General features: G+C 48.2%; 52 protein-coding genes, 2 tRNA genes and 3 pseudogenes (1 of these 57 running past the window's edge). 48 read left to right on the top strand and 9 right to left on the bottom strand.

Annotated elements, in window-relative coordinates; translation table 11 throughout:
* From hpf to DWZ60_RS12325, 8 genes and pseudogenes are all read left to right on the top strand, one after another.
* Positions 1-242: the 3' end of a ribosome hibernation-promoting factor, HPF/YfiA family gene (gene hpf, locus DWZ60_RS12360; RefSeq protein ID WP_055218411.1), read on the top strand. It extends 286 nt beyond the left edge of the window; only the last 242 of its 528 coding nucleotides appear in the window; the start codon falls outside the window, past its left edge; the stop codon is at positions 240-242.
* A gap of 234 nt (positions 243-476) precedes the next feature.
* A pseudogene (gene secA / locus DWZ60_RS20885) lies at positions 477-3,045 on the top strand (preprotein translocase subunit SecA).
* Positions 3,046-3,186: 141 nt separating this feature from the next.
* Positions 3,187-4,294, top strand: a protein-coding gene (gene prfB, locus DWZ60_RS12350; RefSeq protein ID WP_117509617.1) for a peptide chain release factor 2 whose coding sequence is annotated in 2 segments (ribosomal slippage) — positions 3,187-3,237 and positions 3,239-4,294 — 1,107 coding nt in all. Because the reading frame shifts where the segments join, the coding sequence is not laid out codon by codon here.
* 110 nt (positions 4,295-4,404) lie between these two features.
* Positions 4,405-5,658, top strand: coding sequence for an SPFH domain-containing protein (locus DWZ60_RS12345; RefSeq protein WP_118666417.1), 1,254 nt, complete (start codon positions 4,405-4,407; stop codon positions 5,656-5,658).
* A 56-nt stretch (positions 5,659-5,714) separates the two neighbouring features.
* Entirely contained in the window at positions 5,715-6,824 is a 1,110-nt protein-coding gene (locus DWZ60_RS12340) for a TFIIB-type zinc ribbon-containing protein (protein ID WP_119221719.1), read from the top strand.
* Complete coding sequence (locus tag DWZ60_RS12335) at positions 6,821-7,672, top strand: TPM domain-containing protein (protein WP_118601595.1); 852 nt, start codon at positions 6,821-6,823, stop codon at positions 7,670-7,672. Before DWZ60_RS12340 ends, DWZ60_RS12335 begins: the two co-directional genes overlap by 4 nt.
* Before the next feature lie 92 nt (positions 7,673-7,764).
* Positions 7,765-8,211, top strand: a complete 447-nt coding sequence (locus DWZ60_RS12330) for an ACT domain-containing protein (protein ID WP_022461318.1) — start codon at positions 7,765-7,767, stop codon at positions 8,209-8,211.
* Positions 8,212-8,241: 30 nt separating this feature from the next.
* Entirely contained in the window at positions 8,242-9,459 is a 1,218-nt protein-coding gene (locus DWZ60_RS12325; RefSeq protein ID WP_119221717.1) for a homoserine dehydrogenase, read from the top strand.
* Positions 9,460-9,548: 89 nt separating this feature from the next.
* On the opposite strand, the gene DWZ60_RS12320 is transcribed toward DWZ60_RS12325, so the two are convergent.
* Both DWZ60_RS12320 and DWZ60_RS12315 read right to left on the bottom strand, forming a co-directional pair.
* Positions 9,549-10,367: a DUF975 family protein gene (locus DWZ60_RS12320; RefSeq protein ID WP_055265104.1), complete on the bottom strand. Its 819-nt coding sequence runs from the start codon at positions 10,365-10,367 to the stop codon at positions 9,549-9,551.
* A 19-nt stretch (positions 10,368-10,386) separates the two neighbouring features.
* The gene (locus DWZ60_RS12315) at positions 10,387-10,866 is read right to left on the bottom strand and encodes a hypothetical protein (RefSeq protein WP_117801393.1); all 480 of its coding nucleotides are present in this window, start codon (positions 10,864-10,866) and stop codon (positions 10,387-10,389) included.
* 209 nt (positions 10,867-11,075) lie between these two features.
* On the opposite strand from DWZ60_RS12315, the gene DWZ60_RS12310 reads away from it, so the two are divergent.
* The 4 genes and pseudogenes from DWZ60_RS12310 to DWZ60_RS12295 all read left to right on the top strand — a co-directional run bounded on the left by DWZ60_RS12310 (position 11,076) and on the right by DWZ60_RS12295 (position 16,098).
* Positions 11,076-13,220 carry a Tex family protein gene (locus tag DWZ60_RS12310; protein WP_118659276.1) on the top strand — a complete coding sequence of 715 codons (2,145 nt, stop codon included), beginning with the start codon at positions 11,076-11,078 and terminating at the stop codon, positions 13,218-13,220.
* Positions 13,221-13,286: 66 nt separating this feature from the next.
* Positions 13,287-14,051, top strand: a complete 765-nt coding sequence (locus tag DWZ60_RS12305) for a YlmH family RNA-binding protein (protein WP_022461313.1) — start codon at positions 13,287-13,289, stop codon at positions 14,049-14,051.
* Positions 14,052-14,215: 164 nt separating this feature from the next.
* Positions 14,216-15,300 (top strand): annotated as a pseudogene (gene trpS, locus DWZ60_RS20880) (tryptophan--tRNA ligase).
* A 102-nt stretch (positions 15,301-15,402) separates the two neighbouring features.
* The gene (locus DWZ60_RS12295) at positions 15,403-16,098 is read left to right on the top strand and encodes an anaerobic ribonucleoside-triphosphate reductase activating protein (protein WP_119221715.1); all 696 of its coding nucleotides are present in this window, start codon (positions 15,403-15,405) and stop codon (positions 16,096-16,098) included.
* An 8-nt stretch (positions 16,099-16,106) separates the two neighbouring features.
* On the opposite strand, the gene DWZ60_RS12290 is transcribed toward DWZ60_RS12295, so the two are convergent.
* Positions 16,107-17,411, bottom strand: a complete 1,305-nt coding sequence (locus DWZ60_RS12290; protein ID WP_147397748.1) for a DUF6128 domain-containing protein — start codon at positions 17,409-17,411, stop codon at positions 16,107-16,109.
* On the opposite strand from DWZ60_RS12290, the gene tadA reads away from it, so the two are divergent.
* The 12 genes from tadA to DWZ60_RS12235 all read left to right on the top strand — a co-directional run bounded on the left by tadA (position 17,396) and on the right by DWZ60_RS12235 (position 30,024).
* The gene (gene tadA, locus DWZ60_RS12285; protein ID WP_119221713.1) at positions 17,396-17,944 is read left to right on the top strand and encodes a tRNA adenosine(34) deaminase TadA; all 549 of its coding nucleotides are present in this window, start codon (positions 17,396-17,398) and stop codon (positions 17,942-17,944) included. The two genes, DWZ60_RS12290 and tadA, sit on opposite strands and share 16 nt — an antisense overlap.
* A 179-nt stretch (positions 17,945-18,123) precedes the next feature.
* Positions 18,124-18,209 (top strand) — tRNA-Ser (locus tag DWZ60_RS12280).
* A 172-nt stretch (positions 18,210-18,381) separates the two neighbouring features.
* The gene (locus tag DWZ60_RS12275) at positions 18,382-19,815 is read left to right on the top strand and encodes an RsmF rRNA methyltransferase first C-terminal domain-containing protein (RefSeq protein WP_119221711.1); all 1,434 of its coding nucleotides are present in this window, start codon (positions 18,382-18,384) and stop codon (positions 19,813-19,815) included.
* 190 nt (positions 19,816-20,005) lie between these two features.
* Positions 20,006-21,301, top strand: a complete 1,296-nt coding sequence (locus tag DWZ60_RS12270) for a PcsB-like coiled-coil domain-containing protein (RefSeq protein ID WP_117761688.1) — start codon at positions 20,006-20,008, stop codon at positions 21,299-21,301.
* A 235-nt stretch (positions 21,302-21,536) separates the two neighbouring features.
* Positions 21,537-21,610: transfer RNA gene (locus DWZ60_RS12265), tRNA-Pro, on the top strand.
* Between the two features lie 99 nt (positions 21,611-21,709).
* Complete coding sequence (locus tag DWZ60_RS12260) at positions 21,710-22,495, top strand: Cof-type HAD-IIB family hydrolase (RefSeq protein ID WP_242857168.1); 786 nt, start codon at positions 21,710-21,712, stop codon at positions 22,493-22,495.
* A 509-nt stretch (positions 22,496-23,004) separates the two neighbouring features.
* Positions 23,005-26,211 (top strand): response regulator, encoded by a 3,207-nt coding sequence (locus DWZ60_RS12255; RefSeq protein WP_119221709.1) that lies wholly within the window; start codon positions 23,005-23,007, stop codon positions 26,209-26,211.
* Positions 26,212-26,269: 58 nt separating this feature from the next.
* Positions 26,270-27,601 (top strand): ABC transporter substrate-binding protein, encoded by a 1,332-nt coding sequence (locus DWZ60_RS12250; protein ID WP_243030674.1) that lies wholly within the window; start codon positions 26,270-26,272, stop codon positions 27,599-27,601.
* A gap of 26 nt (positions 27,602-27,627) precedes the next feature.
* Positions 27,628-28,092 carry a MarR family winged helix-turn-helix transcriptional regulator gene (locus DWZ60_RS12245; RefSeq protein WP_022463031.1) on the top strand — a complete coding sequence of 155 codons (465 nt, stop codon included), beginning with the start codon at positions 27,628-27,630 and terminating at the stop codon, positions 28,090-28,092.
* Positions 28,076-28,477, top strand: coding sequence for an MATE family efflux transporter (locus DWZ60_RS18700; RefSeq protein WP_256372472.1), 402 nt, complete (start codon positions 28,076-28,078; stop codon positions 28,475-28,477). The genes DWZ60_RS12245 and DWZ60_RS18700 overlap by 17 nt, the downstream gene beginning before the upstream one ends.
* Positions 28,407-29,423 (top strand): MATE family efflux transporter, encoded by a 1,017-nt coding sequence (locus tag DWZ60_RS12240; protein WP_256372471.1) that lies wholly within the window; start codon positions 28,407-28,409, stop codon positions 29,421-29,423. The genes DWZ60_RS18700 and DWZ60_RS12240 overlap by 71 nt, the downstream gene beginning before the upstream one ends.
* A 163-nt stretch (positions 29,424-29,586) precedes the next feature.
* Entirely contained in the window at positions 29,587-30,024 is a 438-nt protein-coding gene (locus DWZ60_RS12235; protein ID WP_022463033.1) for a MarR family winged helix-turn-helix transcriptional regulator, read from the top strand.
* 90 nt (positions 30,025-30,114) lie between these two features.
* Here DWZ60_RS12235 and DWZ60_RS12230 read toward each other — a convergent pair whose 3' ends face one another.
* Together DWZ60_RS12230 and DWZ60_RS12225 are read right to left on the bottom strand one after the other, a co-directional pair.
* Positions 30,115-30,756 carry an endonuclease III domain-containing protein gene (locus tag DWZ60_RS12230; RefSeq protein ID WP_022463034.1) on the bottom strand — a complete coding sequence of 214 codons (642 nt, stop codon included), beginning with the start codon at positions 30,754-30,756 and terminating at the stop codon, positions 30,115-30,117.
* A 45-nt stretch (positions 30,757-30,801) separates the two neighbouring features.
* Entirely contained in the window at positions 30,802-31,677 is an 876-nt protein-coding gene (locus tag DWZ60_RS12225; RefSeq protein WP_022463035.1) for an AraC family transcriptional regulator, read from the bottom strand.
* A gap of 167 nt (positions 31,678-31,844) precedes the next feature.
* Here DWZ60_RS12225 and DWZ60_RS12220 point away from each other — a divergent pair, with 167 nt between their 5' ends.
* From DWZ60_RS12220 to DWZ60_RS20145, 4 genes are all read left to right on the top strand, one after another.
* Positions 31,845-32,795, top strand: a complete 951-nt coding sequence (locus DWZ60_RS12220; protein WP_119221708.1) for a phospho-N-acetylmuramoyl-pentapeptide-transferase — start codon at positions 31,845-31,847, stop codon at positions 32,793-32,795.
* Positions 32,796-33,098: 303 nt separating this feature from the next.
* Positions 33,099-35,417, top strand: a complete 2,319-nt coding sequence (gene yicI, locus DWZ60_RS12210; RefSeq protein WP_119221704.1) for an alpha-xylosidase — start codon at positions 33,099-33,101, stop codon at positions 35,415-35,417.
* Between the two features lie 266 nt (positions 35,418-35,683).
* Entirely contained in the window at positions 35,684-37,468 is a 1,785-nt protein-coding gene (locus tag DWZ60_RS12205) for a glycoside hydrolase family 31 protein (RefSeq protein WP_330422310.1), read from the top strand.
* Positions 37,469-37,476: 8 nt separating this feature from the next.
* A complete protein-coding gene (locus DWZ60_RS20145) occupies positions 37,477-37,710 on the top strand; it encodes a hypothetical protein (protein ID WP_330422309.1) in 234 nt (77 codons plus the stop codon).
* Between the two features lie 84 nt (positions 37,711-37,794).
* Here DWZ60_RS20145 and DWZ60_RS12200 read toward each other — a convergent pair whose 3' ends face one another.
* Both DWZ60_RS12200 and DWZ60_RS12195 read right to left on the bottom strand, forming a co-directional pair.
* Entirely contained in the window at positions 37,795-38,616 is an 822-nt protein-coding gene (locus DWZ60_RS12200; protein WP_119221703.1) for a hypothetical protein, read from the bottom strand.
* Positions 38,597-39,232, bottom strand: coding sequence for a helix-turn-helix domain-containing protein (locus tag DWZ60_RS12195; RefSeq protein WP_055265066.1), 636 nt, complete (start codon positions 39,230-39,232; stop codon positions 38,597-38,599). The genes DWZ60_RS12200 and DWZ60_RS12195 overlap by 20 nt, the downstream gene beginning before the upstream one ends.
* Before the next feature lie 149 nt (positions 39,233-39,381).
* Between DWZ60_RS12195 and DWZ60_RS12190 the strand changes: the two genes are divergently transcribed.
* Positions 39,382-39,657: a hypothetical protein gene (locus tag DWZ60_RS12190; protein ID WP_118659268.1), complete on the top strand. Its 276-nt coding sequence runs from the start codon at positions 39,382-39,384 to the stop codon at positions 39,655-39,657.
* On the opposite strand, the gene DWZ60_RS12185 is transcribed toward DWZ60_RS12190, so the two are convergent.
* Positions 39,643-39,843, bottom strand: a complete 201-nt coding sequence (locus tag DWZ60_RS12185) for a Uma2 family endonuclease (protein WP_117804669.1) — start codon at positions 39,841-39,843, stop codon at positions 39,643-39,645. The two genes, DWZ60_RS12190 and DWZ60_RS12185, sit on opposite strands and share 15 nt — an antisense overlap.
* Positions 39,844-39,881: 38 nt before the next feature.
* Positions 39,882-40,124 (bottom strand): hypothetical protein, encoded by a 243-nt coding sequence (locus tag DWZ60_RS12180; RefSeq protein ID WP_055265060.1) that lies wholly within the window; start codon positions 40,122-40,124, stop codon positions 39,882-39,884.
* 136 nt (positions 40,125-40,260) lie between these two features.
* Here DWZ60_RS12180 and DWZ60_RS12175 point away from each other — a divergent pair, with 136 nt between their 5' ends.
* The 19 genes and pseudogenes from DWZ60_RS12175 to DWZ60_RS12085 all read left to right on the top strand — a co-directional run.
* Entirely contained in the window at positions 40,261-40,743 is a 483-nt protein-coding gene (locus DWZ60_RS12175) for a glycoside hydrolase family 3 N-terminal domain-containing protein (protein ID WP_416388114.1), read from the top strand.
* A 206-nt stretch (positions 40,744-40,949) separates the two neighbouring features.
* A complete protein-coding gene (locus tag DWZ60_RS12170; RefSeq protein WP_022461716.1) occupies positions 40,950-41,213 on the top strand; it encodes an IreB family regulatory phosphoprotein in 264 nt (87 codons plus the stop codon).
* An 11-nt stretch (positions 41,214-41,224) separates the two neighbouring features.
* The gene (gene ruvX, locus DWZ60_RS12165; RefSeq protein WP_022461717.1) at positions 41,225-41,668 is read left to right on the top strand and encodes a Holliday junction resolvase RuvX; all 444 of its coding nucleotides are present in this window, start codon (positions 41,225-41,227) and stop codon (positions 41,666-41,668) included.
* Between the two features lie 15 nt (positions 41,669-41,683).
* Entirely contained in the window at positions 41,684-41,944 is a 261-nt protein-coding gene (locus DWZ60_RS12160; RefSeq protein WP_022461718.1) for a DUF1292 domain-containing protein, read from the top strand.
* A gap of 178 nt (positions 41,945-42,122) precedes the next feature.
* Positions 42,123-43,786, top strand: a pseudogene (locus DWZ60_RS20875) (ribonuclease J).
* A 5-nt stretch (positions 43,787-43,791) separates the two neighbouring features.
* Positions 43,792-44,127 carry a YlbF family regulator gene (locus DWZ60_RS12150; RefSeq protein WP_158568317.1) on the top strand — a complete coding sequence of 112 codons (336 nt, stop codon included), beginning with the start codon at positions 43,792-43,794 and terminating at the stop codon, positions 44,125-44,127.
* A 26-nt stretch (positions 44,128-44,153) separates the two neighbouring features.
* Positions 44,154-44,567, top strand: coding sequence for a solute-binding protein (locus DWZ60_RS12145; RefSeq protein ID WP_117804592.1), 414 nt, complete (start codon positions 44,154-44,156; stop codon positions 44,565-44,567).
* A 30-nt stretch (positions 44,568-44,597) separates the two neighbouring features.
* Positions 44,598-45,263 carry an O-methyltransferase gene (locus DWZ60_RS12140; RefSeq protein ID WP_022461075.1) on the top strand — a complete coding sequence of 222 codons (666 nt, stop codon included), beginning with the start codon at positions 44,598-44,600 and terminating at the stop codon, positions 45,261-45,263.
* Positions 45,260-46,489, top strand: coding sequence for a peptidase U32 family protein (locus DWZ60_RS12135; protein WP_118697822.1), 1,230 nt, complete (start codon positions 45,260-45,262; stop codon positions 46,487-46,489). The genes DWZ60_RS12140 and DWZ60_RS12135 overlap by 4 nt, the downstream gene beginning before the upstream one ends.
* Before the next feature lie 977 nt (positions 46,490-47,466).
* Positions 47,467-48,516: an NAD-dependent epimerase/dehydratase family protein gene (locus DWZ60_RS12130; RefSeq protein ID WP_119221702.1), complete on the top strand. Its 1,050-nt coding sequence runs from the start codon at positions 47,467-47,469 to the stop codon at positions 48,514-48,516.
* Between the two features lie 22 nt (positions 48,517-48,538).
* The gene (locus DWZ60_RS12125; protein ID WP_119221701.1) at positions 48,539-49,789 is read left to right on the top strand and encodes a nucleotide sugar dehydrogenase; all 1,251 of its coding nucleotides are present in this window, start codon (positions 48,539-48,541) and stop codon (positions 49,787-49,789) included.
* Between the two features lie 24 nt (positions 49,790-49,813).
* Positions 49,814-50,710: a glucose-1-phosphate thymidylyltransferase RfbA gene (gene rfbA, locus DWZ60_RS12120; RefSeq protein WP_119221700.1), complete on the top strand. Its 897-nt coding sequence runs from the start codon at positions 49,814-49,816 to the stop codon at positions 50,708-50,710.
* Between the two features lie 50 nt (positions 50,711-50,760).
* Positions 50,761-51,780 (top strand): dTDP-glucose 4,6-dehydratase, encoded by a 1,020-nt coding sequence (gene rfbB / locus DWZ60_RS12115; protein ID WP_119221699.1) that lies wholly within the window; start codon positions 50,761-50,763, stop codon positions 51,778-51,780.
* A 14-nt stretch (positions 51,781-51,794) separates the two neighbouring features.
* Complete coding sequence (gene rfbD / locus DWZ60_RS12110) at positions 51,795-52,709, top strand: dTDP-4-dehydrorhamnose reductase (RefSeq protein ID WP_119221698.1); 915 nt, start codon at positions 51,795-51,797, stop codon at positions 52,707-52,709.
* 15 nt (positions 52,710-52,724) lie between these two features.
* A complete protein-coding gene (rfbC, locus tag DWZ60_RS12105) occupies positions 52,725-53,333 on the top strand; it encodes a dTDP-4-dehydrorhamnose 3,5-epimerase (protein WP_119221697.1) in 609 nt (202 codons plus the stop codon).
* Between the two features lie 19 nt (positions 53,334-53,352).
* Positions 53,353-54,585 (top strand): beta 1-4 rhamnosyltransferase Cps2T, encoded by a 1,233-nt coding sequence (gene cps2T, locus DWZ60_RS12100; protein WP_119221696.1) that lies wholly within the window; start codon positions 53,353-53,355, stop codon positions 54,583-54,585.
* A gap of 17 nt (positions 54,586-54,602) precedes the next feature.
* Complete coding sequence (locus tag DWZ60_RS12095; protein ID WP_119221695.1) at positions 54,603-55,847, top strand: glycosyltransferase family 4 protein; 1,245 nt, start codon at positions 54,603-54,605, stop codon at positions 55,845-55,847.
* A gap of 16 nt (positions 55,848-55,863) precedes the next feature.
* Positions 55,864-57,177 (top strand): ATP-grasp fold amidoligase family protein, encoded by a 1,314-nt coding sequence (locus DWZ60_RS12090; protein ID WP_199669421.1) that lies wholly within the window; start codon positions 55,864-55,866, stop codon positions 57,175-57,177.
* A 27-nt stretch (positions 57,178-57,204) separates the two neighbouring features.
* A partial coding sequence (locus tag DWZ60_RS12085) for a glycosyltransferase family 2 protein (RefSeq protein WP_119221694.1) occupies positions 57,205-57,671 on the top strand: 467 nt, incomplete at its 3' end.

Here is a 57,671-nt window from a genome sequence, read left to right as displayed (position 1 = left end):
AGCAGGAAGCAGGAAACTTCCAGAAAGAATATCTGGAGCATGACTATCTGGAGGACGAAGACATCCAGATCATCCGTACGAAAAAATTCGGCATGAAACCAATGTATCCGGAAGATGCCTGCGTACAGATGGAACTTCTTGGACACACCTTCTTCGTATTCCGCAATGCAGAGACCGACGAAGTAAACGTCGTTTACAAGAGAAAGAACAACACCTACGGTCTGATCGAGCCGGAGTGCTGAAAAGTAAATAAAGAATGAACAGTCACCCTGTTTCCAGCTTAGAAAAGCTGTGAAACAGGGTGACTTTTTCGCGGAAAGGGCCGGAAAGTCCGGGAAAAGCCGTAAAAACAGCGGAAAACCGGGGAACGGCACCAAATGTTTACGAAAAATTCATTGTTATCTTGTGCCAGAAGTGGTAGAATAGTACCATATGTTAATATGGCAATTAATAGAGAAAGCAGGAGCAAACATTCTATGAAATTCACAGAAAAACTTTTTGGTACGCACAGTGAGCGCGAGCTGAAACGAATCTATCCAATTGTAGACAAAATCGAAGCTCTCCGCCCGACCATGCAGGCGCTGACCGATGAAGAGCTGCGTGCCAAGACAAAGGAATATAAAGACCGCTACAACGGAGGCGAATCCCTGGATTCCATTCTCCCGGAAGCATTCGCAACCGTCCGCGAGGCAGCAAAACGTTCCCTCGGTATGGAACACCACCGCGTACAGCTGATCGGTGGTATTATCCTCCATCAGGCCGTATCGCTGAGATGAAAACCGGTGAAGGAAAAACCCTCGTTTCCACCCTTCCGGCTTACCTGAATGCACTGACCGGACGCGGTGTCCACATTGTTACCGTCAACGATTACCTGGCAAACCGAGATGCTGAGTGGATGGGCAAAGTCCACAGATTCCTCGGTTTGACCGTCGGTGTCGTTCTGAACGATATGAAGAACGATGAGCGCCGCCAGCAGTATGCATGCGACATCACCTACATCACCAACAACGAACTTGGTTTCGATTACCTGCGTGACAACATGGTGATCTACAAGGAGCAGCTCGTACAGAGAGAGCTTGCTTACTGTATCATCGACGAGGTCGACTCCGTCCTGATCGACGAGGCAAGAACACCTCTGATTATTTCCGGACAGAGCAGCAAATCCACCAAGCTGTACGAGACCGCAGATATTCTGGCACACCAGATGCAGCGCGGCGAGGCAAGCGGCGAGATGACCAAGATGACCGCGATCATGGGCGAGGAGATCGAGGAGACCGGAGACTTCATCGTCAACGAGAAGGACAAATTCGTTACCCTGACCGATGACGGTGTGAAGAAAGTCGAGAACTTCTTCCATATCGAGAACCTCTCCGACCCGGAAAACCTGGAAATCCAGCACAACGTCATCCTGCACTGCGTGCCAATTATCTGATGCACCGCGACAAGGACTACGTAGTCAAAGACGACGAGGTTCTGATCGTCGATGAGTTCACCGGCCGTATCATGCCGGGCCGCCGTTATTCCGATGGTCTGCATCAGGCAATCGAGGCAAAAGAGCACGTTAAAGTAAGAAGAGAGAGCAAGACTCTGGCAACCATCACGTTCCAGAACTTCTTTAACAAATACGAGAAAAAAGCCGGCATGACCGGTACTGCCCTCACCGAGGAGCAGGAGTTCCGTGACATCTACGGCATGGACGTTATCGAGATCCCGACCAACCGCCCGGTCATCCGTGTGGATATGGACGATGCCGTATACATGACGAAAAAAGAGAAATTCCACGCAGTCGTAGAGGAAGTCAAAGAGGCACATGCCGTGAACCAGCCGGTTCTGGTTGGTACCATCACCATTGAGACTTCCGAGCTGATCAGCAAAATGCTGCGCCGCGAGGGAATTCCGCATCAGGTCTTAAATGCGAAGTTCCATGAGCTCGAGGCAGAAATCGTAGCGCATGCCGGTGAGGCAGGAGCCGTTACCATCGCGACCAACATGGCCGGCCGTGGTACCGATATCAAGCTGGATGATGTGGCAAAAGCTGCCGGCGGCTTAAAGATCATCGGCACCGAGCGTCATGAGTCCCGCCGTATCGACAATCAGCTCCGCGGTCGTTCCGGCCGTCAGGGAGACCCGGGTGAGTCCCGTTTCTACATTTCCCTGGAAGACGATTTGATGAGACTCTTCGGTTCCGAAAAACTGATGGGCATTTTCAAATCCCTCGGCGTACCGGAAAATGAGCAGATCGAGCACAAGATGCTTTCTTCCGCCATCGAAAAAGCGCAGAAGAAGATCGAGGGCAACAACTACGGAATCCGTAAAAACCTGCTCGACTATGACCAGGTCAATAACGAGCAGCGTGAGATCATCTACAAAGAGAGACGCCGCGTTCTGGACGGCGAGAGCATGAGAGACACCATCTTCAAGATGATTGCCGACACCATCGACAATACTGTGGATCTCTGCATCGGCGAGAACACCGAGCAGTCCGAGTGGGATCTGACCGAGTTAAATGAGATGCTGCTCTCCATCATGCCGGTGAAGGCAGTGACAAAAGAGCGCGTAGAGAAGATTTCCAAAAACGAGCTGAAACAGCAGTTAAAAGAGGAAGCTGTTAAACTCTACGAGGAGAAAGAAGCAGAATTCCCGGAGGAGGAGCAGATTCGTGAGCTTGAGCGTGTCGTTCTTCTGAAGGTTATCGACCAGAAGTGGATGGATCATATCGATGATATGGATCAGCTCCGCGAGGGTATCGGCCTGCAGGCATACGGCCAGAGAGACCCGAAGGTTGAGTACAAGATGGCAGCTTACGACATGTTTAACGAAATGCTCGAGTCCATCCAGCAGGATACCGTCCGTCTCCTGTTCCATGTACGTGTTGAGCAGAAAGTAGAACGTGAGCAGGTAGCCAAAGTGACCGGAACCAACAAAGACGAGTCCGGCCCGAGAAAACCGGTACAGCGCGCAGAGCGTAAGATCTATCCAAACGATCCATGCCCGTGCGGAAGCGGCAAGAAGTACAAACAGTGCTGCGGAAGAAAACCGGTTTGATAAAAGCAGAACAGCAGTGAGACGGATGAGCACGATCCGTTTGACAAAGCACGCAGCTTCCCTACCAGAAGCTGCGTGTCATACAAAATATAAAACAGAAAGCAGGTGAAGCTTGTGGTAGTTGAATTAGACCAGTTCAAAATGGAACTTGGCACATACGATAAACCATTAGTGGAAGTGAGGGATTCACTTTGACCTCGCTAACAAAGAGCAGAGGATCGAAGAATTAGAGCGTAAAATGGAGGAACCCAATTTCTGGGACAACCCCGAAGAAGCGCAGGAGCAGATGAAACAGCTGAGCAGCATGAAAGAGGACAGAGATACGTATCAGAAACTGGTATCCGCCAAAGAAGATATGGAAACTCTGATCGAGATGGGACAGGAGGAGGATGACGATTCCGTTGTTCCGGAAATCGCGGAAATGATGGAGGAGTTCAAGGCATCCTTCGATGCCATCCGCATCAAAACCCTGCTGTCCGGCGAATTTGACAAGGACAATGCGATCATCAAACTGAACGCAGGTGCAGGCGGAACCGAGGCGTGCGACTGGTGCGGCATGCTGTACCGTATGTACACCAGATGGGCAGAACGCAAAGGCTTTACGATCGAGGAACTCGACTTTCTGGACGGTGATGAGGCCGGTGTGAAGTCCGTGACATTCCAGGTCAACGGCGAAAACGCTTACGGTTATCTGAAATCCGAAAAAGGCGTTCACCGTCTCGTCCGTATTTCTCCGTTCAACGCGGCAGGAAAACGCCAGACATCGTTCGTATCGTGCGATGTTATGCCGGATATCGACAAAGAGATCGATGTTGAGGTTCGTGATGAGGATATCCGTATCGATACGTACCGTTCCAGCGGTGCCGGCGGACAGCACATCAACAAGACGTCATCGGCGATCCGAATCACGCATATGCCGACCGGCATCGTGGTTACGTGCCAGAATGAGCGTTCCCAGTTCCAGAACAAGGACAAGGCAATGCAGATGCTGAAAGCAAAATTGTATATGCTGAAACTCCAGGAGCAGGCAGATAAGCTGAGCGACATCCGCGGCGAAGTAACCGAGATCGGCTGGGGCAACCAGATCCGTTCTTACGTTATGCAGCCATACACCATGGTCAAAGACCACCGTACCAACGCAGAGACCGGAAACGTCGATGCAGTCATGGATGGCGGAATTGATCTGTTTATCAACGCATATCTGAAGTGGATTGCCCTCGGAACCGGAGCGAAAGAGGAAGAAGCATAATTCGGCTGTGGGCAGAGCACAGTGACAAGTAAAATAAGGAGCATTTTCACCAACAGAGGACGGAAATGCTCCTTTCTGTTTGAAGCCAAAGGCAAACAGGAGGTAAAAGTATGGGTATTATCAGAGCAGCAGTCAATGCAGTACACGGCAGTCTCGCCGATCAGTGGCTGGAGACCGTGGAACCGTATGAGATGGGGGAACATACGGTATTTACAGAGGGAATTCTGGTAAGAAAAGGCCAGAATAAAAAGGGAAGCCAGACGATTTCAAACGGTTCTGTGATCCATGTCTATGACAATCAGTTTATGATGCTGGTGGACGGCGGAAAGATTATTGATTACACCGCAGAGCCGGGCTACTTTACCGTAGACCAGTCATCGTCTCCGTCGATGTTCAGCGGATCGCTTGACGCAGCCGTAAAAGATACGTTTGAGCGCCTGAAATTCGGCGGCCAGACCCCGCATGAGCAGAGAGTTTTCTATATTAATCTGCAGGAAATCAAGGGAATCAAATTCGGAACGAGAAATCCGGTCAACTATTTCGACCAGTTCTACAATGCTGAGCTGTTCCTTCGGGCACACGGTTCCTATTCCATCCGCATCGTCGATCCGCTCCGCTTCTACGCAGAGGCTGTGCCGAGAAACGCATCCCGCGTGGAGATCGAGGATATCAATGAGCAGTATATGAACGAATTTTTAGAGGGCCTGCAGTCCTCGATCAATCAGATGGCAGCCGACGGCATCCGCATTTCGTTCGCAGCATCCAAGAGCGCCGAGCTGTCCCGCTACATGGCAGATGCGATGGATGAGAGCTGGCGGGCAATGCGCGGCATGGAGATCCAGTCCGTGGCAATCGCAAGCCTTTCCTACGATGAAGCTTCCCAGAAACTGATCCAGATGCGTAACGAAGGTGCGATGATGTCTGATCCATCGATCCGTGAGGGCTATGTACAGGGAGCGATGGCACGCAGTATGGAGAAAGCAGCAGTCAACCCAAACGGAGCCATGAACGGCTTTATGGGTGTTCAGATGGGCATGAATGCCTTCGGTTCCTCGTTTGCATCGGCGTCCGCTTCGAATCAGCAGCAGATGCAGCAGCAGGCGGCAGCCAAGGCACAGCAGGAAGCTGCAAAAGGCGTATGGAAATGCTCCTGCGGAACGGAGAACACCGGCAATTTCTGCTCAAACTGCGGAAGTGCAAAGCCGATGGTGTGGATCTGCGGCAAGTGTGGAACCGAGAACAGCGGTAAATTCTGTTCGAACTGTGGCAGCCCGAAACCGGAAGCGGCAGGAAAATGGGTCTGCGCATGCGGAACGGAGAATACCGGCAAGTTCTGCTCGAACTGCGGAAAACCAAGACAGTAAAAGAAAACAGATAACCATCCAATACAACAGCGGCTCCGGGGAAGGAGGGATAGAATATGGAGGTTATTACATACAAATGCCCGAACTGCGGAGGCGATCTGACCTTCGATCCGGCAAGCGGAAAGTATAAATGCGAGTACTGCCTGTCCTCGTTTACACAGGAAGAAGCCGAAAAGGCGAACCCGAAAGCAGCGGAAGCGCTGAACGGGGAGGACGATGCTGCCGGTGCACAGGAAGCATCCGATGCACAGAAGGAAAGCAGTACGGAGGAAACAAAAGGGGAAACAGAGCAGGGCGAAGCAGTTGTCTACACCTGTCCGAACTGCGGCGCTGAGATTGTGACCGATGCGACGACGGCAGCGACATACTGTTTCTACTGCCACAACCCGGTGGTGCTTTCCGGTCGGCTCTCGGGAGAATATATGCCGGATTTCGTGCTGCCGTTTAAGATCAGCAAGGAGCAGGCAATCGAGAAATTTTTGTCATTTGCGCGGAAGAAACGCTTTATTCCGAAGGACTTTTTCGAGAAAAACCAGGTACAGAAGATGACGGGTGTCTATTTCCCATACTGGATTTACGGCGGAGACTTTGAGACGGATTACATGGCACACGGCCGGAAGGTGAGAGTCTGGCAGACCGGTGATGTGGAGTACAAAGAGACCAGCATCTACGATGTCCGCCGGGAGGGCGAGGTCCGCGTGGACGGTCTGTCGCGCAATGCACTGAACAAGGCCGACCGCGATCTGATCGAATGCGTGCAGCCCTATCGTCTGGAGGAGATGCAGCCGTTTTCTATGGGCTATCTTTCCGGATTTCAGGCGGAAAAACGTGATATCGAACAGGCGCAGATCGCACCGGAACTGAAAAAAGAACTGGAGACGATGGCGCGCGGCGCAATGCGGAACGAGGCGAACGAGTATCTCTCCCTCGAGCAGGAGAAAATGAAGCTTTCTCCAAAGCGGGAGGACTGGCGTTACGTACTGTTTCCGGTCTGGACACTGACGTATCCGGGAAAAGACGGGAAGGTTTACTACTATGCGATGAACGGCCAGACCGGAACGATCAACGGCGATTTTCCGTTTGAGCGGAAAAAAGCGCTGCTGACGTCGGTTGTGAGTGCACTTTTCGTACTGATCTTTATGCTGGTGGGAGGGTATTTCTCATGAGAAGAATGAAAAAAGCGAGACAATATCTGCTCGGCATTTTTGCAGCCCTTCTGCTGTGCGGGATTTTTTCTGTGAATACCGTAAAAGCGGACACCCAGTATGTCTATGACAACGCATCGCTTCTTTCGGATGAGGAGGAACAGGATCTCGAGCGTTCCTGTGCGGAGTTCGAGAGCAATACGGACATTCATATGGTGATCCTGACCGAGTACAGCAGCGGCTCCGAGGACTGCCAGGCGATTGCGGATGATTTCTATGATAAAAAGTATCCGAAGGAGCCGAACGGCGTCTGCTTCCTCATCGACATGGGACAGCGCCAGATTGTGATTTCAACGTCGGGCATTATGCAGTATTATATGTCGGACGCGGAAATCGATGACATTCTGCAGGCAGCGCAGAGCTATGCAAAAGAGGGCGACTATGCGGGGACGTTTGCAAAAATGATTACGATAACGCAGGAGTGCTTCGACCGCGGTGTTTCCGAGGCGGACTACCTGATTACAGAAGACGGCTCGATCATTCATTACCGTAAAATCAACAGTACCGAGGCAATGACTGCTGTCCTTTTAGCTGCTGTGACAGGATTTTGTGTTTATTTTGGAATCTGGAAGAGTTACAGACGAAAGAAAAACCGCGGTGCAAAGGGCTATGCGGATCTGAAACGCGTAAAAATCAGAGACCGCAGGGATGCACTGATTGACCGCCATGTGTCGATGCACAAGATCCCGAGGGACGACGGAAACCACGGAGGAGGCGGTTCCGGCGGCGGAGGAGGCGGTGGCGGCGGAAGCCACGTTCACACATCCGCCAGCGGAAACAGCCACGGCGGCGGAAGTATCGGATTCTAAAAAGTCCTTGCGCATTGTGCCGGAATATGGTACGATCTTTCCTGTGAAAACAAATGTATTTCCTGGAAAGAGTATAAAGGTAGAGGATTGCCATGAGAGAAGAAAAAACAAAGTACTATGTAATCAAAGAAAAAGCGGTTCCCGAGGTCCTTTTGAAGGTCATCGAGGCCAAACGGTTGATGGATATGCAGGAGCTTACCGTGCAGCAGGCAACGGAAAAAGCGGGAATCAGCAGAAGCTCTTTCTATAAATACAAAGATGATATTCTTCCTTTTCATGACAATGCAAAAGGAAAAACGATTACGTTTATTCTGCAGATGGACGATGAGCCGGGACTGCTTTCCGATGTGCTGAAGATTATCGCCGAGTTTCACGGAAACATTCTGACCATTCATCAGACGATTCCGTTAAACGGCGTGGCGTCACTGACAATCAGCGTGGATATCGCGGAAGACCGGGGAGACGCCTCGGAGATGATCAACGAGATTGAGTCCAGACAGGGAGTTCATTATTTTAAAATCTTAGGACAGGAGTCCTGAAAAAGAAAAAGCAAGAGAGGGACAAAAGAGATGATTCAGATTGCAGTATTAGGATATGGCACCGTTGGTTCCGGCGTGGTAGAAGTCATCAACACGAACCATGACAGCATCAACAAGAGAGCAGAGAACGAGATTAATATCAAATACGTTCTGGATTTAAGAGATTTCCCGGGAGATCCAGTGGAAAAAGTGCTGGTACATGATTACGAAGTGATCGCAAACGATCCGGAGGTTGATATTGTTGTCGAGGTCATGGGCGGCGTTGAGCCGGCTTACACCTTCACAAAACGTGCGCTGGAGGCTGGAAAGAGCGTCTGCACATCCAACAAAGAGCTGGTGGCAAGACACGGTACCGAGCTTCTTGCAATTGCAAAAGAGCACGGCGCAAACTATCTGTTTGAGGCAAGCTGCGGCGGCGGTATCCCGATCATCCGTCCGTTAAACTCCTCCCTGACTGCAGATGAGATCGATGAAGTAACTGGTATCTTAAATGGTACCACGAACTATATCTTAAGCAAAATGGCAAGCGACGGTTCCGATTTCGCGGATGTATTAAAAGAGGCACAGCGCCTCGGCTACGCAGAGCGCAACCCGGAAGCAGATGTAGAAGGCTACGATGCGTGCCGTAAAATTGCGATTCTTTCTTCTCTTGCTTATGGAAAAGAAGTCAATTACGAAAAGGTTTACACCGAGGGAATCACAAAGATCACCGCAGAGGATATCAAATATGCTACCTCGATGGGAACCGCAATCAAACTGCTCGCAACAAGCCGCAAGGTGGGTGATCAGTATTACGCCATGGTAAGCCCGGTGATGATTGACGCGAAAAACCCGCTGTACAGCGTAAACGGTGTCTTCAACGCCATCTTCATCCACGGAAATGTACTGGGTGATGCGATGTTCTACGGAAGCGGAGCAGGAAAGCTTCCGACCGCAAGTGCCGTTGTAGCCGATGTCGTAGACTGCGCAAAGAACAAAGGCAGAAACATCATGATGAGCTGGAGCGAGGAAAAACTGGACCTGCTGCAGATCGATGATGTAAAGAGCCGCTTCTTCGTCCGCGTGTCCGGCCACGCCGCAGAGCGCCAGAGTGAGATCGAGGAGCTGTTCGGAAAAGCAGAAATCGTAGCAGTTCCAAGTCTGTCCGAGGAGTTCGCATTTATTACCGGCGAAATCACAGAGCAGGAGTACAGAGAAAAAGCAGAGAAACTCGACGGAATCCAGAGCAGAATCCGCGCGAGAATTTAAGATCTCGAAATAGACATAACTAAAAAGACGTTTCACAGCCGTAAAGCAAGGGGTGTGAAACGTCTTTTTAGTTATCTTAAAATTTATTTTTAAAGATCTGTGCCGGATCCAAAGGAATCCGTATCATATCCCACCGGTTCCGATGCCGGATACAGGACATCTTTCCGTTCCTGATAGAACGCAGCCATCGTGATCTGCATATAGGGCATTACCCACAAAAAGCCGATGGCACAGGAACAGGATGCGAGAATCTCAAGCCCTAAGAAACTTAAGAGAAGCAGAATGTAGCGGAAAAAGTTCTTCTTCATCATCGCAAAGCTCTGACGGATCGCCTGGATCGGGCCGATGCCGGGAGCGTCGTTCATCACAAAGGTGGAAAGGGAAAACGGAACCAGCACCAGCGTGGAAACGAGAGAGCCGATCAGCTTGTAAACGTAAACGTTCATCAGAGAAGAAAGCTCGGCTTCGATGGAAAGTGCTGTTCCAAGCGTCAGTTCCGCACTCGGGGAGGAAAGATACTGGAAGCCCGGAATGCTGGAAATCAGGGCGATCACGGAGCTGATGCCGTTGATGATAAGGAACATCAGCACGTACTGGTCCGGGTGGTGATAGAAAGCGTAGAGCATATCACCGACGGAAATCGGTTCCCCGCGCAGCGTCGAGAGGCAGATCTTTAAGTAGCCCGCCTGAAAGAGGCTGAGGAGCAGGGAAAACAGGAACAGCGTCAGATTCAGGAAAATGATATCGTACAGCGTTGTGCCTGAAAAAATCAGCGTCGGGATGAGGGAGCAGGAGAAGGTGAGAAACAGGTTGATCGCGGTTGCGCCCACCAGCGTGCCGCATCGGCCTGCCATGGCCTCACGGGCCTGCTTTTTCAGTTCTGAAAATTTCTGTTTTTGTCCGTTCATGAAAAATCCTTTCTGGTACCTAGATGGTATTTCCGTCGGTGGTTGTTCCGTTATCCGGTGTCATCTGGTATTCCTGCATGTACTGATTGTAATACCGCTCAAGCAGGTTGGTGCTGCCGCCGCTGACCATGTTGAAAAGCAGGAAAGCATACATGATGCAGATACCGACAATTATGCCGATGGTACAGCCCGCAAGACCGGCTTTTGCCGTGCCGCTCATGCGTCCTGCGCCGCGGCTTAAAAGGGCGAAGATCACGCCGAGCGAGCCGAAAAACAGGGAACCCATGTTGAGCATGAACAAAAAGGAGCAGATCGCCATGACCATCGAAGCGGCTGCAAGGGCCTGCGAACCCGTCCTGCGCGGCGGCTGTACGGGAGGCTGCTGCTGGTAATGCTGATACGGTCCGGGACGCTGGCCCTCAGGCACGCCGTACGGATGGGAGGACTGATAGGAATCTCCGGACTCATTGGTGTTTGGATCGTAATTTTCTGGTGTCATAAAATGTCCTTTCTTCTGCAAAAAAGCGCGGTTTCACACGCAGTCTGTCAAAAAAGCTATAGTAAAGATTTTATCATGTAAGGTTGACAAAAACAAGACCTATTGATAAGGTAATAGAGTGGCTGTTCCGCCAAGGGTCCCGCTTTTTATGCGGGAAAAACAGAGAAGGAACAGCGTGTTTTGGAAGAGACAACAGGAGGAATTTACCTATGGATATGAATCAGGTATTGGCAGCTGAGCTGAACGTCAAACCGTGGCAGGTAGAAGCTGCAGTGAAACTGATTGACGAGGGAAACACGATCCCTTTTATTTCACGATATCGAAAAGAAGCAACAGGTTCCTTAAACGATGAGATACTGCGAAATCTGTACGATCGTCTGATGTACCTGCGCAGTTTAAATGACCGCAAGGCCGTTGTCCTTGCGAGCATCGAGGAGCAGGGCAAGCTGACCGCAGAACTGAAAAAATCCATCGAAGAGGCCGCAACTCTCGTGGTCGTAGAGGATTTATACCGCCCGTACCGTCCGAAACGCCGGACGCGTGCGACGATCGCAAAAGAAAAAGGACTGGAGCCGCTGGCGAATATCATTCTTCTGCAGATGACAAAAGAGCCGCTCGAAAAAGAGGCAGAGGCTTTTGTTTCAGAAGAAAAGGAAGTCAAAACGGCAAAAGACGCCATTGCTGGTGCCTGCGACATCATCGCCGAGAGCATTTCCGATGAGGCCGATTACCGTATGGAGATCCGCCGCAGAACCGAGGCGAAGGGCCTGATCGTCTCGACAGCAAAGGATGAGAAAGCAGAGTCCGTTTACGAGAATTACTATGAGTTTTCCGAGCCGGTATCAAAAATTGCCGGACACCGTGTGCTGGCACTGAACCGCGGTGAGAAAGAAAAATTCCTGAACGTCAAAATTGAGGCGCCGACGGAAGAAATCCTGCGTTATCTCGAGAAAAAAATCATCACCAAAGAGAATCCGCAGACAAAGCCGGTTCTGCAGGCGACCATCGAGGATGCCTACAACCGTCTGATCGCTCCGGCCATCGAGCGTGAGGTCAGAAATCAGCTCACCGAAAAGGCAGAGGATGGTGCGATCAAGGTCTTTGGAAAGAACCTTGAGCAGCTTCTGATGCAGCCGCCGATCGCAGGCCAGGTTGTCCTTGGATGGGACCCGGCGTTCCGTACGGGATGCAAGCTGGCCGTTGTCGATGCGACTGGAAAAGTGCTCGATACCACCGTGGTTTACCCGACCGCGCCGACGAACGAGAAGAAGATTGCGGCAGCGAAAGCCACTGTAAAAGATCTGATCCACAAATACGGCGTCACCCTGATTTCTGTCGGAAACGGAACTGCAAGCCGTGAGTCCGAGCAGATCATCGTCGAGATCTTAAAAGAGATCCCGGAGAAGGTTGCGTATGTGATCACAAACGAGGCAGGAGCGTCCGTTTACTCCGCAAGCAAGCTGGCAACCGAGGAATTTCCAAACTTTGATGTCGGACAGCGAAGCGCCGCTTCCATCGCACGCCGTGTGCAGGATCCGCTGGCAGAGCTTGTCAAAATCGATCCGAAATCCATCGGTGTCGGCCAGTATCAGCACGATATGAACCAGAAGAAGCTCGGCGAGGCGCTCGGCGGTGTCGTTGAGGACTGCGTGAATAAAGTCGGTGTCGATCTGAACACGGCATCCGCGTCGCTGCTGGAATACATTTCCGGTGTCAGCAAGGTGATAGCAAAAAACATCGTATCATACCGCGAGGAGAACGGCCGTTTCGAGAGCAGAAAAGAGCTCCTGAAAGTGGCAAAACTCGGACCGAAGGCGTTTGAGCAGTGCGCGGGCTTTATGCGCATCACCGGCGGCAAAAATCCGCTGGACGGCACAAGCGTTCATCCGGAGAGCTACGAGGCAGTCGAGAAGCTGTTTGCAAAGTTAAATATGAAGACAGAGCAGATCAGCGATGGACCGACGGCGTTCTTCATCAAAGATTACAAAAAGATGGCAGAGGAGATCGGTGTCGGCGAGATTACGCTGCGCGATATCATCAAAGAGCTGCAGAAGCCTGGCCGTGACCCGCGTGACGAGATGCCGCGCCCGATCCTGCGCACCGACGTGCTCGATATGAAGGACCTGAAGGTCGGCATGATCTTAAAGGGAACCGTGCGCAACGTCATTGACTTCGGTGCATTCGTCGATATCGGCGTGCATCAGGACGGACTCGTCCACATTTCCCAGATGACGAAACGCTTCATCAAGCATCCGCTGGAGGCTGTGAGCGTCGGCGATATCGTGGAAGTGAAGGTCATCAGCCTTGATCTGGCGAAGAAGCGGATCGGGCTGTCGATGCTGCTGGATAAATAAAGTGTGATACGTGGGCTGCCCGAAAGAAAACAGGGGCAGCCCGCGGTGTATCAAAGGGGGATTACCATGAATGAGGAAGAAGTGCTGGTCGGACGGATTCAGGATCTGGCAGAGCAGTGTTATCACAGGGATGTTCCGTCACACACGGAGTTTCTGACGCTGGCGGAGCAGGATCTGTTCTACCGTACGGTAAATAAAATCCCGGGCGTGCGTTACGTGCTGTCCGGCGGATACGAGGCGGCAGAGCGGAAAGCGGCGCTGTTTCTGCCATCCTATGCAGAGGACGGTGATGCGTCGATGCTTCCGATCGCAGTCGTGCGCATCAGCCCGCTGAATGAAAAATTTGCGGATGCGCTGTCACACCGTGATTTCTTAGGATCACTGATGAATCTCGGCGTGGAGCGGTATAAGCTGGGAGACATTCTGATCGATGGAAACCAGGCGTATCTGATCTGTATGGCGGATATGGCGGACTACATCTGTGCGGAGCTGAAAAAAGTGCGCCATACGAGCGTGTACTGTGAAGTCGAGGCGGGACTGCCGGAGGAGCTGACGGAGCCGAAAACCGAGCGGAAAGAAGGCTCCGTCGCTTCCGTGCGGCTCGATGCGGTGCTGTCGCTGGCGTTCAGCAGTTCGCGGAGCAAAATGGTGCCGCTGATCGAGGGCGGCCAGGTGTTTATCAACGGAAAGCTGGTGACATCGCCGAGTGCGTCATTAAAAGAGGACGATCTCGTGACCGTGCGCCATATGGGAAAATTCCGCTATGTGGGCGTGCAGAACCAGACGAAAAAGGGAAGGCTGTACGTGGCTGTTGAACGATTTGTCTCATAATAGATATTTTGAGGGATTTTACAGGAAAAGACCATTGACAGTGTTTGTAAAAAGACGGTATTATAGAGGGTATGTAGAAGGTCCGCAGTTATGAGAATTTTCATGAAATTTTTCATACAGAAGCGGACTGCGAAGATTACGTATCAGGAAGGCAGGAAGAAAAAATGGGAAAAATTATACTGACCGGCGACCGACCGACCGGCAAGCTGCATGTAGGACATTACGTTGGTTCACTGCGCCGCCGCGTGGAGCTGCAGAACTCCGGTGAATTCGATAAAATTTACATCATGATTGCAGACGCACAGGCGCTGACCGACAATGCGGACAACCCGGAGAAGGTGCGCCAGAACATTCTGGAGGTAGCACTGGATTACCTTTCCTGCGGACTTGATCCGGAAAAGAGCACCATCTTTATCCAGTCTCAGATTCCGGAACTGTGCGAGCTTTCTTTCTATTATATGAATCTCGTTACGGTTTCCAGACTGCAGAGAAATCCAACCGTAAAATCGGAGATCCAGATGAGAAACTTTGAGGCGAGCATCCCGGTTGGATTCTTCACCTACCGATCAGCCAGGCAGCCGATATCACTGCATTCAAGGCAACGACCGTTCCGGTTGGAGAGGATCAGATGCCGATGATCGAGCAGACACAGGAGATCGTCCACAAATTCAATACGGTTTATGGCGAGGCACTTGTGCAGCCGAAGATTATGCTGCCGGAGAATGATTCCTGCAGACGTCTGCCGGGTATCGACGGAAAAGCGAAGATGAGTAAATCACTTGGAAACTGCATTTACCTGTCCGAGGAGCCGGATGAGATCAAGAAAAAAGTCATGAGCATGTACACCGACCCGGATCACATCAAGATCACCGACCCGGGCAAGATCGAGGGAAATACCGTATTTACTTATCTCGATGCATTCTGCCAGCCGGAGCACTTCGAGCGCTATCTGCCGGATTACGCAAATCTCGACGAGCTGAAAGCACATTACCAGAGAGGCGGCCTTGGCGATGTCAAAGTGAAGAAGTTCCTGAACAATGTACTGCAGGAGACCTTAGAGCCGATCCGCAACCGCAGAAAAGAACTGGAAAAAGACATTCCGGCGATCTATGAGATGCTGAAAAAAGGCAGCGAAGAGGCAGAAAAAGTTGCCGCTCAGACACTGGCGGATGTCAAAGCAGCCATGAAAATCAACTATTTTGATGATCTGGACCTGATCCGTTCCCAGGCAGAGCGTTACGGCAAATAATTACCAATAGAAGATGAATGGAAAAAGCGGACATTATGGTTCCGCTTTTTCTGTTGCAGGGCGGACGAAAGTTCGAAGTCCTGCGGTCGGAGAGGATAGCATATGGTCATACATGGATTTCAAAAGCTGACGCTGCTGGATTACCCGGGCAAGGTGGCGTGCACATTGTTTTCGGGCGGATGTAATTTCCGCTGCCCGTTCTGCCAGAACGGAAATCTCGTGCAGCATCCCGAATGGGAGCCGGTGATTCCGGAGGAGGAGATTTTTGCAGTGCTCGAAAAGCGGCGCGGCGTGCTGGACGGCGTCTGCGTGACGGGCGGTGAGCCGACGCTGGATCCGGATCTGGAGCGGTTCGTGACGAAAATTAAGGAACTGGGATATCTTGTGAAGCTCGATACGAATGGATACCGGCCGGAGATTTTGAAAAAGCTGGTGGAAGAGAAGAAAATCGACTACGTCGCCATGGACATCAAAAACGCGCCGTCCCGGTACGGCGAGACGGCGGGCGTGAAAAAGATCGATGTGATGCGGATCAATGAGTCGGTCGAGTTTTTAAAGAGCGGCGTGGTGGACTATGAGTTCCGGACAACGCTCTGCAAAGAGCTGCATGGAAGGGAAGAGATCGAAGCGATCGGAAAGTGGCTTTCCGGGGCAAAACGGTACTTCCTGCAGAATTACCGGAAATCGGATTATGTGATTGATCCGAGGTTCTCGGGGTATGCGAGGGAGCAGCTCGAGCGGTTCTGCGAGATCCTGCGCGGAAAGATTGAGACGGTGGAGATCCGCGGCGTGGATTAAAAAACGCTTTAAAGCGTGCGGTACCAGTAGCCGAAGCGGGCATCGGGCGCGAGCTCGGAGGGGCGCATCGCCTGCTTGAAGTGGAAAAAGCCGAAGAGGCTTGCCATGAACTGCTCATTCGGCGTGTAGACGCCGGGGACGCCGAAATACCAGAGTTCCTGCTGGTCGCGGTTCCGGGCGAGGAGCAGATGGCGATAGGACGAGGAGCCATGGAGGACGAAGCGGTTCGCATCCACCGAAAGACCGACGGCGCGGAGCTGTGGAAGATCGTCGAGTGAGAGGCGCAGGCAGTCGGTCAGATCATCATCTGGGAACGGGTGGAACTCCGGGAACTGGTCCTGAAGCTGGAGATAGAGAGCAGCGCGGGACGGCGGCACGGCTGCTGCGGCGGGAAAATCGGCGGAAGTCATATGTAGCGGCTGGGCGGCAGAATCCGGGATGGGCTGCGGCGGTTCCGGGTTGGCAGAGGGATAGCTTTCTGCGGTTTTCACAGATTCCGCGGATGCGGGATGGAGTGTGTTGGCGGATGATTGCGTGATCCGGTCTGCAGGAACGGTGTTTACCGTGTCAGTTGATGTGGATTCTGTGGAGACGGTGGATTCCGGGCTGGAATTTTGTGGATAAAGTTCGGAATTGCTGCTGAATTCTGTGGAAAGTTCATCGAACTGTGCTTTGGAAGCGTCTGATGATGGCAGGGACTGCGCAGGTACGGCGGGATCCAGAGGTTCGGGTGTTTCGGCAGTTTTCTCTTCGGTCGGTCTGGTACCATTGTCTGCGGATGTTTTGGGCTCCTGCGGGAGCGTGGGAGCGAAAAACTCCGGCTGAATCGGAAGATCGTCCCACTGGGTGGCAATGACGCCGGTCTGGCGGCAGAGCAGGATCAGACCGCCAAGCTCGTCGAGCGTGACATCCGTCTGCCCAATGGCATCGGAGTGCGTGAAGAGTTTTCCACTCGTAGAAGAGCGCCCCGCAAGGAGATTTCCGAGCGGAATGCCGTACATCCGCCCTGACCGGCGGATAAAACCGTAGACTGTGACCGAGGTCTCCGGCGGAAGAGACGGCGATTTGATCTGGAAGTCCATGCGGCAGAAGCCGTTCTGCGACTCCACGCGGACAAAGCCGCAGCATCCGCCCTTGCGGTTGTTCGGGTATTCGTATAGATAGGCAATGAAACGCCGGTAATCAGACATAAAAACCTCCTGCATAGAAGTAAAAAGAGTAGAAAAAGATACTGCGCTACAGTTCACGATATGCGGGAAGGACAGAAAATATACGCAGAGAAGAAAGGAAGTGCACAATGGAAGAAGAAACAAAGCTGGAAACGCCGGAGGAAAAAGCGCGCCGGAAAGAACGGGAACGCTTCATGCGCCAGGCGATTACGCAGGCGAAGAAAGCGGAAAAGCTGATGGAAGTTCCGATCGGCTGTGTGATTGTGTACGAGGGAAAGGTGATTGCGCGGGGCTATAACCGCAGAAATACGGATAAAAACACGCTGTCCCACGCGGAACTGAATGCGATCCGGAAAGCAAGCAAAAAGCTCGGCGACTGGCGGCTGGAGGGGTGTACGTTGTATGTCACCCTGGAACCGTGCCAGATGTGCGCCGGTGCGATCGTACAGGCGAGAGTCAGCGAAGTCATCATCGGCAGCATGAACCCGAAGGCGGGCTGCGCGGGATCGATCTTAAATATGCTGGAAATGCACGAGTTTAACCATCAGGTGAAGGTCGAGCGCGGCGTGCTGAAAGAAGAGTGCTCGGAGATGCTGAGTGCGTTTTTCCGGAGACTGCGGGTGGTGAAAAAGAAGAAAAAAGAAGAGAGGAAGAGGGCAGAAGAAGGGAAAGAATAAAAGAAGAGGCAGCATCGGGATGGGATGCTGCCTGAGGAAGATTATTTGTTTGAGTAAGTTGCACTTTCGAATATTTCCGTAAAAAATACAATCCCCGCATTTCCAGCAGAAACCATCGAAAAAATCATTGACGAATCCCGAAAAAAGCACTATAATATATGATGTATTTGACAAAATACGGAGAAGTACCCAAGAGGCTGAAGGGTCTGGCTTCGAACACCAGTAGGTCGGAAACGGCGCAAGGGTTCAAATCCCTTCTTCTCCGCTATGCAAAAAAGAGACAGCAAAAAGATTGAAAAATCGAAAAAGCTGTCTCTTTTTCTGTGAGAAATTATGAAATAGATGCAAAACAAAAGAAACAAAGACAGAAAAAGCATCGCCAGTTCACGAAAAGGGACCGATGCACAACAAAGCAAAATAAAAAGGAGAGACAATACATGGCGCAGTTACCACAGGAATTTCTGACCCGCATGCAGGACATGCTGGGCGATGAATTTGATGCATTTTTAACTTCCTACGACGCACCCCGCACAGCCGGGCTGCGTGTGAATACAAAAAAATGCCGGACCGAAGATTTCCCGCCGCTTGTTCCGGGAACGTGGAAGAAAATTCCGTGGATTCCAAACGGCTATTTCGTGCCGGACGGCATGCGCATGGGCCAGTCTCCGCTGTATGCGGCAGGCGTCTTCTATCTGCAGGAGCCAAGCGCCATGACCCCGGCGTCCCGCCTCCCGATCGAACCGGGTGAGCGTGTGCTCGATCTCTGCGCCGCACCGGGCGGCAAAGCGACGGAGCTGAATGCGCGCCTGAAAGGAACCGGCCTTCTCGTCGCCAATGACATCAGCAACGCCCGCGCCAAAGCACTGCTGCGCAATCTGGAGCTGTTCGGAAGTGAAAACGTGCTTGTCACCAATGAGACACCGGCAGGCCTTGCAGACGTCTTCCCGGGCTTCTTCGATAAAATCCTCGTGGATGCACCGTGCTCCGGCGAGGGCATGTTCCGGAAAGACGAGGCAGTCATCGGCACCTGGACCCCGGAGAGGCCGGATTTCTTTGCGGATCTGCAGCGCGAGATCACCTCGGATGCTGTCAAAATGCTGCGTCCGGGCGGCCTCATGATGTATTCGACATGTACCTTCGCCCCGCAGGAGGACGAGGGAACCGTTTCTTTCCTTCTGGAAAACTTCCCGGAAATGGAACTGATCGAGATGGAAGGCTACGAAGGTTTTTCAAAAGGCAATCCAGTCTGGGGAAACAGCGATCCGGAGATCGAAAAGACCGTGCGCATCTGGCCGCATAAAATGAACGGCGAGGGCCATTACCTTGCCCTGTTCCGCAAAAAAGGCGAAGCCATTCCTTATGAGACAGAAGAAAAACCGATCGAAAAGAAAAACAAAAAACAGAAAAACCGGAAAAAAGACCGCGGAACGGAAGCACCGGGTCCGTCGAAAGCAGAAAAACAGATCCTTTCCGATTTCCTGTCCCGGATGACAGCACCGATCCCGGTGGAGGAACTGGAAGTCCGCGCCGGAAAAGTATACCATTCCCCGTCCCTGCCGGATGGCGTGCGGAATCTTCATTTCCTGCGGAACGGTCTGTATCTCGGTGAACTGAAAAAAGACCGTTTCGAGCCGTCACAGCCGTTTGCCGTGACACTCTCCGCGGACAAGTTCAAAGATTACATGAATTTAAAGGCAGATGACGAGCGTACCGAAAAATATCTCCACGGTGAGACAATTTCCGTAGAGCCGGGAGAGACCGCATCGCCGTCGGGCTGGAAGCTGGTCTGCGTCGATGGATTCGGCCTTGGATGGGGCAAACTGGTCAATGGAACCTTGAAAAATAAGTACCCTGTTGGATGGAGAAAGTAGAAAAATCATGCCAGTTTTTGCAGGAAAAACGTCGAAATATTACAAAGTTATTAACAGAAATTAAAAAAGACTTTCATTTCAGACATACTTGTGTTATAATGGCAAAGTACGGCGGGAAAAAAGACCCATTTTCCGCAGTAACTTGGAGCGACAATCAGCAACAGAACGTAATAAGTATGAGGTGTACGACATGAAAAAAAAGAAATTATTCAGCCTGGTTTTGGCCACAGTGCTTACGGCAGCAACCGTTCTGCCATGCTATGGTGCCAGTACAAAGGAGAAAATTTCAAATGCTCAGGCAGAACAGGCTGCCGCACAGTCTCAGCTTGACAGCATACAGAGCAGGATTGACGAACTCAATTCCAAAAAGGGACAATCAGAAGAATATCTTTCCGAACTGAACCAGCAGCTGGACGATCTGCAGAACCGTCTGCAGGAGCTTCAGGATCAGTATGATGCGAAGCAGAACGAACTGGTACAGATTCAGGCAGATCTGGAAGATGCAAAAGCAAAAGAAGAAGAGCAGTACGAAGCGATGAAGCTCCGTATCCAGTATATGTATGAAAATTCTTCCGGAAACGGATACATGGCAATGCTCTTTTCTTCCAAAAGCATTTCAGAGCTGATCAGCCGGGCAGAATACATACAGAAAATTTCCGATTTCGACCGCGATCTTATGCAGGAGTATGAAGACACGGTAGACCAGGTAAAAGAAAAAGAAACACAGGTGCAGGAAGAGCAGGCAGCGATCGTAGAACTGCAGCAGCAGAGCAGCGATCAGCAGGAAGCCATCCAGGAGCTGTACGCAGCAGCTTATCAGGAACTCCGTACCTACTCCGCAGAGCTGGACGATGCAAAATCCAGCGAGAGTGCACTGGTAGATGAAATCAACAGCAAAGCAGATGCAATCAACGACCTGATCCGTCAGGCGAAAGAAGAGGAGATTGCAGCGCAGAAGAAAGCAGAAGAGGAAGCAGCCGCAGCAGCCGCCGCACAGCAGGCTGCCGCAGAAGCTGAGGCTGAGGCCGCCAGAAAACAGGCAGCCGAGGCCGCAAGAGTCGCAGCCGCAGAAGCAGCAAATGCCGCAGCGAAAGCAGATACCGATACAAGCAGCAGCTCCGGAAGCAGTTCTTCGGACAGCAGCGCATCCTCCACGACAACGGGGAGTCCATCCGCGTCAGATACTTCCAGCAGCTCCTCCAGCGGAACATACCTTGGAAGATTTAAACTGACAGGCTATTGCTCCTGTTCCATCTGTACCGGACAGTGGTCCGGCGGATCCACCGCGAGCGGAACCACACCGACCGCAGGAAGAACGATCGCCATGGGCGGTGTACCATTCGGAACGAAACTGATGATCAACGGCCAGGTTTACACGGTAGAAGACCGCGGAACCGCTTACGGCCACGTAGACATCTTCTGCAGCAGCCATTCCGAGGCGCTGAGCTTCGGCGTGCAGTATGCAGATGTATATCAGCTGAGCTGAGAAACAAAGATAAGAGATATGCCGGAACAGAACTTCCGGCATATCTCTTTTTTGACTTTCTCAGAAACTGTCATTCTAAAATAACACCAAAAAGGCCGCAAACCTGTGTAAAATGTACCTTTTGAAGCAATAATAAAAAAAATTAAAAAAATTTCAAAAAAGGTGTTGACATTCCTATAGACATCATATATAATAGCTATTGTTGACGGACGAGAGTTCAGAAAACAAATAAAATCGAAGCGTGGCTCAGTTTGGTAGAGCGCTGCGTTCGGGACGCAGAGGTCGTGGGTTCGAATCCCGTCGCTTCGACTGGAATGAAAATGCCGAAAGCCTTGACAATCAAGAGCTTCGGCATTTTTTCGTATGTCAGAAAGAGAATAGGAAACAGTACACGAGGAGGAAATTTTTGTGAAAGCATTATTTTTTGATATTGATGGAACGTTACTGAGTGAGATTACAAAAGAAATTCCGCAGAGCGCGCTCGATGCATTGAAAAAGACAGCGGAAAAAGGAAATCTTACGTTTATTAATACCGGCCGCACCTGGTCGGAGCTGCCCGAGGAGCTGAAAAAGCTTCCGTTTTCCGGATTTCTGTGCGGCTGCGGGACCTATCTGCGCCGGGACGGCGAAATCCTGATGCATCAGACGATTCCGAAAAAGCGCTGTGAGGAAATCCCGGTTATTTTAAAGGAGTGCAGGATCGGCATGATTCTGGAGGGAACGGATAATGTTTATTTTTCGTCGGAGGTATCCCGTTTTCGGGAGGTCGAGCAGACCCGTGCCTATTTCGCTGCTGTCGGAATCGGACTCGCGGAGACAGCGGAGACAAAAGGAATCATTTACGATAAATTTTGTATCGTAACCGATGCACAGTCTGATATAGAACGTATGTACCGTGAATTTGAGCAGGAGTTTGATATCATGGATCGCCGCGGCGGTGTATACGAAATCGTTCCGCACGGCTGCAGCAAAGGAACAGCTGTGGACTATGCGCTGAAACAGTTTCAGCTGGAGAAAGAAGATGCATACGTATTTGGCGACAGCAGCAACGACCTTACCATGTTCCGGTGCGGCGCACACACCATTGCGCTTGGAAAACATGATGAGATTCTGGATCCGTACACAGAGTACGTAACCGATACCGTCGAGCGGGACGGCGTGGCAAAGGCGATGGAGCATTACGGATTGATCTGACAGAAAAAAAGAAAGCGAAGGGGCGCATTTGAAAAGAAATTTTCAGGTGCGCCCCTTTGGTTGCAATTTTCTGAAAAAGGAAACAAGAAAAGCAGCGTCTGAAAAGGTATGTGCATTGCAAAGTAAAAAATTTCATGGTAATATAAAAATGAGTTTTTATGTATATTTGTAATGATACCAGGAGGTGAGCGTTCAGAAGTTCCATGGAAACAGAAAAAAATCAGATAAATAAAAAAAGCCTCAGATACCGTTTTACAGCAGGAACGATCGGAGTAAGTGTCTGGCAGCAGGAATGAATGCTCACTTGGCAAAGCTATAAAAATTGAAAACATAAAGAGAATTTTGTGTGAATATTGTGTGTAGTGGCTGCAACTTCTCAAATCCGTATACCTGTTTTTCACGTTTTGTAGGATATTATAACGTAAATGTAAAACTGGCAGGGACAGGTTCTCTGTATACAGATAAAAGCAGGATAATGAAGTATAAAACAGAGAGAGGATTTTTATAAAATGGAAAAGTATGAAGACAAAATATATTCTTTAGGTGAGGCTGTAACGGGACAGACACAGGCTATGTCACAGGCCGTACAGAAAACACTGGAAAATAATGGCGGGGTAGGTATAATGACAGGATCTTATGACCAAAACCTGTCTATTTTGTCTGTGAATAATCTGCTGTTGCATAGTACAGGATATACATTCGATACTTTCATGGAACAGACAAAAGGCTCATTGAGAAACTTCTTTTATGACGAGGAAGATAGACTGGAGCGAGACCGTTTTTTGCAGCTTCACGGAACAGGGGAAGCACAGATCCTTACAGCAGACGGTACAGTGAAAAATGTACGGCTTTGTAAAGAGGATGCGACAGATGAGGCGGGCAGACAGATCTGGGTTATGTCCGTACAGGTCAACTGGGATCATGTAAATTTGACACTGCTCAATGAGGCTATCTATTCCGGTTTCTGGTATTTTGACTGTGACGAAAACAGTGAGATTGTGAATGCAAACTGGAGTCATGAATTCCGAAAAATGCTTGGCTATCATGACACTCTGGACTTTCCGAATAAATTGGAATCCTGGTCAGATCTTCTGCATCCACAGGATAAAGAAAGAGTAATGGTGCAGCTTCAGGCGGCAATTAAGGATAAGACGAACCAGATAAAATACCAGGTAGAGTATCGTATGAGAATGAAGGATAATCAATACCAGTGGTTTCGGGCATCGGCAGAAGTAATACGCCGTCTGGATGGTTCTGCCAGCAGGATTGCCGGGATTTTTATTAATATTGATGCGGAAAAAAAAGAGGCCATGCAGGCACAAAAATCTGCTGCTTTCCACCGGGCTTTTACGAAAGCAGACCTGTGTGAGTATTATGTAAATCTGGAAGCGAATACTTTTGATACCTTTAAGGTTGAACCGTCCCTGATGACAGTCTTTGAACAGAGTCATACATGGGATGAACTGATCCGTCATTTTGTGGATTCCTATGTTGTGGAGACAGATAAGAAGGCGGTATCCTCTTTTTACGACCGTGGTTATATTGCAGAAAGGCTGAAGGGTCTGGAAACCGAATTGGCTTTAGAGTGCCGTATCACTCTGAATGGAGAAGAACGATGGGTCCGCAATGTGGTCATACGTGGCGAAATAGAGGATTCAGAATATGCCATGATCTTTCTGCGTGATATCACAGAGACAAAGGTAGAGAGCGCACGGCATCTGCAGATGGCAGCGGATAATGCTTCCATGGAGCAGCTGATTCAGAGTATTGTGCGTCTGGTTGACCGCTTTGTTGTCTGTGATCTGGAAAATGACAGATATGAATTCTATAACCTGAATGGACAGATGCTATATAAACCTTTGGGATTCTATCATGATTTTCAGATGCAGGTTCTTGAAAAGTATAAGACACTGGAACCATTGGAAACTATGGACATCCTGATCGCACCGGAAAATATCCGGAAGAATCTGAAAAGTGAAAATGATATTTATAAGTTTGAGTACTGCAGCCTGGATGAAAAGACTTATAAGATCGCTTCTTATATTCCTTTGGAATGGAAGAATGGAAAGTTGGAAAAGGTATTGCTGGCATCCATGGATGTGACACAGGAGAAGAAAGCAGAGATTGAATCCCGTCAGGCACTGAAAGAGGCTTACCGGTCTGCAGAAAATGCAAACCGTGCGAAAACAGAATTCCTTTCCAATATGTCACACGATATCCGGACACCGATGAATGCCATTGTCGGCCTGACAGCAATTGCAGGAGCAAATATTGAGAGCCAGGACAGAGTCATTGAATGTCTCAGCAAAATTACAAAATCAAGCCGTCATCTGCTGGGGCTGATTAATGAAGTGCTGGATATGGCACGTATTGAAAGTGGAAAAATGACGCTGGCACAGGAGGATTTCAATCTGCCAGATCTGGTGGATAATCTTATAACACTCACAAAACCGGTGATTGATGAACATAAACACAATTTAGATATACACATTAATCACATTGAACATGAGAGTGTCTGTGGTGACAGCCTGAGAATCCAGCAGGTATTTGTGAATCTGATGAGTAATGCGGTCAAGTATACACCGGATGGCGGGAATATTACTTTTTCCATAGAGGAAAAGCCAAATGGATTTTCGGAACTTGGATGCTATGAATTTACGATTGAGGATAATGGGATCGGTATGTCACCGGAATTCCAGAAAATCATGTTTGATCCTTTCAGCCGCGCAGATGACCATCGGACAACCAGAGTCCAGGGAACAGGTCTGGGAATGGCAATCAGCAGAAATATTGTGAACCTGATGAATGGTAATATTAAAGTGGAAAGCACCTTACATAAGGGAACTAAAATTACAGTAACAATTTATCTGGAACTTCAGGAAAAAGAAAAAGAACAGGACAGAAATCTGATGAATCTACCTGTTCTGGTTGTGGATGATGATAAGACATGTTGTGAAAGTACAGTTGCCACATTGAAGGAGATTGGGATTACAGGCGAATGGGTTCTCTCCGGCAGAGAAGCCGTTGAGCGCTGTTATGCACATCATGAACTAAAAAATGATTACTTTGCTGTTATTTTAGATTGGAAAATGCCGGATATGGACGGAATTGAAACAGCCAGACAGATCCGGAAACGGATAGGGAAAGAGATTACCATTATTGTACTGACATCTTATGAATTCAGTGAGATCGAAGAAGAAGCAAAGGCTGCAGGCGTAGATGCTTTTATTGCAAAACCGCTGTTCCGTTCCCGTTTGACGGCTACATTGCGGCAGTTTACTTCTGGCAGAAAAGAAAAAACAGCAAGAAATTATCTGGATGAGCTGTCTGAAGCAGATTACACAGGAAAAAGAATTCTGCTGGTCGAGGATAATGAGTTAAACAGAGAAATTGCTGTTGAAATTCTGCAGATGACCGGGGCGGAAGTGGAAACGGCAGAAAATGGAAAAATTGCAGTTGAAAAAGTAGAAGCTTCTCCGAAAGGCTTGTATGACCTTATTTTTATGGATATCCAAATGCCCGTCATGAATGGTTATGAGGCAACCGCAGCAATCAGGAGCCTTCCGGGTGAACAGGGAAAACTACCGATTGTTGCCATGACAGCAAATGCTTTTGCAGAAGATGTACAGCTGGCAAAAAATACAGGCATGAATGGACATATCGCGAAACCGCTGGATATGAATAAGCTGAATGATGTTCTGGAAAACTGGCTGTAATTGTTTCCCAATTATTGAATTAATGATTTTATCAGGAAAGAATGAGGAAAATACGAGGATGAAAAAGGCAAAACAATGTCTGACAGCATTACTGCCAGGTGTGCTTTTAGCAATTACTGTTTTGTCTGGCTGTGGACAATCTCAAAAAGCAGTATCTAAAAATGACGATCACCTTACCGTGTATCTGTGGGAAAATCGTTTAATGAAAAATATTGTACCCTATATCCATGAGCAGTTTCCAGATCAGGATATTGAGTTTATTACCGGTAACAATGATACCGATTTATATAGCTATTTTGAGGAACATGGTGAACTGCCGGATATCATAACCGTACGTCGATTTTCTGGAAAAGATGCACAGGATCTGGAGCCATATCTAATGGATTTTGCTTCTTATGACGTGGTTTCCAGGTATTACTCCTATGCATTGCAATATTATAAAAATTCAAAAAATGAGATTCAGTGGCTTCCTATCTGCGGTATACCGCAGACGATTATTGCCAACAAGACATTGTTTGAACAGTATGGAATCAAGATACCGAAAAACTATAAGGAATATGCACAGGCATGCCAGCAATTTTATGATAATGGTATAAAACCGTATTCCCTGGATCTTGCAGAAGACTGGTCTGCTCATGAGGTGATTCAGACAGGTGCAATTGGGGAATTCATGAGTCTGGATGGAATCGAATGGAGAAGCTCAGCTGAAAGTGCATCAGGGGATATCGCGTTTGATGATGCGTTATGGAAACGTATTTTTTCAGAAACCAATACATTTTTGAAGGACTCACATTTTACAAGTGATGATATCAGCGTCGATATTAATACTGCAACGCAGATGTTCCTTGAGGGAAAAGCAGCAATGTTTCATGGTTATCCGGCACTTATGCAGGAATTTCAGGAACAGATGGATGCAGAATTAACTCGTATACCGTTTTTTTCACAGATTTCGGATGAAGCTTTTATAAATATGACCCCTTCTCTGAATATTGCATTTAACAAAGAACTGGAAAAAGATCAGGAAAAACTGGACCTGGCATTCGATGTCCTGGAGTGTATGATTTCAAAAGAAGGACAAACATTGATCGCAGATGGAAAGGGTGTAATTTCATTAAATGTAGATGTTCCAAACATGATGGAAGATGTACCTGGACTGGAAGATGAAATTAATAATAATTCTGTTTATATCCGATATTCTGCTCAAAAATCATTTGATGCCAGTCTTGAGGCTGTTCACGGATTATTGTCAGGGGAAATGGATGAAACACAGCTGATGAAAGAATCTGGCATTGCCAGAACTTTCAATCAGCTCTTTTTTAGCATCAGTTCCCTCTTGACATTTTTTCATTTCCTGCTATACTTATCAAAAGTAATTACTAAAGATAACTAATTTTTAAACAGAAAGGAACCTTTTCCATGACACAGGAAAAATTAAAGCAGTTCCTGGATGCGTGTTTTGATGCAAAGCGTCTGATCGAGAAGCTCCCGGACCTGCCGGACGGTATGAAGCCGCGGCAAGTGCATGTGCTGGATGCGGTGAATGAGATTCAGAAAAAGCAGGGCTTCTGCCGCGTCAGCGACATCAGCAGCTATATGAACACAACGCTGCCGAGCATCACCAAGCTGGTGCAGGAACTGGAGGAGAGAAATCTTCTCGTGAAACAGGCGGATGAAAAAGATAAGCGCGTGATCAACCTGACACTGACCGAAGAGGGAAAAGAGTTTGTGGAACTCCGCGTGACGCACTTTCACGGGGAATGGGCATCCCGCCTGCCAGATCTGGACGACGCGGTGGTGGACGAATTTGTGCATGCAATCACACGGATGCAGGAAACGATGCCGGGAATAAAAGGAGTGAAAAACAATGGCAAAAGAAAATAAGAAAGAAATATCGTTTGTAGAGGGACCGATTTTCCAGTCCCTGATCCGCTTTGCGCTGCCGGTGCTCGGCGCGCTGATTCTGCAGGCGGCTTACGGTGCGGTCGACCTTCTCGTGGTCGGCTGGTTCGGCGATGCGTCGAGTATTTCCGCTGTCGGAACCGGAAGCAACTTCATGCAGATGGTAACACTTATCATCACCAGCCTTGCGATGGGTTCGACCGTTATGATCGGCCAGCACATCGGCGAGGGCAAGCCGGATAAGGCCGGCAAAACCGTGGGACTCGATTGTTCTGTTCGCCATCATCGGTATCGCCATGACGGTGATTCTGGAGCTGTTCGCAGGTCCGATTGCCAATATTTTACAGGTCCCGGCGGAGTCTTTTGACAAAACCGTCCTCTACCTGCGGATCTGTTCCGGCGGTATTCTGATCATCATCGCGTACAACGTCATCAGCAGCGTGCTTCGCGGAATCGGTAATGCAAATCTGCCGCTTTTATTCGTCGGCATCGCCTGCGCAGCCAATATTGCCGGAGATCTGTTCTTCGTCGGTGTGCTGAAACTGGACGTTGCGGGAGCAGCGCTTGCGACGGTTCTGGCGCAGCTGATTTCTGTCATCGCCTCCATGGGTGTGTTGAAAAAAGGCAATCTGCCGATTGAATTCAAAAAAGAAGACTGCCGCATCGACCATGACGAGCTGAAGAAAGTCCTGAACGTCGGTGTGCCGATCGCGCTGCAGGAGACGACCGTACAGATTTCCTTCCTTGTGATCAACTCGATCATCAACGGCATGGGCCTTATGCCGTCCGCCGGATACGGTGTGGCGCAGAAGCTGACCTCATTCATCATGCTGATCCCGTCCTCTGTGATGCAGTCTGTGTCAGCATTCGTGGCACAGAACACCGGAGCCGGAAAGAAAGACCGCGCGTGGAAGGGCTTCCTCACCGCAATCGCAACGGGCTGCTCTCTTGGAGTTGTGATTTTCTGCATCGGTTTCTTCGGTGGAAGTGTCATCTCCAGAATCTTCACGAGCGATCCGGCCGTTATCGAGCAGAGCGCCGCTTACCTGCGCGGTTTCGCACCGGAATGTATTCTGACCTGTGTGCTGTTCAGCAGCATCGGATACTTCAACGGCCGCGGCATCAGCATCCCGGTTATGATCCAGGGAATCACCTCCGCCTGCCTGATCCGTATTCCGCTGGCGCTGTTCTTCTCACACCTGCCGAATACGAACCTGACCTTCGTCGGCATGTCCACCCCGATCACAACCGTATACGGCATCTGCTTTTTCATGATCTGTTTTACACGGTTAAAGAAAAAAGGGCAGATGTAATTGAATCAAACATAACAGAACTGCCTAGGAAACGGCACGGAGCGATCCGCCGTTTCCCAGGCAGTTTTTGGTATTGTTTGTCTGGAACTTTTTTGATACAATACAGACAGAAAGAGCGGAACCCTGTTCAGAAGGGACAGAACAGACGGAAAGGGGAAGAGGAGTGGATAACAGAGAAATCATCAATGAGACACTGGTCCATCTGTTTCACGAGATACAAAAACTGGAAGAAGAGGCGATCATCACCGAGGATTTCAAGGATCTGACGAACAACGATATGCACATCATAGAAGCCGTCGGCCTGGAGGGCGGCAATATGTCATCAATCGCGGCAAAGCTCGACATCACGGTCGGATCGCTGACAACGTCGATGAACAGTCTGGTGAAAAAAGGCTACACCGAGCGGGAGCGCAGCGAGAAGGACCGCCGGATCGTCTACATCCACCTGACCGGAAAGGGACGGCAGGCATTCCATCATCACGCAAAATTCCACGAGCAGATGACGGATGCCGTGATGGCGGAACTCGGAGAAGAGGAAGTGCAGGTGCTCGGGAAAACGCTGAAAGCGCTGACGGACTTCTTTCGGTCGTATAAAAAATAGAAACAAAAAGGCTTTTGCAGCCGGGACAGAATCAGAAAAATCTGTCCGGTATGCAAAAGCCTTTTTCGCATGGAAACGCATAGAAAAATGCTATTTTTCTACGCCGTTCTTCTCACAGATATCCGCGAGCACACACCGTTCACAGTGCGGTGTCGTCCGCGCAGTACAGACCTCGCGTCCGTGCTCCACAAACCGGTGGCAGAGCGAGCTTCCTTCTTCCGGCGGCACAATTTTCCAGAGTGCCATCTCCACCTTCTTCGGATCCTTGCAGTCATGCACGAGCCCGATGCGGTTGCACAGCCGGATGCAGTGCGTATCCGTCACAATCGCAGGCTTTTTGAATACATCGCCCATAATCAGGTTCGCACTTTTCCGTCCCACGCCCGGGAGCTTCAAAAGTGCGTTAAAGTCATCCGGCACCTGGCTGTGGTACTCGTCGCGCAGCATGCGCATGCAGGCGTTGATGTCGCGTGCCTTGCTCTTTCCAAGACCGCACGGCCGCACAATTTCCTCGATTTCCTCCGGTGTCGCGTTTGCCAGCGCATCGATATCAGGATACTTTGCGTAGAGATCCTCCACCACAACATTGACCCGCGCATCGGTGCACTGTGCGGCCAGGCGGACACTGACGAGCAGCTTCCACGCCTGGTCATAGTCAAGCGTACAGTCGGCGTCAGGATATTCTTGTTTCAAACGTTCAATGACGGCAAGCGCCAGTTCTTCTTTTGTCATCGTGTTAAACTCCCATTCTCAAAGATATTAAAACAGCGAAAGCTATCAGGATCCTTTCTCGCGTGCTGCCTTCCGAAGCTGCAGCGGCGTCGTGTGAAACCGCTCGCGGAAGAGGCGGTGAAACAGCTTATCGTTTGTAAAACCATGCTTTTCCGCGAGCGTGCCGACCGGCAGATCCGTGGCGATCAGGTCGCGGTAGATGCGGGAAAGACGGTAGGAATTCAAGTATTCCAGATACGTCGTTTCCATGTTCTGGCGGAAGAACCGGCAGAAATATTCCGGCTGCAGCGAGACAACATCGGCAGCCTCCTTCAGCGTAATCGGCCGCTGGTAATTTTCCTGCGTGTACGTCAGAATCGTATCGAGCCGTGTCTGCGTCCGGGAGCTCATCGGGTGGTGCGCAAGCGGGCTCTTCTCGGAAAATTTCGTGTAGAGCAGATCGAGAAACGTAAAAAGCTCCCGCTGGAACGTCAGCAGATAGCCGTCGGGCATTTCCTCATGAAGCTGCATCATCGAAAGCAGAAGACGCCGGAACTGGCTGATATTTTTCTGCACTTCCGGATTCGTACTGTCGTAGTCAATCGAGAACCAGAGCTGTGACGGATCAGGCAGATAGTTCGCAAGGAACGCATCCGGAATCTGCATCAGAATCGAGCGGTTTCCCGTGGACGGACAGCGCGCCGTGTGGATACGCCCGGAATTGATCAGCAGAAATTGACCCGGAAGGACGGTCTTGGTGCGGTCCGAGAGCGTGACAATGGAGGAACCCTCCAGAATATAAATAATTTCCAGCGCGTCGTGCCAGTGCGGCGGCGAAAAACTGCCGAAATCGTCGGTTACACGAAATTCGATGCTGCGGTTCGGCTGCAGCGTGATGTGTTCCTGGCGTGTCTGGCGCGGCAGATGATCTTTGCGTGGCATAAAAAACTCCTTTTTTGTTCAACTTAGTGTATCACTATCTTATCACGAAACCCCCGAATTGGGTATAGCAATTTTTGCATGAAGTTGTTATAATAAATGAACACAAAGCCACGTCACATACGGCTTCGTGCAAACTCAATCTAAAGAAAAGTGAAGGAAGAAAACGTATGTATCAAGTATGGAGTAACTTTTTAAATCCCGGCCAGATCGCCATGCTGGGAATCGTGGTCACCTTTCTGCTGACCTTTCTGGCGTTAAAGCATCCATTTTCCTTTCTGCCGAGCGATCACGGCAGAGAATTTGCCGTAAACGGCGGCCTCTCCCGCGGAAAACTGCGCGGCGTCGGCCTCGTGATCGTCATCTGTTTCCTGATCGGAAGCGTTCTGTTCCTGCCTCTTGGCGCCGAGTATGCGATCTACGCGATCCTGCTCGTCTGCATCATGCTGAGCGGCTACCTCGATGATGCATCCGAAACCCCGTGGAGCGATTACAAAAAAGGCGCGATTGACCTCGTCATCTCCATTGTGACCGTCATCACCTTTGTGAATTACAATTCCACCACGATCTACTTCGGAAGCATGTCCCTTACCATTCCGAAAGTGGTCTACATAATCCTCGGCATCATCCTGATCTGGATTTCGATCAACGTTACAAACTGTTCCGACGGTGTCGACGGACTCTGCGCGAGCCTTTCCTGCGTGGTCATCTTCGCATTCAGCATGATTTTCCATGATGCTCTGGGAAGCTTCACCGTAGCCAACTACCTGTTCGTGGCAGCACTTCTCGCGTACCTGTATTTCAATACCTCGCCGAGCAGCATGCTGATGGGAGACGCCGGTTCGAGAGCACTTGGCTTCTACATCGCCATCCTTGCCATGCAGTCCCGCCATCCGTTCTTATATCTGCTGATGGCAGGCGTGATGATCGTCGACGGAGGAATCGGCCTTGTCAAAGTATTTTTACTCCGTTTCCTGAAAATCGCGATCCTCAAAAATACAAGAACACCGCTGCATGACCATGTCCGCCTGAAATACAAATGGTCCGACAGTCAGGTTGTGATCCGCTTTGTGATCCTGCAGATCCTGCTGGCAGTTGTTGCCTATCTGATTGTGGTATAAAGAAAAAACAAAAGAAGAAAGATGGGAGTGTGTCCCGGCAAAAGTAACTGGAAATGCAACAGGATACTTTTGCGGGACACACTCCCGTTTTGCATATTGGAACCAGAAAAAGGTTCAAACCGGAAAAAAGATAATATCGCCGTATTTTTTCACAGAATCCTCCCTGTTTTCGACAGGAAAAGTGTGGTAGGATAAAATTACCAAAAAACGTCAGCCTGAAACAGGAATTCTGTAAAAAATGATGAAAAGAGAGTGCTTTTCATCCTCTGTTTCGGGCGCATCAAATCAGGAGGTAATGAAAAGATGAAATTCACAGAAGGTTACTGGCTTCCGAGTGAAAAAGCAAATGCATCCCATGCAATGCAGGCTTATGAAGTAGAGCAGATTCTAGGCGGTATGCGTATCCTGGCTACCACACGTCCGATCGAGCACAGAGGCATGACCCTGAACCTGCCGACCATCACCGTTGAGTTCGTAGCACATACACCGGACACCATCTCCATGGAGGCATGGCACTACGAAGCCTACGACAACAAAGTTCCGTCCTTCGACAAAACAGAGAGCGTATACGAGGACGTAACTGTAACGATCAACGAGGATGAGGCAGTTCTTGATACCGGAAGCGTACAGGTCCGCGTACAGAGAAAAGGTGTCTTTGCTTACACCTTCGAGGCAGATGGAAAAGTTCTGACCGGAAGCGGCTTCCGCAACCTTTCCTATATCAGATGGGATCGCAAGCAGAGCACCATGCTGCCAGCCCAGAATTACATGACCGAAAAATATCAGCCATATATGGTAAGCGAGCTCTCCCTTGGCGTCGGCGAGTGCGTATACGGCCTTGGCGAGAGATTTACTCCATTCGTAAAAAACGGACAGGTTGTAGACACCTGGAACGAGGACGGCGGTACGGCATCCGAAATCGGCTACAAATGCGTACCGTTCTACATGACAAACAACGGCTACGGTATTCTCGTTGACAGTACCGACAACGTTTCTTTCGAAGTAGCAAGTGAAAAAGTAGAGTATGTCGGCTTCTCCGTACCGGGCGAAAGAATCAAATACTATCTGTTCCACGGACCGTCACCGAAGAAGATCATGAACGAGTACACCGCGCTGACCGGACGCCCGGCACTTCCTCCGGCGTGGTCCTTTGGTCTGTGGCTGTCCACATCCTTTACCACAAACTACGACGAAGAGACTACCACATCCTTCATCGAGGGAATGGAAAAGAGAAATATTCCGCTGAGCGTTTTCCACTTCGACTGCTTCTGGATGCACGAATTCCACTGGTGCGATTTTGAGTGGGACAAGAAATGCTTCCCGGATATTCGCGCAACCTTAAAGAAATATCACGACAAAGGTCTTCACATCTGTGCATGGATCAACCCGTATATTGCACAGGGAACCGCATTCTTCAAAGAAGGCGCTGCAAACGGCTATCTGCTGCAGAGAGCAGACGGAAAAGGCGTATGGCAGACCGACAACTGGCAGGCAGGTATGGGCCTTGTGGACTTTACCAACCCGGATGCGGTTAAATGGTATACCGATAAACTGAGAACTGTTCTGGACTGCGGCGTAGACTGCTTTAAGACCGACTTCGGCGAGAGAATCCCGGTTGACGTTATTTACCACGACGGAAGCGATCCGCAGGCAATGCACAACTACTATACATACCTGTACAACCAGGCAGTATTCAGCCTGTTAAAAGAAGTAAAAGGTGAGAACGAGGCAGTTCTGTTTGCAAGAAGTGCAACAGCAGGAAGCCAGAAATTCCCGGTACACTGGGGCGGCGACTGCTCTGCAAACTATCCGTCCATGGCAGAAACGCTGCGCGGCGGCCTTTCCTTCGCCATGAGCGGCTTCTCCTTCTGGAGCCATGATATCTCCGGATTCGAGAGCACCGCAACACCGGATCTGTACAAGAGATGGTGCGCATTTGGACTGATGTCTACCCACAGCCGTCTGCACGGATCCACAAGCTACCGTGTGCCGTGGCTGTTCGACGAAGAGTCCTGCGACGTAGTAAAATTCTTCACCAACCTGAAATGCTCGCTGATGCCGTACATTTTCCAGAAATCTGTAGAGGCACACGAGGAAGGAACCCCGGTAATGCGCCCGATGGTATTCGAGTTCATGAACGACCCGGCCGTTCCGTATCTGGATCAGCAGTACATGTTAGGTGATGCCCTTATGGTTGCACCGGTATTCCGCGAGGATAAAGTTGCACAGTACTACCTGCCGGAAGGCGCCTGGACTGAGCTTCTGACCGGCGAGACAAAAGAGGGCGGAAGATGGTATCAGGGAACCTACGACTACTTCTCCATGCCGCTGTATGTAAGAGAGAACAGCATCGTAGTAAGAGGAAACTGCGACACCAAACCGGATTACGACTACGCTGACCACGCAACTGTTTGCGTATATCAGTTAAAAGACGCAGCCGAGACAAAAGTTCCGGATATCCACGGAAACAATGTATTCACCGTAAAAGCAGTCAAAGACGGCGACACAGTGAAAGTATCCGTAGAAGGCGCACATACCGAACTGAAAGTAGAAGTCTTCGTCGGAAATGAGAAGAAAGAAGCTGTTCTGGCAGCAGATGCAAGCGAAGTTGTTGTTGCATAAGCATCGGAATGTAAGAATATAGGGAGGGAGAGGCACGGAAAAGCAAATTTTTCTGTGACCTCTCCTTTCAACAAATAATAGCAAGGATTCTCCCACCTCTATAGGTGGTGAGATGAATTGCAAATAAGAAAGTTAACAGCAGTGGCGGGCGGAGAGAAATCGGTATCCCCCACTGACATGAGGCAAACCACAGTCAGCATTCTGCTGGCATGTCAGACTCTGTGAAATTACCGACTGTGGATTGAAACAAAAAGGAGGAAAAAACAATGCGTTTTCAGACAAAAAATGGTGTGTTAATTGCACAGGCAAACGGAGAAACACTGCGGATTGAGCCGTGGGGAAAAGATTCCTTACGTGTCCGCGCAACCATGCTTCCAGAATTTTCCGGAAAAGACTGGGCGCTGACCGAAGTGCCGGAAAAAACAGAGGCAAAAGCAGAGCAGTTTGAGGTCGATCATCTGGAAATCGACGGATCGATGGGAAAAAGAACCAGCGCATCCATCACCAATGGAAAAATCCGTGCTGTGGTCAACTTTGCAGGAGTTATCACCTTCTACAAAGAAGAACAGGAAATTTTAAGAGAATATCACCGTTGCTACGACGGAACGATCAGCAAAGAGAGCCGCTGCTTAAAAACGGTCAACCGTGAGTGGAAAGGTGTGATCGGCGGAAGCGAATACAGCCTGAACCTGAAATTTGAGAGCAACGACGAAGAGAAGATTTTCGGAATGGGCCAGTATCAGCAGAAATACATGGATCTGAAGGGATGCACCCTGGAGCTGGCGCAGCGGAACTCCCAGATCAGCGTACCATTCGCCGTATCCAGCTTAGGATATGGTATGCTGTGGAACAATCCGGCTGTCGGACAGGTAACCTTCGGAAAGAACTACACCGAATGGACTGCACGCTCGACCAAAGATATGGACTACTGGCTGACCGCAGCCGATACACCGAAAGAGATCCTGGAAAATTACACCGCAGTGACCGGCCGCGCGCCGAAATTCCCGGAGGACCGTATGGGCCTGTGGCAGTGCAAGCTGCGCTACCGTACGCAGGAGGAAGTGCTTGAAGTGGCACGCCGCTACCAGAAGGAAGGCATCAAAATCGATCAGATTGTCATCGATTTCTTCCACTGGACCGTACAGGGCGACTGGAAATTCGATGAAAAATACTGGCCGGATCCAAAAGCCATGGTGGACGAACTGCATTCCATGGGAATCAAAGTTATCGTTTCCGTATGGCCAAGCGTAGACCGGAAGAGCGAGAATTTCTGGCCGATGCTGGACCGCGGCCTGCTGATTAAAACAGAGCGCGGCGCCCTGCAGACGTATGATTTCCAGGGGGACTGCGTGGAAATCGATGTGTTCAACCCGGAAACCAGAAAATACGTCTGGGAAGTCTGCAAGAAAAACTATTATGATTTTGGAATCGATGCCTTCTGGCTGGACAACTCAGAACCGGATTTCGGCGTTTACGATTTCGATCATTACCGCTATATCGACGGACCTGCTCTTTCCTGCAGCAATATCTATCCGCAGCTGTACAGCCGTGTCTTCTATGACGGCATGAAAGCAGAAGGAGAAGAAAATATTGTAAACCTGCTTCGCTGCGCCTGGGCCGGAAGCCAGAAATACGGAAATGTTGTATGGTCCGGCGATGTGCCGAGTACCTTTGAAGCCTTCTATGATCAGCTCCAGGCCGGCCTTAATATGGGTCTTGCCGGCATTCCATGGTGGACAACCGATATCGGCGGCTTTATGACAGATGATGTCAATGACCCGGATTTCCAGCAGCTTCTGATCCGATGGTATGAGTTTGCCGTTTACTCTGCTGTTTTCCGTATGCACGGCGACCGCGGACCGCACAACATTCCACCGCTCGATGACCGTGATTTTGGCGGCGGCTACCTGTATACCGGCCAGTCCAATGAACTGTGGAGCTATGGAGAAGAAAATTACCAGATCATGAAGAAATATTATGACATCCGCATCCGCATGCACGATTACATCAACAGCTGTATGATGAGGCATCCGAAAACGGTTCTCCGCTGATCCGTACCATGTTCTATGAGTTCCCGGATGACAAAAAATGCTGGGAGCTGCAGGATCAGTATATGTTCGGAAGCGAATACCTGGTAGCGCCGATTTTCCATCTGAACGAGTTTGAGCGTGAAGTATATCTTCCGGAAGGACGCTGGGAAGACACCAGAGACGGAAAAGTGTACGAAGGTGGACAGACTATCCGTGCCGCTGCACCGATCGATTCGATTCCGGTATTTAAGAAAATGGCATAAGATCGTGTAAAAAGGTCAAAAAAGAAAACAGTACAGAAGACACACACAGCGTGGGGACTTTTCTGTACTGTTTTCTTTTCGACTCTAACTGCGCATCAGATATCCATATTTGCGCATCTGTCGGCGTATGATCTGCTCAACACGCTGGCGGATTTCCAGAGGATAGTAATCGGCCAGAGAATCCAGTTCCGTGCAGACATCTTTTGCAGTAAAGGAAAAGTGAAGCTGGATACCGTATAATTCCTCCGCAGCATCCAGCTGTGTATCAAAATCAGAGCTGAAAGGTTTGGCTTCGATGCGTTCTATACAGACATCCATCGGCAGATCCAGAGGATAGTCATTGCTAATGTCTGCAAACAGGCATAAACCCTGATCGAATAGAGGACTTGGAGAATATTGCTCTGTTTCTGTATCATATAGAACAGCGATGTTGTTGGTGTGCCGGTCTTCGTTTAGAAAGAAGGCATCAATTTCCAGCATAGCGGTCAGATATGCACCGAAATTCTGAATTCCCGTCATGTGTTCCATCTGATCTGCCAGAAAACGAATGCGTTCCGCCGGTTCTGAAAAAGCAGCAAGCGTGATTGCCAGACTGTCTCCGGTATTCTGGCGGTACAGTTTTTCCAATGGGATCAGCATCTGATTTGCTTTTAGAAAATCAGGACTGGAACAGCCACTGCGGAGAGTGCCGCGGTATGCAATCCGAACAGGCTGATACAGGACAAACGGGTGGGAAAGAGTGCTTTTTTGCAGTAAATGAGACACCAGTGTCTCCGAGAGTCCCTCATATCCCATATAGTCGGATTTGTACCAGATATTACCGATTTTCCACTTGAGCTGGTCCCCTTTTGAGGTGTGATCTGTTTTTTTGACAGGCAGCTGATGATCAAGACGGATCTGTTCCATGGCGTGCCTCCTTATTCTTCAGAATCAGGATCCATTGCTCGTCACCGGCCATTCGCCCATCTGTTTTTTCAATGATAAGCAGCGGATCATAAAAGGGAAGTCCCATTTCTTTTAAAATATCTTTGGCATGATCGCGTGTTTTGGGAAAACAGCGGCTTTCCAGAAACCAGGTAAAATCATCCCAGGTCGGATGCTCCACAACGCCAAAGGCACGAAGCGGAATTTTTTTTGTGTAATTCTGGATTGCAATTTTCTCATGACGGAAGTCGATATCAATCGTTGTGCAAAGCTGATCGCGGTAAAGAAAACACATCCGCGTTTTGACATCGGGATCCGTGCTGAAACAGTGAGCACGGGCAATTTGATTGTATACCGTCTGCCTGCTGACCTGAAAGGTGCGCGCGATCTCGGCAATACTTTTTCCCTGCTGCTGCATGGCAGCCATCTGAATGATTTGCGGCAGCGAAAAAGCTGGTTTTCTTCCAGCCGCATGGCGCAGTGCTTCTTTTTTCGCTAACTGCTGGTATTGTTTCGCGTCTTTGGAAAGCTTGCGCAGCTCCTTTGGGTCCGTTGTTCCAAAGATCTCGTAAATCTGTTGCTCAAATGTGTTTTTCATGCAATCACCTCGTTTCTGCCATTACTGTATCACAGAGATCTGAAAGCGTCAAGAAATCATTTATTGACAAAAAACGAACTGATTGAGAAAAGTTACGGCTCGCAGATGTCTGAGAACAGCAATCATGGCGATGAAAGAACTTCCCTGCAGTGCAGGCAAAAGCTTGGCAGAAAAAAGCAAAGGCAGACCCCATTCTGCGTGAAAAACTGCTTCAGACAAGGGAAAATCCGAATCCAATCCACGCATTCTGCGAAATCTGCCATGCCTATGGCGTTTCCATCTATGAAATGGATCTTGCCATGGCAGGTGAAGAATTTTACGCAGAAATCAAACGCAGCACCAATGGCGGCAGAGAAAATTCCCCGGCGCTTGAAGGGGAAGATGACTTCTATGAGCTGTTTCTGGCAGCGTTAGAAAATATATGATTTTTTGCGAAGAATGTAAGTATTGATGAGTGTGGAAAGCTGCATGGACAGTGCCTGATGAACCTGCGAAGGGCTTGCCATGTCGTAGACGACACCGTCAAAAACTTCGAAGCGTTTCTCTTCTGGAAGCATTTCATACTGTTCCAGCGTGACTTTTTCGAGCTGTGGTTGAAGAACTGGCGTCATAAAATACACATCTTTTCCCAAAAATGAAATGAAATCGCTTAAAATTCTTTCTTTAAATGTTCTGCGAGAATCGTATCGTAATCGCCTTCGATTTCCTCATCGCGCCCTGCATACCGCAGATTGGTCTCCACGCCGACCGGCTCCACATCGTCTGCAAATTCCCAGATATGATACCGCAGACCGCGGTGCTCAAAGTCGATGCTTCCGCAGTTATCCTCTTCCGTATAGGAAAACGTGATTTTTTTCTCGTTTAAGACAGATTGAATTTGTGTCATATGCATAAAGCGTGATACCTCCGATTTTGTAGTTATCTGGAATAAAAAACAGCTACATTTGTTTACATTAGTATAGAACAGGGCGGGAGAAAATTCAATCGAAATTCTGGTCAGAATCATCGCAGCAGCTCTCACACGCGGTGTGCAGAGACAGCACGGCGTCGGAACGACCATCAAACATTACGCCTGCAACAATCAGGAAGAAAACCGCCGCGGCGTATCGAGCATCGTCTCCGAGCGCGCTCTGCGTGAGATCTATCTGAAGGGCTTCGAAATTGCAATCAAAGAATCCCAGCCAAAGGCGATCATGACCTCCTACAACAAGGTAAACGGTGTCCACACCGCCAACAGCTACGATCTGTGCACAACCGCTGCAAGAAAGGAATGGGGCTTTGCCGGCATCATCATGACAGACTGGACCACAACAAACGCTGACGGAGGCTCCTCTGCCGCAAAATGCATCGCTGCCGGAAACGATCTTGTGATGCCGGGAACCGACACCGACCGCCGCGAAATCCTAGATGCGCTGAGTGCCGAAAATGACCAGTATCTCGAGGAAAAAGACCTGACCGCCTGTGCCCAGAGAATCCTGGAAATGATTTTTACTTCCAATTCATATGAATAATGCGGCGTTTTCAGGGATAAAATAACATCAGAAATAGCTGCCGCCCCTTCGCAAAGCGAAATTTTCCATGCGGGCTTTGAATGTTACAGTTCGCTGAGATGCAGTGAACTGTAACATTCAAATAGTTGGGCAATTTCACGATTGAAATTTCCCATAACATGTATTAGAATATAAATGATATCAATAAATACGAGGACGTGAAAAGAATGTCAGGATTAAGTAACACACAATATTTTAAAGTAAAAACAGAGCCGGAGATTCAGGTAAAAGAGGTACTCGAAACCGTTTACAACGCCATGGTAGAAAAAGGGTATAATCCAGTCAACCAGATCGTAGGCTATATCATGTCAGGCGACCCGACGTACATCACAAGCTTTAAGGGAGCCAGAAGCCTGATCATGAAAGTAGAGCGTGACGAGCTGGTAGAGGAACTGTTAAAAGAGTACATCAAAAATGAATCCTGGAAGTGAGCGTAATTACTATGAGAATAATGGGATTAGATTACGGCTCAAAAACAGTAGGGGTGGCAGTCAGCGACGCCCTGGGTCTTACTGCGCAGGGAATCGAAATTGTCCGCAGAAAATCGGAGAATAAGCTGCGTCAGACGCTGGCCCGGATTGAAGAGATAGCAAAAGAGTACGGCGTGGAAAAAATCGTACTCGGCTTCCCGAAACATATGAACAACGACATCGGAGAGCGGGCCGAAAAATCTCTCGAGTTCAAAGAAATGCTGGAGAGACGGACAGGCCTGCCCGTTGTCATGTGGGACGAGCGGCTGACAACGGTCGAAGCAGACCGCACCATGATGGAAACCGGAATCCGCAGGGAAAACCGCAAGGAGTACGTAGATATGATTGCAGCTGTTTTTATCCTGCAGGGATATCTGGACTATCTTTCCCATCAGAAGGAATCACAGGAAAACTGAACAAAGGAATATTGTATGGAAAAAATAACATTTGTAACAGATGATGGCGGCAAAGAAGAATTTTACGTGGAAGAGCAGACCAGAATCAATGGAGTCAACTATATTCTGGTATCCGATTCAAAGGACGACGAGGCAAATGCCTATATTCTGAAGGATATCTCCACCGACACCGACGCAGAGGCAGAGTATGTTATGGTAGAAGACGACACCGAATTCGATGCCGTTTCCGGCGTATTTGCTTCCATGTTGGATGACGAGGCAGACATCACCTATTGAACCAGCCGTTTTGAAGCCATACCGGGACGCAGACAAAGCGGGACCGGGACAGCGCTTTAAAGGGCAAATCCTGCAGGTGCGGGACATGCTCCATCAGCCTGAAGTGACGCTCAGGGGATGCGCGCGTGAAGCCGTACCGGTAACGGAATCGTTTGGAAAACATGCGCGGAGGTGCTATTTGAAAAAGAATAATGGAAGTAAATTAAAAATTATACCGCTTGGCGGTCTGGAACAGATCGGTATGAACATCACCGTTTTCGAGTATGAGGACAGTATCATCGTCGTAGACTGCGGACTTGCATTCCCGGAAGACGACATGCTCGGTATCGACCTGGTCATCCCGGATGTAACATATCTGAAAGAAAACATCGACAAAGTCAAAGGCTTCGTCATCACCCACGGCCACGAGGACCATATCGGAGCCCTGCCTTACATCTTAAAAGAAGTGAACGTGCCGGTCTACGCCACCAAACTGACGATTGGCCTGATCGAAAATAAATTAAAGGAGCACAACCTGCTCCGTACCACAAAACGGAAAATCATCAAACACGGACAGTCCATCAACCTGGGCGCATTCCGCATTGAGTTTATCAAAACAAACCACAGTATTGCAGATGCAGCAGCACTGGCCATCTACTCCCCGGCAGGCATTATTGTCCACACCGGAGACTTCAAAGTCGACTACACACCAGTCTTTGGTGATGTCATCGACCTGCAGAGATTCGCAGAGATCGGAAAGAAAGGCGTTCTGGCACTGATGTGCGACAGTACCAATGCAGAGCGGCCTGGCTTTACCATGTCCGAGCGGACCGTAGGAAAGACGATCGACGGCCTGTTTGCCGAGCATCAGAATTCCCGAATCATCATCGCAACCTTCGCATCGAACGTCGACCGTGTGCAGCAGATCATCAACTCTGCTTATAAATACGGCCGTAAAGTTGTCATCGAGGCCGCAGTATGGTCAACATCATCTCCATCGCGCAGGAGCTGGGCTACATCAATATCCCGGAAAATACCCTGATCGATGTGGAGCAGATGAAAAACTACACCGGCGAGCAGCTTGTCCTGATCACCACCGGAAGCCAGGGCGAGTCCATGGCAGCACTGTCCCGTATGGCGGCACACCTGCACAAAAAGATCTCGATCCTGCCGGGCGACACCGTGATCTTCAGTTCCCACCCAATCCCGGGAAATGAAAAAGCCGTTTCAAACGTCATCAACGAACTGTCTGCACAGGGTGCCAACGTCGTATTCCAGGACGTTCACGTATCCGGACATGCCTGCCAGGAGGAAATCAAACTGATCTACTCCCTGGTAAAACCGAAATACGCCATTCCGGTACACGGCGAATACCGCCACTTAAAAGCACACGCAGAAGTAGCACAGAGCCTCGGCATCCCGAAAGAGAACATCTTTCTCATGTATTCCGGTGATGTCATGGAACTCGATGAGGACGGCGCAGCAGTAACTGGCAAAGTCCACACCGGAGCCATCATGGTCGACGGACTCGGCGTTGGTGATGTAGGAAATATCGTCCTGCGTGACCGCCAGCATCTGTCCGAGGACGGAATCATGGTCGTTGTACTGACTCTCGAAAAGAGAACGAACCAGCTTCTGGCCGGCCCGGACATCGTATCCCGCGGTTTCGTCTATGTACGCGAATCCGAGGATTTGATGGGCGAGGCAAGAGAAGTTGTAGAAGAGGCGCTGGATGGCTGCCTTTCCAAAAATATCTCCGACTGGGGCAAGATCAAATCCACGATCAAAGATGCCCTCGGCGATTATGTATGGAAGAAAACAAAGAGAAGACCGATGATCCTTCCGATCATCATGGAGGCATAAATACCATGGACAAAGTAACAGAATGTCTGGATGCGCTCATCGAAGAAATGAGGGAGAGCAGGGCATATCAGAATTACTTGTGGATGGAAGAGGAACTTGAAAAAGACCCGGACTTAAAAAGCCGGGTCGACGACTATCGAATCCGCAACTACCGACTGCAGCAGTCCGAAAACGTAGACCTTTACGATGCGGTAGATTCCCTGGAGCGGGATTCCTACGCACTCCGCAAAAGCGAGAAAGCAAACGCCTATCTTGAAGCGGAACTCGAGGTCTGTAAGATGGTACAGAAGGTGCAGGACTGCATTTCAGAGGCAATCCGCATCGGAGTACCGGAAATCTAAAACCGAAAATCAAAAGGAGAGCGCCCATGTCCGAAAAGAAAAGGGATGCCGGATACCGCGCAGCGCTGACAGGTGCGAAAGGAACCGTGCGCCTGCTCATTTACGTCTGCGTGATTCTTGTGATCATTCTGGCAGCGAAAACTTCATATCAGTTTGGACATGACGTGTTTGCCGAGGAGCCAGTCGCATCCAGAGGAAAAGGAAAGGAAGTCACCGTACAGGTGCGTTCCGGCATGGAGGCGAAAGAACTTGGCGAACTCCTGAAAGACAACGGACTGATCGACGAAAGCCTTCTGGTTTTCGAAGTCCAGTACCGCCTGTCCGGCTACTACGGCGGCATCAAGGACGGTTCCTACGTGCTGAACACCGCACAGACCGTCAATGAAATGCTGGAAATTCTGGCGGGCGTCAACACCGAAGGACAGCCGTCCGCGGAATAACGCACGTTTGCAAAACAAGAGGAATCTTACATGATAATAGACGAACGAATGGTAACCTACATCAATTCCCTGGACACCGGCCACACCCCGTTTCTGGAAAATCTGGAGCGGACGGCCAAACAGACAAAAGTGCCGATCATTCGCCGTGAAATGCAGAGCTTTTTAAAAGTATTCTTAAAGATGAAACAGCCAAAGAGAATCCTGGAGGTAGGAACTGCCGTAGGATTCTCTGCTGTTTTCATGGCACAGTACGGCGAACCGGACGCAGAGATTACCACAATAGAAAATTACGAAAAACGCATCCCGATCGCACGGGAGAACTTCGAAAAATCCGGCTTCGCCGACCGCATCACGCTGATCCCGGGAGACGCTGCAGAAGTCTTAAAAACCCTGGATGGTCCGTACGATTTTATCTTTATGGACGCCGCTAAGGGACAGTACATCCACTTCCTGCCGGAAGTCCTGCGTGTCCTTGATAAGAACGGCGTACTGATCACCGACAACGTGCTGCAGGACGGCGACGTCATCGAATCCCGCTTCGCCGTGGAACGCCGGAACCGCACGATCCACAAACGGATGCGGGAATACTTATTTGAACTGACACACAATGAAGGGCTGCTGACATCGGTCGTGCCGCTGGGAGATGGAATCGCGATCACGATGAAAAGCCATGAGAAGAGAGAGGAAACAACATGAGAAAACCGGAATTACTGGTTCCAGCCAGCAGTCTGGAAGTATTAAAAGTAGCAGTGATCTTCGGCGCAGATGCCGTATATATCGGCGGAGAAGTCTTCGGACTCCGCGCGAAGGCGAAGAACTTTTCGATGGGAGATATGAAAGAAGGCGTGGAGTTTGCGCATGAGCATGGAGTGAAAGTGTATGTCACCGCGAATATTCTGGCACATAATCAGGATCTTGAGGGCGTACGCGCTTACTTTGCCGAATTAAAAGAGATCGGACCGGATGCACTCATTATTTCGGATCCGGGAGTGTATCGGATTGCGATGGAAGTGTGCCCGGAGATTGAGCGGCATATCAGTACACAGGCGAATAATACGAACTATGGAACGTATCAGTTCTGGTATGAACAGGGGGCGAAGCGCGTCGTGACAGCGCGGGAGCTGTCGCTGGCGGAGATTAAAGAGATTCGGGAGCATATTCCGGAGGAGATGGAGATCGAGACGTTTATTCATGGGGCGATGTGTATTTCGTACTCGGGAAGATGTCTGCTGTCCAATTATTTCACGGGAAGAGATGCGAACCAGGGGGCTTGTACCCATCCGTGCCGGTGGAAGTATGCGGTCGTGGAAGAGTCCAGACCGGGGGAGTATCTGCCGGTGTATGAGAATGAGAGAGGGACGTATATCTTTAACTCGAAAGATCTTTGTATGATTGAGCATATCCCGGATTTGCTGGATGCGGGGATTGACAGTTATAAGATTGAAGGAAGAATGAAGACGGCGCTGTATGTGGCGACGGTGGCAAGGACGTATCGGAAGGCAATTGATGATTATCTGGAGAGCCCTAAGAAGTATGAGGAGAATATGGAGTGGTATCGGGATCAGATCTCGAACTGTACGTACAGGCAGTTTACTACGGGATTTTTCTATGGGAAGCCGGATCATGAGAGCCAGATTTATGATAGTAATACGTATGTGAAGGAGTATACGTATCTGGGGATTGTTGGGGAGAAGAATGAAAAAAGCAGATATGCGATTGAGCAGAGAAATAAGTTTTCGGTTGGGGAAGAGATTGAAGTGATGAAACCGGATGGGGAGAATGTCTGCGTTACGGTGAAGGGGATCTGGGATGATGAAGGGAACCAGATGGAGAGTGCGCCGCATCCGAAGCAGAAATTGTGGATTGATCTTGGCGTAGAATTGGATAGGTTTGATATTTTGAGAAGGAAAGAAATGGAATAGGATAGGAAAATAAAAGGGGATTAGGAACGTGTCATTTTCGAAAGGTTGCTAATCCTTTTTTTGCGCGAATAGAGATTATGTAAAATAATGGTAATGATAAAAGAAACAAATAGGAAAAAGTTCGACATTCTGTGAAGAAAGTTGCTTCATAATGTTTACAAACTGGAGCAAATAAGCTAGAATGTACATGATATTAGTGGGCGAAGGCTAAATGCTGTTTTAATAGGCCATAAGTCACAAAAATATGGTAAGTATCATTACAAACGGAATGTATATAACTGGCAATGTCTGGTCTACAAACCATATTGACGTAACATCGTCGAAAAGGGCCTGCTTTGCACACTTTATGGGGTGCTAAAACTAGTTATGCTTCACAACTGCATGAACTTAAAATGCTTACAATCTATACAAAACGCTGAACTTTTAACCTCTGCGACACAAAAATGGCACAACTTTTTCGGAAGTTATGAGAAAATGGAGAAAAACAGGGGGAAACAACAAAAATCCATGAGTTTATCATTAACGTCTGAAACTTCTGTTGAGTACACTTATCTGACCCGCTAATGACACCTACATCATAACGGTTTGTTGAGTTATGAAAAATAGAGAAAAACAGATGATTTCTACTTCATAAAACAGCTGTTGAGTAGAGCATGTATGGTGATGATAATTACATGTTTTGAGTGGTTAAAGTGAATGACTTGTTCATAACGAACAATGAATGGTGAGAATTGGACTGGATGATATGTATAGCTTTAACAAAACTCATGCACCGACAGGGTTCGATTCAACAATCCAACACTTAGAAAAAACGTCATTGCAGGGTATACGGGGTTCGACTGTATAAAATAACACTTCGGTTATAGAGGAATAGAGACGAGTGTGGTTATCACACAGTGGAAATTAGAGAGAAATACTATCTGTGAAGAGCAGATGTGTACATAGATTAGGAAGTTAACAAAAATGGAGGAATACATATGAGCACAGTTACTTTAGATAATAAAACGATTTTAATCACAGGTGCAGCCGGTTTCATAGGCTCCAACCTTGTGAAACGAATTTATCAGGAGGCTCCTTCTGCTACGGTCATCGGCATCGACAACATGAATGCTTACTACGACGTGGCACTCAAAGAGTTCCGCCTGAACGAGCTGGCCAAGTATCCCACATTTACCTTTGTCAAAGGCAACATCGCCGACAAGGAGCTGATCACGGAGCTGTTCGAGAAGTACAAGCCGTCTGTGGTCGTCAACCTTGCAGCACAGGCTGGTGTGCGTTACTCCATCACCAACCCAGATGCTTATGTGGAATCTAACTTGGTCGGCTTTTTCAATATCCTTGAAGCATGCCGCCATTGCGAGAGTCTAGAGCACCTGGTGTATGCTTCTTCTTCCTCCGTCTACGGTTCCAACAAGAAGGTTCCGTACAGCACGGATGACAAGGTAGATAATCCTGTTTCACTGTACGCAGCAACCAAGAAGTCTAATGAGTTGATGGCACACGCCTACTCCAAGCTCTACAACATTCCGTCCACTGGTCTGCGATTCTTCACCGTGTATGGTCCGGCAGGCCGTCCTGACATGGCTTACTTCGGATTCACCAACAAGCTAGTGAAGGGCGAAACCATCAAAATCTTCAATTACGGCAACTGCAAGCGTGATTTTACTTATGTGGATGACATCGTTGAGGGTGTTGTTCGTGTGATGAAGAATGCACCGAACAAGAAGAATGGTGAAGATGGTCTGCCGATTCCGCCGTATGCAGTTTACAACATCGGCAATCAGAATCCGGAGAACCTGCTGGATTTCGTGCAGATTCTTTCTGAGGAGTTGGTTCGTGCAAAGGTACTGCCGGAAGATTATGACTTTGAGGCTCACAAGGAGTTGGTTCCGATGCAGCCGGGTGATGTGCCTGTGACCTATGCAGATACGAGCGCACTGGAGCGCGACTTCGGGTATAAGCCGAGTACAAGCCTGAGAACTGGATTAAGAAAGTTCGCTGAGTGGTATGCTGAGTTTTATAAATAAAGAAAATTAGAGGGATAGAAAAATGAGAGAGTTTAAGGATTTAAAGATTGCTGTGGCTGGTACTGGTTATGTTGGTCTTTCTATTGCTACGCTGCTGTCTCAGCATCACAAGGTGACGGCGGTAGATATCATTCCTGAGAAAGTAGAGCTGATCAACAACAAGAAGTCTCCGATCCAGGACGAGTACATTGAAAAGTATCTGGCAGAAAAAGAGCTGGATTTGACTGCAACTCTGGATGCGAAAGAAGCATACAGTGATGCTGATTTTGTAGTTATCGCTGCACCTACCAACTACGATAGCAAGAAGAACTTTTTCGACACCAGCGCGGTTGAAGCGGTTATCAAGCTGGTTATTGAGTACAATCCGGAAGCTATCATGGTTATCAAGTCTACGATTCCGGTTGGATATACTGCAAGTGTTCGTGAAAAGTTTCACTGCGACAATATCATTTTCAGCCCGGAATTTTTAAGAGAGAGTAAGGCATTGTATGACAACCTGTATCCTTCTCGTATCATTGTTGGCACTGATGTGGAGAATGCTCGTTTGGTAAAGGCTGCACACACTTTTGCTGAACTCCTGCAGGAAGGTGCTATCAAGGAGAACATTGATACTCTGTTCATGGGCTTCACCGAGGCAGAGGCAGTTAAGCTGTTCGCCAACACTTATCTGGCACTGCGTGTCAGCTATTTTAACGAACTCGATACTTATGCGGAGATGAAGGGATTGAACACCCAGCAGATCATCAATGGTGTATGCCTCGATCCTCGCATTGGTACTCATTACAACAATCCGTCCTTTGGCTATGGCGGTTACTGCCTGCCTAAAGACACCAAGCAACTGCTGGCAAACTACGCAGATGTGCCGGAGAACCTGATCGAAGCAATCGTTGAGAGTAATAGAACTCGTAAAGACTTTATTGCCGACCGCGTGCTGGAAATCGCTGGTGCATATGAAGCAAATGACAACTGGGATGAGAGCAAGGAGAAAGAAGTTGTGGTTGGTGTGTATCGACTGACCATGAAGAGCAACAGCGATAACTTCCGTCAGAGTTCCATTCAGGGTGTCATGAAGCGTATTAAGGCAAAGGGTGCAACCGTGATTATCTATGAGCCGACCCTGAAAGATGGAGAAACTTTCTTTGGCAGCAAGGTTGTTAATGACTTGGATGAGTTCAAAAAGCAGAGTCAGGCCATCATCGCAAACCGCTATGACAAGTGCCTGGATGACGTGAAAGAGAAAGTTTACACCAGAGATATTTTCCAGAGAGATTGATGATAGACGAGGGAGGAAACAGTTATGAAGGGTATTATTTTGGCAGGCGGTTCTGGTACACGCCTGTATCCATTAACGAAAGTTACGAGCAAGCAGCTCTTGCCTATTTTTGATAAGCCGATGATTTATTATCCGATGTCCGTTCTGATGAATGCTGGCATCCGTGACATTCTGATTATTTCCACACCGCAGGATACTCCTCGTTTCGAGAACCTGTTGGGTGATGGTCACCAGTTTGGTGTGAATTTGACCTATGCTGTTCAGCCTTCTCCGGATGGGCTGGCACAGGCCTTTATCATTGGTGCTGACTTTATTGGTAATGATTCTGTGGCTATGGTGCTGGGTGACAATATCTTTGCGGGTCACGGATTAAAGAAAAGATTGACTGCCGCAGTAGAAAACGCTGAGAGTGGCAAGGGCGCAACTGTGTTTGGCTACTATGTGGATGATCCGGAGCGTTTCGGTATTGTTGAGTTTGACAAGAACGGTAAGGCCGTTTCTATCGAGGAAAAGCCAGAGCATCCGAAGAGCAACTACTGTGTAACTGGCCTGTACTTTTATGATAATCGTGTGGTCGAGTTTGCAAAGAACCTGAAACCGTCTGATCGTGGTGAACTGGAGATTACCGATTTGAACCGAATTTATCTGGAAGATGGTTCTTTGAATGTTGAGTTATTAGGTCAGGGCTTTACTTGGCTGGACACCGGTACACATGAGAGCCTTGTGGATGCCACCAACTTCGTGAAGACTGTGGAGCAGCATCAGCACCGTAAGATTGCTTGCCTGGAGGAAATCGCATACCTGAACGGTTGGATTAGCAAGAATGAACTGATGGAAGTCTATGAGGTTATGAAGAAGAACCAGTACGGCCAGTATCTGAAGGATGTCATGGACGGCAAGTATCAGGAGCATCTGTATTAATTAAGGCACGAGTAGAAAAACATAGAGATAAGTGTAGAGGAGAATAGATCATGAATATTATTGTTACCGGCGGTGCTGGTTTTATTGGTAGTAATTTTGTGTTCCACATGTTGAAAAAGTATCCAGATTACCGGATCATTTGTCTGGACAAGCTGACCTACGCAGGCAATCTGTCCACACTGGCACCGGTTATGGATAACCCGAATTTCCGTTTCGTGAAAGCAGATATCTGTGACCGCGAAGCTGTAGACAAACTGTTTGAAGAAGAGCATCCAGACATTGTGGTGAACTTTGCGGCAGAATCGCATGTTGACCGTTCTATCGAAGATCCTGGCATCTTCCTCCAGACCAATATCATCGGTACCAGTGTGCTGATGGACGCATGCCGCAAGCACGGCATCCAGCGTTATCATCAGGTTTCTACCGATGAGGTTTACGGCGACCTGCCGCTGGATCGTCCTGATCTGTTCTTCACTGAGGAAACTCCGATTCATACCAGTTCTCCTTACAGCAGCTCCAAGGCTGCAGCGGACCTGCTGGTTCTGGCTTACCACCGTACTTATGGTTTGCCTGTGACCATTTCTCGCTGCTCCAACAACTATGGTCCGTATCATTTCCCGGAGAAACTGATTCCGCTGATGATTGCCAATGCACTGGCTGACAAACCGCTGCCTGTTTATGGCGAGGGTCTGAATATCCGCGACTGGCTGTATGTGGAAGACCACTGCAAGGCCATTGACCTGATTATCCACAAGGGTCGTGTTGGTGAAGTCTACAACGTTGGTGGTCACAATGAGAAGCAGAACATTGAGATTGTGAAGATCATCTGTAAGGAGCTGGGCAAGCCGGAAAGCTTGATCACTCATGTGGGTGATCGCAAGGGTCACGATATGCGTTATGCTATCGACCCGACCAAGATTCACAATGAGCTGGGCTGGTTGCCGGAGACAAAGTTCGAGGATGGTATCAAGAAAACTATCCAGTGGTATCTCGATAACCGTGAGTGGTGGGAGACCATCATCAGCGGTGAGTATCAGAACTACTATGAGAAAATGTACAGCAACCGCTAACAGGAGGAAAGAACATGAAGTTTTTTGTAACAGGCGTTGGTGGTCAGCTGGGACATGATGTGATGAATGAGCTGCTAAAGCGCGGTCACGAAGGTGTGGGTTCTGATATTCAGGAGAACTACAGTGGTGTGGCAGATAGTTCTGCGGTAACAAAAGCACCGTATGTGGCTCTGGATATTACTGATAAGGACGCTGTTGAGAAAGTAATTACAGAAGTAAATCCGGATGCCGTGATCCATTGTGCAGCATGGACTGCTGTGGATATGGCAGAGGATGACGATAAAGTTGCGAAGGTTCGTGCTATCAATGCAGGCGGCACGCAGAACATTGCAGATGTTTGCAAGAAACTGAACTGCAAGATGACTTATATCAGTACGGACTATGTGTTTGACGGTCAGGGCACAGAGCCTTGGCAGCCGGACTGCAAGGATTACAAGCCTTTGAATGTATACGGCCAGACGAAACTGGAAGGCGAGCTGGCAGTCAGCCAGACGCTGAAGAAGTATTTCATTGTCCGTATCGCATGGGTATTCGGTTTGAATGGTAAGAACTTTATTAAGACCATGCTGAATGTCGGCAAGACGCACGCTACTGTCCGCGTGGTTAATGACCAGATTGGCACACCGACCTATACATATGATTTGGCTCGACTGCTTGTTGATATGAATGAAACCGAGAAGTACGGCTATTACCATGCGACTAACGAGGGTGGCTATATCAGTTGGTATGATTTCACAAAGGAAATCTATCGTCAGGCTGGATATAAGACGGAAGTCCTGCCGGTGACCACGGCAGAGTATGGTCTGAGCAAGGCAGCTCGTCCGTTCAACAGTCGTTTAGATAAGAGCAAGCTGGTGGAAGCAGGATTTACTCCGCTTCCGACTTGGCAGGATGCACTGAGCCGATACCTGAAAGAAATCGAGCAGTAAGAGGAGATAGAGAAAATGGGACAGATTAAAGTTGAGAAAAATGTAGGTGGCATCGAGGGTCTTTGTGTTATCGATCCTGCTGTGCACGGTGATGCTCGTGGCTATTTTATGGAAACCTACAATGAGAAAGATATGAAGGAAGCTGGCATTGACATCCACTTTGTGCAGGACAACCAGTCTATGTCCACAAAGGGGGTGCTGCGTGGTCTGCACTTCCAGAAGCAGTATCCGCAGTGTAAGCTGGTTCGCGCCGTGCGCGGTACTGTGTTTGATGTAGCGGTTGACCTCAGAAGCAGTTCTGAGACTTATGGTAAGTGGTATGGTGTGACCCTGTCTGCCGAGAATAAGAAGCAGTTCCTTATCCCAGAGGGCTTTGCACATGGTTTCCTGGTTCTGAGCGACGAGGCAGAGTTCTGCTATAAGGTTAATGACTTCTGGCATCCGAACGATGAGGGCGGCATGGCTTGGAACGACCCGGAAATCGGCATTGAGTGGCCGGAGCTGAAGGGTGAATACAAGGGCAATGCAAGCGCAGAGGGCTATACGCTGGAAGATGGTACGGCACTGAACCTGAGTGATAAAGACCAGAAGTGGTTGGGACTGAAAGACACTTTTAAATTTTAAGAACACAGGGGTAGGAAGAATGCAGTGGGAAAACGAAGTACAACACGTGTTTCTGGTAGGAGCTAAGAGCTTAGGTGCATATGGCGGATACGAGACTTTTGTTTATAAGCTCACAGAGTACCACCAGAATAAGAAAAATATTAAATATCATGTGGCGTGTAAGGCTAACGGTGACGGCTGCATGGATGAAACAAAAGTGGATGGTGTGACCAGAATCAATGATCATGAGTTTGAATTCCACAATGCACATTGTTTTAAGATAGATATTCCTCAGATTGGACCTGCACAGGCAATTTATTATGATGTTGCGGCATTGAAGGCTTGCTGTAAGTACATAAAAGAACATCGGATTAAGCATCCAATCGTTTATATCATGGCTTGCCGTATCGGACCCTTTGCTGGTCATTTCTATAAAGAAATCCATAAGCTGGGTGGTACTGTGTACCTGAATCCGGACGGACACGAATGGATGAGAGCAAAATGGTCTGCGCCGATCCGGAAATATTGGAAGATTTCTGAGCAGATGATGGTTAAATACTGTGACCTTGCTATCTGTGACTCAGTGAATATCGAGAAGTATATCCACGAGTGTTATGACGGAAAAGGCATCAAGGGCAGAAATCCGAAGACCACATTTATTGCGTATGGTGCAGATTTGACTCTTAGTAAGTTGGCTGATGACGATGAGAAGCTGGTGAACTGGTATAGAGAAAAAGGACTGACGAAAAAGGACTACTATCTTGTCGTCGGTCGTTTTGTACCGGAGAACTCTTTTGAAGTTATGATTCGAGAGTTCATGAAAAGCAAGAGCAAAAAGAACTTTGCCATTATCACAAATGTGAACGAGAAGTTCCTGAATGAGCTTGAAGAAAAACTTCATTTCAAGAGCGATAAGAGAATTAAGTTTGCCGGCACTGTTTATGATCAGGAGTTGCTGAAGAAAATTCGAGAGAACGCATATGCTTATTTCCACGGCCATACGGTTGGCGGTACGAATCCGTCGCTGATTGAAGCTCTTGGTAGTACAGATCTAAACCTGCTGGTTGATGTTGGTTTTAATAAAGAAGTCGCAGAAGATTGTGCGCTTTATTGGAGCCGTAAGCTGGGGAGCCTTGCAAAGCTCATTGATAAGGCTGATCAGATGAGTACAGATGAAATTGCAGAGATGGGCCGGAAAGCCAAGAAGCGTGTGGCAGAAGAGTACACGTGGGATAAGATCTGCAGGCAGTATGAAGACGTGTTTGTAAAATAATATGTTGGGAGAAAAGTATGAGGATTATTATAGCAAACTACCGCTATTTTATAGCCGGTGGACCAGAAAAATATATGTTTAAATTTATGGATGCAGCAGAAAAAATGGGAATTGAAGTGATTCCATTTTCTGTTAATAATCCCCGAAATGAAAAAACTCCATACAGCCAATATTTCGCAAAGCCGCGTTCAAATCAGCTGATGTATGCAGATACAAAAAAATCTCTGGGAAATTTGGTTGGAATGGTAAGGGCCACAGTCTGGAACTACGATGCGGAAAAACGCCTTAGACGTTTAATTCGTGACACTAAGCCAGATGCTGTTTATATTCTCCATGAAGTAAATCATCTTTCACCATCAATCATTCGTGCAGCAAAAAAAGAAGGAGTCCGAGTTGTACATAGAATATCTGACTTCTTTATGTTTTGTCCTAAATATGATTTCTTATGTGCAAATGAAATATGTGAAGCCTGCTTACACGGAGATTACAGAAAGGCAATTGAACATAAATGCGTAAAAGGCTCAAAGGCAGGTACACTCTTGAGAGTAATGGCAATGAAGTTGTATGCAGCTACTAAGGTATTTGATGATGTTGACCAATATATTTGTACATGTGAATTCAGTAAAAATAAGTTGATTGAAGGTGGAATTTCAAAAGATAAAATTACCTGTGTTCCGACATTTATTGATGCAACGTCAATTACACCGTGCTATGAAGATGACAAATACTTTCTGTTTCTAGGTCGAATGGCACATCAAAAGGGAACTATCTATGCAATTGAAGCTATGAAATATTTGAGAGATACAGATTATGTTTTGAAAATAACAGGTCAAATATCTGATTCGGAGGAAGATCAAAAAATTTGGAATTATATTAAAGAGAACAAATTAGAAGAGAAAATAGTTTTTACTGGATTTAAACATGGTAAAGAATTACGGGAGTTGATATCTCATTCAACTTGTATTGTGTGTCCTGCGATATGGTATGAAAACATGCCAAACACAGTTATTGAAGCGTATGCTTATGGTAAACCTGTGGTAGCTTCTAGGATTGGCAGCCTGGCTGAGATAGTTGAAGATAACAAAACCGGCTTGTTATTTGAAATGAAAAACAGTAAAGATTTCTCAGATAAATTGAGAAAATTTATAGATGAACCTACACTAAGTATGACACTGGGAATAAATGCAAGGTGTAAAGTTGAAAAAGATTATGCTGTAGAGAAACATATGAATAGTGTTATAAGAATATTAGAAGGAAAGTAATATTGAGGTGAAATATATGGATTTTAAAGAGGCACTCAAGGATCCTAAGAAAATTATTTTTTCACTAGGAATGAAGGGTAAACTTGGCTTTATAAGCGATGAAAAATATCTAAAATTGATGTATTGGGCAAATATAGGAAAAAGACTTAATTTAGAGAATCCGGTAACATTTAATGAAAAACTTCAATGGCTAAAACTTCACAATCAGAACCCGGAATACAGTAAAATGGTGGATAAGTATGAGGCAAAAAAATGGGTGGCTGAAAGAATTGGAGACGAATATATTATTCCTACACTGGGAGTATGGGATTCTTTTGACGAGATTGATTTCAATCAATTACCGAATCAGTTTGTACTAAAATGTACTCATGACAGCGGGGGACTTGTTATTTGTAAGGACAAGAATCATTTCGATAAGGTAAAAGCAAAGAAAAAGATAGAAGCTTCGTTAAAACGAAACTATTTTTTAGTTGGACGAGAGTACCCCTATAAAGCAGTCAAACCGAGAATAATTGCAGAACAGTATATGGAAGATACTGCGACAAAAGAGTTGCGAGACTATAAGATTTTTACGTTTGATGGCATAGCAAAAGCTCTGTTTATTTCTTCGGATCGTCAATCTGGTCAGACGACTGCCGATTATTTTGATATTAATTTTAAATCACTTGATTTTACATGGGGATATCCGCATTCAAAAGTCTTGCCATCCAAACCGAAGAGCTTTGATCAAATGGTGAAAGCAGCAGAATGCCTGGCTAAAGACACGGTGGAGTTGCGTGTGGACTTTTATGAAGTAAATGGTAAAGCATATTTTGGAGAAATGACATTCTTTGATGGAAGTGATTTTGATGAATTCCATCCGGAAGAGTGGGATAAGAAGTTTGGTGACATGATTAAGCTCCCTGAACAAGTGGGGGGGTACGCAGTAATTCATAATGGTTGGGTTCTATGGTGCCATAAAACTAGTACAAGTGATTGTTTGACAGATTATAAATTTTTCTGTTTTGATGGAATCCCTAAGATAGTTTACGTTGGTAAAGATAAGGCAGATGATCCAAGAACAGATTTCTTCGACATGGACTATAAGCATTTGCCGATCAGAATGAGAGATCCAAATGCAGAAGAAATGCCGAAAAAGCCTGAACTCTTTGAACAAATGAAGAGCATTGCCGCGGAATTATCAAGGGGAGTGCCACATCTGCGAGTGGACTTTTATCTGATTAATGGACACATATATGTTGGAGAACTAACATTTTATCATTGTAGTGGTTTCACTGAGGTCAAACCGGAAGAATGGAATCTCATTATGGGAAACTGGATAAAAATATAAAATAAAGAGGATAAAGGAAAATCTATCATGAAGGATATTAGCGTTATTATACCGGTTTATAATACGCCATTGGATAAGCTTGAAAAATGTATAGAATCAGTTCTGAAAATTAAGAATAAATGCGATATAGAAGTTCTTATTATTGATGACGGTTCAAAGGACTATATAAAAAAGTTCTTTAAAGAAAAATTCATTGGTGAGGTAGTATACCAATATAAGAAAAATGGTGGAGTGAGTTCTGCCAGAAATATGGGATTGAATATTGCAACAGGAAAGTTTGTCTGTTTTGTTGATGCAGATGATATCATCGTAGAAGATGCTTTTGCAGATTTAGAAAAAATTGAAGATTATCAAATGATTCTCTTTGATATGGCAGTTCTCGAAAATAATAAGAAAGATATTTGGAAGGTAATTAAAGTGCAATCGGGGATCGTTGATAAAAAGGAAATTCTTATAGAACTTCTTACTAGTAATCGTATGAATAGTCCATGTGC

Source organism: Blautia sp. AF34-10 (assembly GCF_003477865.1).
GTDB classification, from domain to species: Bacteria; Bacillota; Clostridia; order Lachnospirales; family Lachnospiraceae; genus Fusicatenibacter; species Fusicatenibacter saccharivorans.
Note: the sequence above shows the minus strand (reverse complement) of the source record. Positions and strands in the feature narration are given on the sequence as shown.

Bases quoted from the DNA above. Each gene is read 5' to 3' on its own strand.
- DWZ60_RS12345 (WP_118666417.1), top strand. From the start codon at position 4,405: ATGGGTATTATCAGAGCAGCAGTCAATGCAGTACACGGCAGTCTCGCC.
- DWZ60_RS12340 (WP_119221719.1), top strand. From the start codon at position 5,715: ATGGAGGTTATTACATACAAATGCCCGAACTGCGGAGGCGATCTGACC.
- DWZ60_RS12335 (WP_118601595.1), top strand. From the start codon at position 6,821: ATGAGAAGAATGAAAAAAGCGAGACAATATCTGCTCGGCATTTTTGCA.
- DWZ60_RS12330 (WP_022461318.1), top strand. From the start codon at position 7,765: ATGAGAGAAGAAAAAACAAAGTACTATGTAATCAAAGAAAAAGCGGTT.
- DWZ60_RS12325 (WP_119221717.1), top strand. From the start codon at position 8,242: ATGATTCAGATTGCAGTATTAGGATATGGCACCGTTGGTTCCGGCGTG.
- DWZ60_RS12320 (WP_055265104.1), bottom strand. From the start codon at position 10,367: ATGAACGGACAAAAACAGAAATTTTCAGAACTGAAAAAGCAGGCCCGT.
- DWZ60_RS12315 (WP_117801393.1), bottom strand. From the start codon at position 10,866: ATGACACCAGAAAATTACGATCCAAACACCAATGAGTCCGGAGATTCC.
- DWZ60_RS12310 (WP_118659276.1), top strand. From the start codon at position 11,076: ATGGATATGAATCAGGTATTGGCAGCTGAGCTGAACGTCAAACCGTGG.
- DWZ60_RS12305 (WP_022461313.1), top strand. From the start codon at position 13,287: ATGAATGAGGAAGAAGTGCTGGTCGGACGGATTCAGGATCTGGCAGAG.
- DWZ60_RS12295 (WP_119221715.1), top strand. From the start codon at position 15,403: ATGGTCATACATGGATTTCAAAAGCTGACGCTGCTGGATTACCCGGGC.
- tadA (WP_119221713.1), top strand. From the start codon at position 17,396: ATGGAAGAAGAAACAAAGCTGGAAACGCCGGAGGAAAAAGCGCGCCGG.
- DWZ60_RS12275 (WP_119221711.1), top strand. From the start codon at position 18,382: ATGGCGCAGTTACCACAGGAATTTCTGACCCGCATGCAGGACATGCTG.
- DWZ60_RS12270 (WP_117761688.1), top strand. From the start codon at position 20,006: ATGAAAAAAAAGAAATTATTCAGCCTGGTTTTGGCCACAGTGCTTACG.
- DWZ60_RS12255 (WP_119221709.1), top strand. From the start codon at position 23,005: ATGGAAAAGTATGAAGACAAAATATATTCTTTAGGTGAGGCTGTAACG.
- DWZ60_RS12250 (WP_243030674.1), top strand. From the start codon at position 26,270: ATGAAAAAGGCAAAACAATGTCTGACAGCATTACTGCCAGGTGTGCTT.
- DWZ60_RS12245 (WP_022463031.1), top strand. From the start codon at position 27,628: ATGACACAGGAAAAATTAAAGCAGTTCCTGGATGCGTGTTTTGATGCA.
- DWZ60_RS18700 (WP_256372472.1), top strand. From the start codon at position 28,076: ATGGCAAAAGAAAATAAGAAAGAAATATCGTTTGTAGAGGGACCGATT.
- DWZ60_RS12240 (WP_256372471.1), top strand. From the start codon at position 28,407: ATGACGGTGATTCTGGAGCTGTTCGCAGGTCCGATTGCCAATATTTTA.
- DWZ60_RS12230 (WP_022463034.1), bottom strand. From the start codon at position 30,756: ATGACAAAAGAAGAACTGGCGCTTGCCGTCATTGAACGTTTGAAACAA.
- DWZ60_RS12225 (WP_022463035.1), bottom strand. From the start codon at position 31,677: ATGCCACGCAAAGATCATCTGCCGCGCCAGACACGCCAGGAACACATC.
- DWZ60_RS12220 (WP_119221708.1), top strand. From the start codon at position 31,845: ATGTATCAAGTATGGAGTAACTTTTTAAATCCCGGCCAGATCGCCATG.
- yicI (WP_119221704.1), top strand. From the start codon at position 33,099: ATGAAATTCACAGAAGGTTACTGGCTTCCGAGTGAAAAAGCAAATGCA.
- DWZ60_RS12205 (WP_330422310.1), top strand. From the start codon at position 35,684: ATGCGTTTTCAGACAAAAAATGGTGTGTTAATTGCACAGGCAAACGGA.
- DWZ60_RS20145 (WP_330422309.1), top strand. From the start codon at position 37,477: ATGTTCTATGAGTTCCCGGATGACAAAAAATGCTGGGAGCTGCAGGAT.
- DWZ60_RS12200 (WP_119221703.1), bottom strand. From the start codon at position 38,616: ATGGAACAGATCCGTCTTGATCATCAGCTGCCTGTCAAAAAAACAGAT.
- DWZ60_RS12195 (WP_055265066.1), bottom strand. From the start codon at position 39,232: ATGAAAAACACATTTGAGCAACAGATTTACGAGATCTTTGGAACAACG.
- DWZ60_RS12185 (WP_117804669.1), bottom strand. From the start codon at position 39,843: ATGACGCCAGTTCTTCAACCACAGCTCGAAAAAGTCACGCTGGAACAG.
- DWZ60_RS12180 (WP_055265060.1), bottom strand. From the start codon at position 40,124: ATGCATATGACACAAATTCAATCTGTCTTAAACGAGAAAAAAATCACG.
- DWZ60_RS12170 (WP_022461716.1), top strand. From the start codon at position 40,950: ATGTCAGGATTAAGTAACACACAATATTTTAAAGTAAAAACAGAGCCG.
- ruvX (WP_022461717.1), top strand. From the start codon at position 41,225: ATGAGAATAATGGGATTAGATTACGGCTCAAAAACAGTAGGGGTGGCA.
- DWZ60_RS12160 (WP_022461718.1), top strand. From the start codon at position 41,684: ATGGAAAAAATAACATTTGTAACAGATGATGGCGGCAAAGAAGAATTT.
- DWZ60_RS12150 (WP_158568317.1), top strand. From the start codon at position 43,792: ATGGACAAAGTAACAGAATGTCTGGATGCGCTCATCGAAGAAATGAGG.
- DWZ60_RS12145 (WP_117804592.1), top strand. From the start codon at position 44,154: ATGTCCGAAAAGAAAAGGGATGCCGGATACCGCGCAGCGCTGACAGGT.
- DWZ60_RS12140 (WP_022461075.1), top strand. From the start codon at position 44,598: ATGATAATAGACGAACGAATGGTAACCTACATCAATTCCCTGGACACC.
- DWZ60_RS12135 (WP_118697822.1), top strand. From the start codon at position 45,260: ATGAGAAAACCGGAATTACTGGTTCCAGCCAGCAGTCTGGAAGTATTA.
- DWZ60_RS12130 (WP_119221702.1), top strand. From the start codon at position 47,467: ATGAGCACAGTTACTTTAGATAATAAAACGATTTTAATCACAGGTGCA.
- DWZ60_RS12125 (WP_119221701.1), top strand. From the start codon at position 48,539: ATGAGAGAGTTTAAGGATTTAAAGATTGCTGTGGCTGGTACTGGTTAT.
- rfbA (WP_119221700.1), top strand. From the start codon at position 49,814: ATGAAGGGTATTATTTTGGCAGGCGGTTCTGGTACACGCCTGTATCCA.
- rfbB (WP_119221699.1), top strand. From the start codon at position 50,761: ATGAATATTATTGTTACCGGCGGTGCTGGTTTTATTGGTAGTAATTTT.
- rfbD (WP_119221698.1), top strand. From the start codon at position 51,795: ATGAAGTTTTTTGTAACAGGCGTTGGTGGTCAGCTGGGACATGATGTG.
- rfbC (WP_119221697.1), top strand. From the start codon at position 52,725: ATGGGACAGATTAAAGTTGAGAAAAATGTAGGTGGCATCGAGGGTCTT.
- cps2T (WP_119221696.1), top strand. From the start codon at position 53,353: ATGCAGTGGGAAAACGAAGTACAACACGTGTTTCTGGTAGGAGCTAAG.
- DWZ60_RS12095 (WP_119221695.1), top strand. From the start codon at position 54,603: ATGAGGATTATTATAGCAAACTACCGCTATTTTATAGCCGGTGGACCA.
- DWZ60_RS12090 (WP_199669421.1), top strand. From the start codon at position 55,864: ATGGATTTTAAAGAGGCACTCAAGGATCCTAAGAAAATTATTTTTTCA.